This is a genomic window from Pseudomonas sp. 2(2015), from assembly GCF_000955865.1.
Lineage (GTDB): Bacteria > Pseudomonadota > Gammaproteobacteria > Pseudomonadales > Pseudomonadaceae > Aquipseudomonas.
The window spans coordinates 678612-735952 of sequence record NZ_JYOF01000003.1; the positions used below are offsets into that span (position 1 = coordinate 678612).

The 57341-nt window shown below is 63.1% G+C and carries 47 protein-coding genes and 1 tRNA gene (2 of these 48 cut by a window edge); 23 read left to right on the top strand and 25 right to left on the bottom strand.

Annotated features, from left to right (window positions below; genetic code table 11):
* The 5 genes from topA to UB48_RS06040 all read right to left on the bottom strand — a co-directional run.
* Positions 1 to 1887 carry the 5' portion of a type I DNA topoisomerase gene (topA, locus tag UB48_RS06020; protein ID WP_010226976.1) on the bottom strand. The gene continues 726 nt to the left of window position 1, outside the view, so only the first 1887 of its 2613 coding nucleotides appear in the window; it begins with the start codon at positions 1885 to 1887; the stop codon falls past the left edge of the window.
* Between the two features lie 100 nt (positions 1888 to 1987).
* Complete coding sequence (locus UB48_RS06025) at positions 1988 to 2239, bottom strand: DUF1653 domain-containing protein (RefSeq protein WP_045194911.1); 252 nt, start codon at positions 2237 to 2239, stop codon at positions 1988 to 1990.
* 79 nt (positions 2240 to 2318) lie between these two features.
* Positions 2319 to 3494: an acetyl-CoA C-acyltransferase FadA gene (gene fadA / locus UB48_RS06030; protein ID WP_045194913.1), complete on the bottom strand. Its 1176-nt coding sequence runs from the start codon at positions 3492 to 3494 to the stop codon at positions 2319 to 2321.
* A 31-nt stretch (positions 3495 to 3525) separates the two neighbouring features.
* Positions 3526 to 5673 (bottom strand): fatty acid oxidation complex subunit alpha FadB, encoded by a 2148-nt coding sequence (fadB, locus tag UB48_RS06035; RefSeq protein WP_045194915.1) that lies wholly within the window; start codon positions 5671 to 5673, stop codon positions 3526 to 3528.
* Between the two features lie 480 nt (positions 5674 to 6153).
* The gene (locus UB48_RS06040) at positions 6154 to 6591 is read right to left on the bottom strand and encodes a hypothetical protein (protein WP_045194916.1); all 438 of its coding nucleotides are present in this window, start codon (positions 6589 to 6591) and stop codon (positions 6154 to 6156) included.
* Positions 6592 to 6700: 109 nt separating this feature from the next.
* Here UB48_RS06040 and UB48_RS06045 point away from each other — a divergent pair, with 109 nt between their 5' ends.
* Positions 6701 to 7144, top strand: coding sequence for a universal stress protein (locus UB48_RS06045; protein ID WP_045194918.1), 444 nt, complete (start codon positions 6701 to 6703; stop codon positions 7142 to 7144).
* Positions 7145 to 7186: 42 nt separating this feature from the next.
* Here UB48_RS06045 and UB48_RS06050 read toward each other — a convergent pair whose 3' ends face one another.
* Complete coding sequence (locus UB48_RS06050) at positions 7187 to 9109, bottom strand: ATP-binding cassette domain-containing protein (RefSeq protein WP_045194920.1); 1923 nt, start codon at positions 9107 to 9109, stop codon at positions 7187 to 7189.
* Positions 9110 to 9330: 221 nt separating this feature from the next.
* On the opposite strand from UB48_RS06050, the gene UB48_RS06055 reads away from it, so the two are divergent.
* Positions 9331 to 11259, top strand: a complete 1929-nt coding sequence (locus tag UB48_RS06055; protein WP_045194921.1) for a transglycosylase SLT domain-containing protein — start codon at positions 9331 to 9333, stop codon at positions 11257 to 11259.
* A gap of 105 nt (positions 11260 to 11364) precedes the next feature.
* Here the strand turns inward: UB48_RS06055 and UB48_RS06060 are convergent, their stop codons facing one another.
* On the bottom strand, positions 11365 to 12171 hold the full coding sequence (locus tag UB48_RS06060) for an MOSC domain-containing protein (RefSeq protein WP_082075398.1): 807 nt from the start codon (positions 12169 to 12171) through the stop codon (positions 11365 to 11367).
* Between the two features lie 40 nt (positions 12172 to 12211).
* Positions 12212 to 13147, bottom strand: a complete 936-nt coding sequence (locus tag UB48_RS06065) for a chemotaxis protein CheV (protein ID WP_038994319.1) — start codon at positions 13145 to 13147, stop codon at positions 12212 to 12214.
* Between the two features lie 347 nt (positions 13148 to 13494).
* Here UB48_RS06065 and UB48_RS06070 point away from each other — a divergent pair, with 347 nt between their 5' ends.
* From UB48_RS06070 to UB48_RS06080, 3 genes are all read left to right on the top strand, one after another.
* Entirely contained in the window at positions 13495 to 14019 is a 525-nt protein-coding gene (locus UB48_RS06070) for a histidine kinase (RefSeq protein ID WP_082075399.1), read from the top strand.
* Positions 14020 to 14456: 437 nt separating this feature from the next.
* Positions 14457 to 15347 carry a sensor histidine kinase gene (locus tag UB48_RS06075; protein WP_045194932.1) on the top strand — a complete coding sequence of 297 codons (891 nt, stop codon included), beginning with the start codon at positions 14457 to 14459 and terminating at the stop codon, positions 15345 to 15347.
* Positions 15344 to 16003, top strand: coding sequence for a response regulator transcription factor (locus tag UB48_RS06080; RefSeq protein WP_045194934.1), 660 nt, complete (start codon positions 15344 to 15346; stop codon positions 16001 to 16003). The genes UB48_RS06075 and UB48_RS06080 overlap by 4 nt, the downstream gene beginning before the upstream one ends.
* Here UB48_RS06080 and yegS read toward each other — a convergent pair.
* Positions 15987 to 16886: a lipid kinase YegS gene (gene yegS / locus UB48_RS06085; protein ID WP_045194936.1), complete on the bottom strand. Its 900-nt coding sequence runs from the start codon at positions 16884 to 16886 to the stop codon at positions 15987 to 15989. The genes UB48_RS06080 and yegS overlap by 17 nt on opposite strands.
* 280 nt (positions 16887 to 17166) lie before the next feature.
* On the opposite strand from yegS, the gene UB48_RS06090 reads away from it, so the two are divergent.
* Positions 17167 to 18621: a mannose-1-phosphate guanylyltransferase/mannose-6-phosphate isomerase gene (locus tag UB48_RS06090; RefSeq protein ID WP_045194938.1), complete on the top strand. Its 1455-nt coding sequence runs from the start codon at positions 17167 to 17169 to the stop codon at positions 18619 to 18621.
* A 64-nt stretch (positions 18622 to 18685) separates the two neighbouring features.
* A complete protein-coding gene (locus tag UB48_RS06095; protein WP_045194940.1) occupies positions 18686 to 19933 on the top strand; it encodes a glycosyltransferase family 4 protein in 1248 nt (415 codons plus the stop codon).
* Here UB48_RS06095 and glp read toward each other — a convergent pair.
* Together glp and moaB are read right to left on the bottom strand one after the other, a co-directional pair.
* Positions 19922 to 21124 carry a gephyrin-like molybdotransferase Glp gene (gene glp, locus UB48_RS06100; protein ID WP_045194942.1) on the bottom strand — a complete coding sequence of 401 codons (1203 nt, stop codon included), beginning with the start codon at positions 21122 to 21124 and terminating at the stop codon, positions 19922 to 19924. The genes UB48_RS06095 and glp overlap by 12 nt on opposite strands.
* 7 nt (positions 21125 to 21131) lie before the next feature.
* Complete coding sequence (gene moaB, locus UB48_RS06105) at positions 21132 to 21671, bottom strand: molybdenum cofactor biosynthesis protein B (RefSeq protein WP_045194944.1); 540 nt, start codon at positions 21669 to 21671, stop codon at positions 21132 to 21134.
* A gap of 197 nt (positions 21672 to 21868) precedes the next feature.
* Between moaB and UB48_RS06110 the strand changes: the two genes are divergently transcribed.
* From UB48_RS06110 to UB48_RS06120, 3 genes are all read left to right on the top strand, one after another.
* Entirely contained in the window at positions 21869 to 22090 is a 222-nt protein-coding gene (locus UB48_RS06110) for a YgdI/YgdR family lipoprotein (protein WP_010223359.1), read from the top strand.
* Positions 22091 to 22154: 64 nt separating this feature from the next.
* A tRNA-Pro gene (locus tag UB48_RS06115) sits at positions 22155 to 22231 on the top strand.
* 132 nt (positions 22232 to 22363) lie between these two features.
* Positions 22364 to 22738, top strand: coding sequence for a bacteriocin (locus UB48_RS06120; RefSeq protein WP_038994310.1), 375 nt, complete (start codon positions 22364 to 22366; stop codon positions 22736 to 22738).
* A gap of 91 nt (positions 22739 to 22829) precedes the next feature.
* Here UB48_RS06120 and mqo read toward each other — a convergent pair whose 3' ends face one another.
* The 3 genes from mqo to UB48_RS06135 all read right to left on the bottom strand — a co-directional run bounded on the left by mqo (position 22830) and on the right by UB48_RS06135 (position 28399).
* Positions 22830 to 24428: a malate dehydrogenase (quinone) gene (gene mqo / locus UB48_RS06125; protein WP_045194946.1), complete on the bottom strand. Its 1599-nt coding sequence runs from the start codon at positions 24426 to 24428 to the stop codon at positions 22830 to 22832.
* A 374-nt stretch (positions 24429 to 24802) separates the two neighbouring features.
* Entirely contained in the window at positions 24803 to 26419 is a 1617-nt protein-coding gene (locus UB48_RS06130; RefSeq protein WP_045194948.1) for a methyl-accepting chemotaxis protein, read from the bottom strand.
* 210 nt (positions 26420 to 26629) lie between these two features.
* Entirely contained in the window at positions 26630 to 28399 is a 1770-nt protein-coding gene (locus UB48_RS06135; protein WP_045194950.1) for an ABC transporter transmembrane domain-containing protein, read from the bottom strand.
* Positions 28400 to 28676: 277 nt separating this feature from the next.
* Here UB48_RS06135 and UB48_RS27950 point away from each other — a divergent pair, with 277 nt between their 5' ends.
* Positions 28677 to 28853, top strand: coding sequence for a PA1571 family protein (locus UB48_RS27950; RefSeq protein WP_177329142.1), 177 nt, complete (start codon positions 28677 to 28679; stop codon positions 28851 to 28853).
* Between the two features lie 53 nt (positions 28854 to 28906).
* Here the strand turns inward: UB48_RS27950 and pdxB are convergent, their stop codons facing one another.
* A complete protein-coding gene (pdxB, locus tag UB48_RS06140; RefSeq protein WP_045194952.1) occupies positions 28907 to 30049 on the bottom strand; it encodes a 4-phosphoerythronate dehydrogenase PdxB in 1143 nt (380 codons plus the stop codon).
* 142 nt (positions 30050 to 30191) lie between these two features.
* On the opposite strand from pdxB, the gene UB48_RS06145 reads away from it, so the two are divergent.
* Positions 30192 to 31589 (top strand): MATE family efflux transporter, encoded by a 1398-nt coding sequence (locus UB48_RS06145; protein ID WP_045194955.1) that lies wholly within the window; start codon positions 30192 to 30194, stop codon positions 31587 to 31589.
* Here the strand turns inward: UB48_RS06145 and tusA are convergent.
* Both tusA and rlmM read right to left on the bottom strand, forming a co-directional pair.
* Entirely contained in the window at positions 31586 to 31828 is a 243-nt protein-coding gene (tusA, locus tag UB48_RS06150) for a sulfurtransferase TusA (protein WP_045194957.1), read from the bottom strand. The two genes, UB48_RS06145 and tusA, sit on opposite strands and share 4 nt — an antisense overlap.
* A gap of 51 nt (positions 31829 to 31879) precedes the next feature.
* On the bottom strand, positions 31880 to 32944 hold the full coding sequence (rlmM, locus tag UB48_RS06155; RefSeq protein WP_045194959.1) for a 23S rRNA (cytidine(2498)-2'-O)-methyltransferase RlmM: 1065 nt from the start codon (positions 32942 to 32944) through the stop codon (positions 31880 to 31882).
* Between the two features lie 253 nt (positions 32945 to 33197).
* On the opposite strand from rlmM, the gene acnA reads away from it, so the two are divergent.
* The 3 genes from acnA (at position 33198) to UB48_RS06170 (ending at position 38623) form a co-directional block, all read left to right on the top strand.
* Positions 33198 to 35939, top strand: coding sequence for an aconitate hydratase AcnA (gene acnA, locus UB48_RS06160; RefSeq protein ID WP_045194961.1), 2742 nt, complete (start codon positions 33198 to 33200; stop codon positions 35937 to 35939).
* Positions 35940 to 36090: 151 nt separating this feature from the next.
* Positions 36091 to 36867, top strand: a complete 777-nt coding sequence (locus UB48_RS06165; protein ID WP_045194963.1) for a CPBP family intramembrane glutamic endopeptidase — start codon at positions 36091 to 36093, stop codon at positions 36865 to 36867.
* Positions 36868 to 37057: 190 nt separating this feature from the next.
* A complete protein-coding gene (locus UB48_RS06170) occupies positions 37058 to 38623 on the top strand; it encodes a PAS domain-containing methyl-accepting chemotaxis protein (protein WP_045194965.1) in 1566 nt (521 codons plus the stop codon).
* A gap of 42 nt (positions 38624 to 38665) precedes the next feature.
* On the opposite strand, the gene UB48_RS06175 is transcribed toward UB48_RS06170, so the two are convergent.
* The 4 genes from UB48_RS06175 to UB48_RS06190 all read right to left on the bottom strand — a co-directional run bounded on the left by UB48_RS06175 (position 38666) and on the right by UB48_RS06190 (position 40769).
* The gene (locus UB48_RS06175) at positions 38666 to 39553 is read right to left on the bottom strand and encodes a pseudouridine synthase (RefSeq protein WP_045194967.1); all 888 of its coding nucleotides are present in this window, start codon (positions 39551 to 39553) and stop codon (positions 38666 to 38668) included.
* A gap of 50 nt (positions 39554 to 39603) precedes the next feature.
* Complete coding sequence (locus UB48_RS06180; protein ID WP_045194969.1) at positions 39604 to 39915, bottom strand: hypothetical protein; 312 nt, start codon at positions 39913 to 39915, stop codon at positions 39604 to 39606.
* Positions 39916 to 40007: 92 nt separating this feature from the next.
* Positions 40008 to 40439, bottom strand: a complete 432-nt coding sequence (locus UB48_RS06185) for a D-Ala-D-Ala carboxypeptidase family metallohydrolase (RefSeq protein WP_045194971.1) — start codon at positions 40437 to 40439, stop codon at positions 40008 to 40010.
* A gap of 93 nt (positions 40440 to 40532) precedes the next feature.
* The gene (locus UB48_RS06190; RefSeq protein WP_045194973.1) at positions 40533 to 40769 is read right to left on the bottom strand and encodes a glutaredoxin family protein; all 237 of its coding nucleotides are present in this window, start codon (positions 40767 to 40769) and stop codon (positions 40533 to 40535) included.
* 178 nt (positions 40770 to 40947) lie between these two features.
* Between UB48_RS06190 and UB48_RS06195 the strand changes: the two genes are divergently transcribed.
* Positions 40948 to 42906: a monovalent cation:proton antiporter family protein gene (locus tag UB48_RS06195; RefSeq protein ID WP_045194975.1), complete on the top strand. Its 1959-nt coding sequence runs from the start codon at positions 40948 to 40950 to the stop codon at positions 42904 to 42906.
* A 5-nt stretch (positions 42907 to 42911) separates the two neighbouring features.
* On the opposite strand, the gene UB48_RS06200 is transcribed toward UB48_RS06195, so the two are convergent.
* Positions 42912 to 44120 carry an ammonium transporter gene (locus UB48_RS06200; RefSeq protein ID WP_045194978.1) on the bottom strand — a complete coding sequence of 403 codons (1209 nt, stop codon included), beginning with the start codon at positions 44118 to 44120 and terminating at the stop codon, positions 42912 to 42914.
* A gap of 302 nt (positions 44121 to 44422) precedes the next feature.
* On the opposite strand from UB48_RS06200, the gene UB48_RS06205 reads away from it, so the two are divergent.
* From UB48_RS06205 to UB48_RS06230, 6 genes are all read left to right on the top strand, one after another.
* On the top strand, positions 44423 to 44737 hold the full coding sequence (locus tag UB48_RS06205) for a YqjD family protein (RefSeq protein WP_045194981.1): 315 nt from the start codon (positions 44423 to 44425) through the stop codon (positions 44735 to 44737).
* Positions 44738 to 44746: 9 nt separating this feature from the next.
* Positions 44747 to 45124, top strand: a complete 378-nt coding sequence (locus UB48_RS06210; RefSeq protein WP_045194982.1) for a phage holin family protein — start codon at positions 44747 to 44749, stop codon at positions 45122 to 45124.
* The gene (locus tag UB48_RS06215) at positions 45121 to 45453 is read left to right on the top strand and encodes a hypothetical protein (RefSeq protein ID WP_045194984.1); all 333 of its coding nucleotides are present in this window, start codon (positions 45121 to 45123) and stop codon (positions 45451 to 45453) included. Before UB48_RS06210 ends, UB48_RS06215 begins: the two co-directional genes overlap by 4 nt.
* Positions 45454 to 45930: 477 nt before the next feature.
* The gene (locus tag UB48_RS06220) at positions 45931 to 47262 is read left to right on the top strand and encodes a deoxyguanosinetriphosphate triphosphohydrolase (RefSeq protein WP_045195736.1); all 1332 of its coding nucleotides are present in this window, start codon (positions 45931 to 45933) and stop codon (positions 47260 to 47262) included.
* 291 nt (positions 47263 to 47553) lie between these two features.
* Positions 47554 to 48180, top strand: coding sequence for a response regulator transcription factor (locus UB48_RS06225; RefSeq protein ID WP_045194987.1), 627 nt, complete (start codon positions 47554 to 47556; stop codon positions 48178 to 48180).
* Positions 48181 to 48188: 8 nt separating this feature from the next.
* Positions 48189 to 51845 (top strand): transporter substrate-binding domain-containing protein, encoded by a 3657-nt coding sequence (locus tag UB48_RS06230; protein WP_045194989.1) that lies wholly within the window; start codon positions 48189 to 48191, stop codon positions 51843 to 51845.
* A gap of 60 nt (positions 51846 to 51905) precedes the next feature.
* Here the strand turns inward: UB48_RS06230 and UB48_RS06235 are convergent, their stop codons facing one another.
* The gene (locus tag UB48_RS06235; RefSeq protein ID WP_045194992.1) at positions 51906 to 52250 is read right to left on the bottom strand and encodes a YggL family protein; all 345 of its coding nucleotides are present in this window, start codon (positions 52248 to 52250) and stop codon (positions 51906 to 51908) included.
* A gap of 214 nt (positions 52251 to 52464) precedes the next feature.
* On the opposite strand from UB48_RS06235, the gene dacB reads away from it, so the two are divergent.
* Positions 52465 to 53928 (top strand): D-alanyl-D-alanine carboxypeptidase/D-alanyl-D-alanine-endopeptidase, encoded by a 1464-nt coding sequence (gene dacB, locus UB48_RS06240; RefSeq protein WP_045194994.1) that lies wholly within the window; start codon positions 52465 to 52467, stop codon positions 53926 to 53928.
* 7 nt (positions 53929 to 53935) lie between these two features.
* Here the strand turns inward: dacB and UB48_RS06245 are convergent, their stop codons facing one another.
* Positions 53936 to 56329: a diguanylate cyclase gene (locus tag UB48_RS06245; protein ID WP_045194996.1), complete on the bottom strand. Its 2394-nt coding sequence runs from the start codon at positions 56327 to 56329 to the stop codon at positions 53936 to 53938.
* Positions 56330 to 56431: 102 nt separating this feature from the next.
* Positions 56432 to 57341 carry the end of a bifunctional 23S rRNA (guanine(2069)-N(7))-methyltransferase RlmK/23S rRNA (guanine(2445)-N(2))-methyltransferase RlmL gene (gene rlmKL, locus UB48_RS06250; protein ID WP_045194999.1) on the bottom strand. Its footprint extends 1289 nt past the window's final position, so only the last 910 of its 2199 coding nucleotides appear in the window; the start codon falls outside the window, past its right edge; the stop codon is at positions 56432 to 56434.

Genomic DNA, 57341 nt, shown 5'->3' on the forward strand with positions numbered 1-57341 from the left:
CAGGCTGTAGCCCGAGCAGCCGAGGAACACGCCGGTGGAGGCGGTGCGGATCATCATTGGCCGGCCACATTCCTTGCAGGCAATGTTGGTCAGGGTCGGCTGGTTGGCACGCATGCCCTTCTCGCCGTCCTCGGCCAGCTTGAGCTTGTTGCTGAAGTCGCCGTAGAACTCGTCGAGCACGTTTTTCCAGTCGCGCTCGCCCTGGGCCACGTCATCGAGGTTCTCTTCCATGCCGGCGGTAAAGCCGTAGTCCATGAGGTTGGAGAAGCTCTCGGACAGGCGCTCGGTGACGATGTCGCCCATCTTCTCGGAGTAGAAGCGGCGGTTGTGCAGGGTCACGTAACCGCGATCCTGAATGGTCGAGATGATCGCCGCGTAGGTCGAAGGACGACCGATGCCGCGTTTTTCCATCTCCTTGACCAGGCTGGCTTCGGAGTAGCGCGCCGGCGGCTTGGTGAAGTGCTGGCTCGGGTCGAGCTGGATCAGCTTGAGCACTTCGCCCTGGTTCATTTCCGGCAGCACATCGTCATCGCCCGGCTTGCTCTGCTGCGGCAGTACCCGGGTGTAGCCGTCGAACTTGAGGATACGGCCCTTGGCGCGCAGTTCGAAGTTGCCGGCGGTGACGCTGACGGTGGTCGACAGGTACTGCGCAGGCGGCATCTGGCAGGCCAGGAACTGGCGCCAGATCAGCTCGTACAGACGCTCGGCGTCACGCTCCATGCCGCTGAGCTTGGTCGGATGGGTGTTAACGTCGGACGGACGAATCGCTTCGTGCGCCTCCTGGGCACCCTCTTTGCTGCCGTAGACGATCGGCGCTTCGGGCAGGTACTTCTTGCCGAACTCGCTTTCGATGTAGCTGCGGGCCATTTCCACCGCATCGACCGAAAGGTTGGTCGAGTCGGTACGCATGTAGGTGATGTAGCCGGCTTCGTACAGACGCTGGGCCATCATCATGGTTTTCTTCACGCCGAAGCCCAGGCGGTTGCTCGCGGCCTGCTGCAGGGTCGAGGTGATGAACGGCGCCGACGGCTTGCTGCTGGTCGGGCGGTCTTCACGCTTGGCCACGGTGTAGCTGGACGACTTGAGCTGCGCAAGCGCTGCCATGGCCTGGGCTTCGTTCAGCGGCTTGAAGGCTTCGCCGTTCTCGCGGGCCACTTCGAAACGCACCTTGGCGTCCTTGGCGGTACCCAGGTCGGCGTGCACTTCCCAGTATTCTTCAGGGATGAAGGCGCGGATTTCGCGCTCACGCTCGACCACCAGCTTCACCGCCACCGATTGCACCCGGCCGGCAGACAGGCCGCGGGCGATCTTGGCCCACAGCAGTGGCGAAACCATGTAGCCCACCACGCGGTCGAGGAAGCGCCGCGCCTGCTGGGCGTTGACCCGGTCGATATCCAGCTCGCCAGGCTGCGAGAACGCCTCCTGAATGGCTTTCTTGGTGATTTCGTTGAACACCACGCGCTTGTAGCGGCTGTCGTCCCCACCGATGGCTTCGCGCAGGTGCCAGGCGATGGCTTCCCCCTCGCGATCCAAGTCGGTTGCGAGATAGATGGTGTCGGCATCCTTGGCCAGGCGACGCAGCTCGTCGATGACCTTCTCCTTGCCCGGGAGAATCTCGTACTTGGCCTTCCAGCCGTGGTCAGGGTCGACGCCCATGCGCGCAACCAGCTGCTTGCGCGCCTTCTCTTTCGGCGACAGGGCCGGCGCTTCGCCCGCGGCGGCCTTGCCGCGCTTGGCAGCAGGCTCCTTGCTGGCGCTGGCCGAACCGCTGGTGGGCAGGTCTCGGATATGGCCGATACTCGACTTCACCACGTACTGGCTGCCCAGGTACTTGTTGATGGTCTTGGCCTTAGCCGGGGATTCCACAATGACCAGCGATTTGCCCATGGATCGGAAAATTCCTGAATACTGAAAATAAAAACACGGCAGGTACCTGACGCGGCACCGCTATATATAGTGGCAACAGAGTGAGGTCAAGCGCGGGGCTTTAGCCACCCTCGGCATCGGAGCGGGAAAACAGCTCGGTTTCAGCCTTGACCAAAGCAAAGCGCGGCACTTGCTCGCCGTCAACCTCGACCGACTCCAGAAACATCGAAAGCGGTCGCACCCACAGGCCGAATTCGCCGTACAGGGCCTGGTAGAACACCACCCACTCCTCGGTTTCGGAATGGCGCGCGGTGCCGAACACACGATACTCAGGCCCCTTGTAATGCCGGTATACGCCTGGTTGTATCTGCATGTTGCTCACCCTCTTGAAAAAAATTTGCTGCAAAAACAAAAACCGGGGCACCAGGCCCCGGTTTCCGTCCAGCGAAGCGTTAAACGCGTTCGAAGACGGTGGTGATGCCTTGGCCCAGGCCGACGCACATGGTCGAAACGCCGAAGGTCCCGCCATTCTGCTTCATGACGTTGAGCAGAGTGCCGGAAATCCGCGCACCGGAGCAACCGAAAGGATGGCCCAGGGCGATGGCGCCGCCGTGCAGGTTAACCTTCTCATCCATCTTGTCGAGCACTTTCAGATCCTTCAGCACTGGCAGGGCCTGTGCGGCGAAGGCTTCGTTGAGCTCGAAGAAGTCGATATCGGCGATCGACAGGCCCGCGCGCTTGAGCGCTTTCTGGGTTGCCGGAACCGGACCGTAGCCCATGATTGCCGGGTCGACACCAGCCACGGCCATGGAACGGATCACCGCCAGAGGCTGGATACCGAGGTCCTGGGCACGCTGGGCCGACATGACGATCATGCACGAGGCGCCGTCGGTGATCTGCGACGAAGTACCGGCAGTCACGGTACCACCTTTGGGGTTGAAAGCCGGCTTGAGGGCCGCCAGGCTTTCCAGGGTGGTGTCCGGGCGAATGGTTTCGTCGTAGTCGAAGACCTTGAGGAAGCCGTTCTCGTCGTAGCCCTGCATCGGGATGATCTCATCCTTGAACTTGCCTTCGACCGTCGCCTTGTGGGCGAGCTGGTGCGAACGCAGGCCGAACAGGTCCTGCTGCTCACGGCTGATGCCGTGCATCTTGCCGAGCATTTCGGCGGTCAGGCCCATCATGCCCGAGGCCTTGGCGGCGTACAGCGACATGTGCGGGTTCGGGTCGACGCCGTGCATCATGCTGACGTGGCCCATGTGCTCGACACCACCGACGACGAAGACATCACCGTTGCCGGTCATGATCGCCTGGGCGGCGGTGTGCAGCGCGCTCATCGAGGAGCCGCACAGGCGGCTGACGGTCTGGCCGGCAGCGGTGTGCGGGATCTGGGTCATCAGGGAGGCCATGCGGGCGATGTTCCAGCCCTGCTCCAGGGTCTGGTTGACGCAGCCCCAGATGACGTCTTCGACTTCGCTCGGATCGACCTTGGTGTTGCGCTCCAGCACCTTGCTGATCAGGTGCGCGGACATGTCTTCGGCGCGGGTATTGCGATGCATGCCACCCTTGGAGCGGCCCATCGGGGTGCGACCGAAGTCGACAATCACCACGTCTCTTGGATTCAGGCTCATATATTCACTCTCGCTCTATATCGTTGGGCGCTTAACCGAAGAAGCTCTGGCCGTTCTTGGCCATTTCACGCAGCTTCGCGGTGGGGTGATACAGCGGACCCAGATCGGCGTATTTGTCGGCCAGGGCAACGAATTCGGCTACACCGATCGAGTCGATGTAACGCAGCGCGCCGCCACGGAAGGGAGGGAAACCGATACCGTAGACCAGGCCCATGTCGGCCTCGGCCGCGGTGTCGACGATGCCGTCTTCCAGGCAGCGAACGGTTTCCAGGCACAGCGGGATCATCATCCAGTTGATGATGTCTTCGTCGCTGACTTCACGCTGCTCGTAGACGATCGGCTTGAGCACTTCGAGGACTGCCGCGTCAGCGACCTTCTTCGGCTTGCCGCGCTTGTCGGTCTCGTAGGCGTAGAAGCCCTTGCCGTTCTTCTGGCCCAGGCGCTTGGCTTCGTAGAGCACATCGACGGCCGAACGACGGTCGTCCTTCATGCGGTCCGGGAAGCCCTCGGCCATGACGTCACGGCCGTGGTGGCCGGTGTCGATGCCGACCACGTCCATCAGGTAGGCCGGGCCCATCGGCCAGCCGAATTTTTCCATGATCTTGTCGATGCGCACGAAGTCGACACCGGCGCTGACCAGCTTGGCGAAGCCGCCAAAGTACGGGAACAGGACGCGGTTGACCAAGAAGCCCGGGCAGTCGTTGACCACGATCGGGTTCTTGCCCATCTTCTTGGCGTAGGCCACGGTAGTGGCGACGGCCACTTCGCTGGACTTCTCGCCACGGATGACTTCGACCAGCGGCATCATGTGCACCGGGTTGAAGAAGTGCATGCCGACGAAGTTTTCCGGACGCTTGAGGGCCTTGGCCAGCAGGTTGATGGAGATGGTCGAGGTGTTGGACGCAAGGATCGCGTCTTCCTTGACCTGGCCTTCCACTTCAGCCAGTACGGCCTGCTTGACCTTGGGGTTCTCGACCACGGCTTCGACGACGATGTCGACGTTGCCGAAGTCGCCGTAGGACAGGGTCGGGCGAATCGCGTTCAGCGCTTCGGCCATTTTCGCCGGGGTCAGGCGGCCTTTTTCAACGCGCTTGCCGAGCAGCTTGGAGGCTTCGTTCAAGCCCAGCTGGATGGCGGCTTCGTTGATGTCCTTCATCAGGATCGGGGTGCCCTTGACCGCCGACTGGTAGGCGATGCCGCCGCCCATGATGCCGGCGCCGAGTACGGCGGCCTGCTTCACGTCGTGAGCGATTTCGTCGTGGGCCTTGGCTTTGCGCTTGAGCTCCTGGTCGTTGAGGAACAGGCCGATCAGGCTCTCGGCAACCGAGGTCTTGGCCAGTTTGACGAAACCTGCGGCTTCGACTTCCAGAGCCTTGTCACGACCGAAGTTGGCGGCCTTCTGGATGCTCTTGATCGCTTCGACCGGCGCCGGGTAGTTCGGGCCAGCTTGACCGGCGACGAAACCCTTGGCGGTTTCGAACGACATCATCTGTTCGATGGCGTTGAGCTTGAGTTTTTCCAGTTTCGGCTGGCGCTTGGCCTTGTGGTCGAGCTCGCCGCTGATGGCGCGCTTGATCAGGTCCAGGGCCGCAGCCTGCAGCAGCTCGGGAACCACCACGGCATCGACGGCGCCGACCTTCAGCGCGTCTTCAGCACGGTTTTCCTTGCCGGCGGCAATCCACTCGATGGCGTTGTCGGCACCGATGATGCGCGGCAGGCGCACGGTACCGCCGAAGCCCGGGTAGATGCCCAGTTTGACTTCCGGCAGGCCGATCTTGGCGCTGCTGGCCATGACGCGGTAGTCCGCCGCCAGGCACATTTCCAGGCCGCCGCCCAGGGCGATGCCATTGATCGCGGCAACGGTCGGCACGGCCAGGTCTTCGAAATCGCTGAAAATCCGGTTGGCTTCCAGGTTGCCGGCGACCAGTTCGGCCTCGGGCAGCTTGAAGTTGTCGACAAACTCGGTGATGTCCGCGCCGACGATGAACACGTCCTTGCCACTGCTGACAATCACGCCCTTGATCGATGCGTCGGCTTTGATGGTGTCTACGGCCTGACGCAATTCGTTCAGGGTAAGACGGTTGAACTTGTTGACGGACTCACCCTTGAGGTCGAACTTCAGTTCGACGATGCCGCTTTCAAGAGCCTTAACCGTGATGGCTTTACCTTCGTAAATCATCAACTGATCTCCACGATATGGAAGCTGAACTGTACACGCCGATCGCTGGTGAAAGGCCCGGCCGGCCAATGGCCGTTGTTGCCGAACCCTTGCGCCAGGCACACCCGCCAGCGCGATAGTCGGGATTCTGTAAGAGCCGTCTGACAATACAAACGCTCAATTCATACGCCCGTTTGATTTGGGTATGCACACATTCAACGAAAAGATCGCCGTTGTCAAATACCCAAAAGCAGCGGCAAAACGCGACTTTCCGGTCATTTTCTGCTGAGCGCGGGTAAACCGCCGTGGCGGTGATGCTGAGCCATTCACTGGCGCGATAGTGTTCAACGGCTTACACGCCGTTACTATTGATCAACACGGAAAAAGTTGGGATTTGCAGCAGATAGCCGCGAGATGGCTACACTGGGAGAGATTGAACCTTAAGCCGGCCTGCCTGGCCTGTCCGCCCGATCTGTGAATCGGGCTTTTTATTGATGATGATCAGGCCAGCGCCTTGAGGACCTCGGCAATATCCTGCAATACAGCCGTTTCACCGCGCTCACCCCAGTACAGGGCAACCATCTGCGGACCCGCCTCAACCTTGTAGACGCTTTCTGGCAAGCGTGCCAATTGACCGGCATGCACAGCATCGGTGCACGGCTCGCGCCACTGGTTGAGCCATACGCCAGGGGTGGTCTGCCAATAGCTCCAGCTGTCGCTGCGGCCCGGGCGCCGCGGTCGCAGGTACTGGGCACAGGGGCTTGGCGGCTCTTTGGGCAGCCAGTGCGGCCACTCCTGGGGCGCCAGTTGCATGGCCAGGCCCATGCGCCGGGCTTCCATGCGCAAGGCCATCTGGCCGCTCTGCTTGCGTGAAGGACGCAACCAGGCCAAAGGGCTGAGAATCAGCGCAAGGATTGACACCACTACCCAGACCGTCATATCTGTTGTTCCCATAAAGCTTTGCAAATGAGCTGGTTAGCCGTGCTTCGAAGCGATCAGCCTGAAACCGACCATACTTTAACTATCGCGACTGTCAGGAGAGCTTCTCATGCCCTACGAACACATACTGGTTGCCGTCGACCTGACCGAAGAATGCGACCCGGTCATCAAGCGCGCCATGAAGCTGGCTGAACCTACCCGCGCCAAGGTTTCCCTGGTGCACATTGTCGAGCCCATGGCCATGGCCTTTGGCGGCGACGTGCCGATGGACCTGTCGCAGCTGCAACAGCAGCAGTTCGACCAGGCCAAGGAGCGCATGGAGCGCCTGTACAACAAGTACCCCGACATCAACCGCGGCGATTCGCACCTGACCTACGGCCAGCCGCGCCAGGAAATCCACCAGTTGGCCAAGGAGCAGAAATGCGACCTGATCGTGGTCGGCAGCCATGGCCGCCACGGCCTGGCCCTGCTGCTGGGCTCGACCGCCAATGACGTGCTGCATGGCGCACCGTGCGATGTGCTAGCGGTACGCCTGCAGAAAAAAGCCGAGTAAAAGCCTGGGCCCGGCGCACTTTCAAGCGCCGGGCCCTGCCCCTCAGCTGTCGAGCTCAGCCCAGCGCTCGACCAGCACGTCCAGTTCGCCCTGCATCTTCTCCAGGCTTGCCAGTACGGCGCTGGTCTGCTCGATCGGGCGCTGGTAGAAGGCCGGGGCAGCAATTTCTTCCTGCACCGCAGCCATCTTCTGCTCCAGTGCGTCGATCTGGCCCGGCAGGGCTTCGAGCTCGCGCTGCAGCTTGTAGCTGAGCTTTTTCTTCGGCGCGTCAACCGCTGCTGGTGCTGCTACCGGCGCAGGTGCCACGGCCTCGACCACTGCCGTGTTGAGCTCGGACTTGCCCGACTTGCTTTCGGTGACGCCGAGCAGCTTCGGCGAACCGCCCTGGCGGATCCAGTCCTGGTAACCGCCGACATACTCGCGCACCTTGCCCTCGCCTTCGAACACCAGGGTGCTGGTGACCACGTTGTCGAGGAAGGCCCGGTCGTGGCTGACCATCAGCACGGTGCCCTTGAACGCCGACAGCACTTCTTCGAGCAGCTCGAGGGTCTCGACGTCGAGGTCGTTGGTCGGTTCGTCGAGCACCAGCAGGTTGGCCGGCTTGCTGAACAATTTGGCCAGCAGCAGGCGCGCACGCTCACCACCGGACAAGGCCTTGACCGGCGTGCGGGCACGCTGCGGGCTGAACAGGAAGTCGCCCAGGTAGCTCAGCACGTGACGGCTCTGGCCGTCGATGTCGATGAAATCGCGACCTTCGGCGAGGTTGTCGATCACGGTCTTTTCCAGGTCCAGCTGATGGCGCAGCTGGTCGAAATAGGCCACTTCCAGACGGGTGCCAGACTCGACCTTGCCGCTGGTGGGCTCAAGATCGCCGAGCATCAGCTTGAGCAGCGTAGTCTTGCCGGTGCCGTTGGCGCCGAGCAGGCCGATGCGGTCTTCGCGCTGCAGGACCATGGAGAAGTCCTTGACCAGCTGCGGGCCGTTGGGGTGGCTGAAGCTGACGTTCTCCAGGACCATCACCTGCTTGCCGGATTTCTCCGCGACATCGAGCATGATGTTGGCCTTGCCCTGGCGCTCGCGGCGTTCGCTGCGCTCAACGCGCAGGGCCTTGAGGGCGCGTACGCGACCTTCGTTGCGGGTGCGCCGGGCCTTGATGCCCTGGCGGATCCACACTTCTTCCTGGGCCAGCTTCTTGTCGAACAGGGCGTTGGCAGTTTCTTCGGCCGCCAGCGCCGCTTCCTTGTGCACCAGGAAACTTGCGTAGTCGCCGTTCCAGTCGATCAGGCCGCCGCGGTCCAGCTCGAGGATGCGCGTGGCCAGGTTCTGCAGGAAGGAACGGTCGTGGGTGATGAACAGCACGGCGCCGCCGAAACCACTGAGGGCATCTTCAAGCCAGGCAATGGCGCCGATGTCCAGGTGGTTGGTCGGTTCGTCGAGCAGCAGCAGGTCAGGCTCGGACACCAGCGCCTGGGCCAGCAGCACGCGGCGGCGCCAGCCACCGGAGAGCTCGGCCAGGGTCTTGTCGGCCGGCAATTGCAGGCGGCTCAGGGTGCTGTCGACCAGTTGCTGCAGGCGCCAGCCATCGCGCGACTCGAGGTCGTGCTGGACATGCATGAGCTTTTCCAGGTCGGCATCGCTATGGATGTTCTGGCTCAGATGGTGGTATTCGGCCAGCAAGGCGCCGACGCCATCGAGACCTTCGGCTACCACGTCGAACACGGTACGGCCGTCAGCCACCGGCAACTCTTGCGGCAGCTCGCCGATCTTCAGGCCCGGGGCACGCCAGACGTCGCCTTCATCAGGCTTCTGATCGCCCTTGACCAGGCGCAGCATGCTCGACTTGCCAGTGCCGTTGCGGCCGATGATGCACACCCGCTCACCACGGGCGATCTGCCAGGACACCTTGTCCAACAACGGCGTGGCGCCGAACGCAAGGGACACATCGCTTAATTTGAGCAGGGTCATGATCTTCTCCAAAAACCGGGCGCGCATTCTACCCGACTTGGGCCGGCTTCACATTAAGCAGCGCGTCCTACTGTACCTTCCGACGACGGGCCGCTTCTTTACAACCAGATACAAGCACAATGCTTTCATCCGCCTGTTGCAACCGGCTAAGCTAAGGCAATGCAACTCCAACAGTGCTGGCTTCGCCGTCACTTTTCATGGTCAAACTGCCCGGAAGTCTCATGCGCAGCCGCCTGTTCTGCCTCGTATCCAGCCTGCTTCTCACTGCCTCGGCAGTGGGTGTCGCCCAGGCCACCGACATCACCCAGCAACGTCAATACTACGATGAAGCCAAACGCGCCCTGGCCAAGGGCGACAAGGGCCCGTACCTGCGTTACGCCGATGCCCTGCGCGATTATCCGTTGACGCCTTACCTGGCCTACGACGAACTCACCGCCCGGCTTAAAACTGCCAGCAACGACGAAATCGAGAAATTCCTCGCCGCCCACGGCGACCTGCCCCAGGCCAACTGGATGAAGCTGCGCTGGTTGCGCTGGCTGGCCGAGCGCGGCGACTGGGCGACCTTCACCAAGTACTACGATCCAAAGCTCAATTTCACCGAGCTGGACTGCCTCAACGGCCAGTACCAGCTCAGCCACGGCCATCGCGCCGAAGGCTTTGCCAGCGCCGAGAAACTCTGGCTGGTCGGCAAGTCGCAACCGGCTGCCTGCGATGCCCTGTTCGAGCGCTGGGCCGCCGAAGGCCAGTTGACCGAGCAAAAGCGCTGGGAGCGCGCCAAGCTGGCGGCCCAAACCCGCAACTACGCGCTGGCCAACACCCTGGTCAAAAGCCTCAACACCCTGGCACCGCAAGGCCGCCTGCTGATCGACGTGGCACAAAAGCCCGAGCTGCTCAACCAGCCCGGGCGCTTCACTCCGGTCAACGAGGCGATGTCCGACGTGGTCAGCCTCGGCCTGCGCCGCCTGGCCCGCCAGGACCCGGAGCGGGCCATGAGCCTGCTCGATGACTACGCCAACCGCATGCATTTCTCCCGCGACGAAAAGGTCGCCATCGCCCGCGAAATCGGCCTGACCCTGGCGCGTCGCTACGACCCGCGGGCGCTGGATCTGATGACCCGCTACGACCCGGAGCTGCGTGACAACACCGTCACCGAATGGCGCCTGCGCCTGCTGCTGCGCCTGGGCCGCTGGGAAGATGCCTACGAGCTGACCAAGCGCCTGCCCCAGGACCTGGCCAGCAGCAACCGCTGGCGCTACTGGCAGGCGCGCAGCCTGGAGCTGGCGCAGCCGAAGAACCCGCAGATCCCGCTGCTGTACAAAACCGTGGCCCGTGAGCGCGACTTCTACGGCTTCCTCGCCGCCGACCGCGCGCAAACCCCCTACCAGTTGAACAACAAGCCGCTGGTACTCAGCCAACAGCTCATCAACAAGGTTCGCAACACCCCTGGGGTCAAACGTGCACTGGAGTTCCATGCCCGCGGGCAGATCGTCGACGGTCGCCGCGAGTGGTATCACGTCAGCCGGCACTTCAACCGTGACGAGATGGTCGCCCAGGCCAAGCTGGCCTATGACATGCGCTGGTACTTCCCGGCCATTCGCACCATCAGCCAGGCCAAGTACTGGGACGACCTGGACATCCGCTTCCCGATGGCCCACCGCGACACCCTGGTGCGCGAGGCCAAGGTGCGCGGCCTGCATTCGAGCTGGGTGTTTGCCATCACCCGCCAGGAAAGCGCGTTCATGGACGATGCCCGCTCAAGCGTTGGCGCCAGTGGCCTGATGCAACTGATGCCGGCCACCGCCAAAGAGACCGCGCGCAAGTTCAGCATCCCGCTGGCCTCGCCGGCGCAGGTGTTCAACCCGGACAAGAACATCCAGCTGGGCGCTGCCTACCTGAGCCAGGTGCACAGCCAGTTCAACGGCAACCGCGTGCTCGCCTCGGCCGCCTACAACGCCGGGCCAGGCCGGGTACGCCAGTGGCTACGGGGCGCCGACCACCTGAGCTTTGACGTTTGGGTCGAGTCGATCCCGTTCGACGAGACACGCCAGTACGTGCAGAACGTGCTGTCGTATTCGGTGATCTACGGGCAAAAGCTCAATTCGCCGCAGCCGCTGGTGGACTGGCATGAGCGGTACTTTGACGATCAGTGATTGATGCCATCGCGGGGCAAGTCCACAGCCGCTCCCACAGCGCAATGTTGTGGGAGCGGCGGTGCGACGCCTCGACTTGCCCCGCGGTAGAAGTCCACAGCCGAACTACTCCAGCACCGTCACTGCCATCCCCACCTCAAGCCTTCCTACCCCATCGGCCACCAGGTTCTGGCCAAACAGCACATCGCCTTCCTTCTGCCGGTAGGTTTGCAAAGTCGCCAGTGGTTCACGGTCCGGGCTGCGTTCGCCGGTCTGCGGGTCGATGGTGGTCATGATGCAGCGCTCGCAGGGCTTGAGCACCCGGAATTCGACCTCGCCGATACGGATGCGCTTCCAGCCATCCTCGGCAAAGGCAGCACTGCCCTCCACCACCAGGTTGGGACGAAAGCGCAGCATCTGCAGCGGCCGCCCGACCTTCGCTACCAGGTCATCCAGCGATGCCTGGCCAATCAGCAGCAAGGGAAAACCATCGGCAAACGCCACACGGTCGCTGTTCAGGCCATACCCACTGGGCAGGAAGCGTGCACGTTGATCGGGCACGTAAACCAGGCGCACGTCCTTGCCGATGAATGCACTAAGCCACTGCGCGGCCGCATCGCCGGCATCGGGTACGCGAAAGGTGTCGCGCCAGATAGTGATACCGCGCAGGTCGTTTTCGGGCTCGGGTACGGCCACATGCAGCGTGGGATGGCCCGGCGCCTCAAGGGTGAGGCTGCCATCGGCGTTGTGCAGCGCGGCCAGCTGAGTCATCTGCGGGTACATGCGCTGGGTCAGGAAGCGCCCGTTGGCGCGCTCCACGAGCAGCCAGCGGCGGTCCCCGCTCAACCCCAGAAGGTCCAGCGAGGAAGTCTGCAGCGCCTCACCGCGCGCTGATTTGAGCGGGTATCGGTACAACGCACTGAGGCGCATCATGACCTGCCTTGTGTCGGTTAAAGCCCTAGCTTATACCGACTCAGGCCGTGGCTTCATCCAGCATCAGCCGCTGGCGCACGACATCGACCAGCTTGTCGGGCTGGAACTTGGACAGGAAGTTGTCGCAGCCGACCTTTTTCACCATCGATTCGTTGAAGCTGCCCGACAGCGACGTGTGCAGCACCACGTACAACGAACGCAGGCGCGGGTCGTTGCGAATTTCAGTGGTCAGGCGGTAGCCGTCCATTTCCGGCATTTCGGCATCGGTGAAAACCATCAGCAGTTTCTCGCAAACATCCTCGCCGGCATCGGCCCAGCCCTTGAGCATTCGCAGCGCCTTGAGGCCATCGCTGGCCACATGCATTTTCACTCCCAGTTGCGACAAGGTGTCGCGCAACTGCGCCAGGGCCACGGTAGAGTCGTCGACCAGTAGCACTTCGCGGCCGCGGGCACGGGCCAGCACCGGGTCTTCGAGCTTGTCGCGCGAGACCTTGGCGCTGTACGGGACGATTTCCGCCAGAACCTTCTCGACGTCGATGATTTCCACCAGTTGCTCGTCGACCTTGCTGATCGCCGTCAGGTAGTGCTGGCGACCGGCGCTGGTCGGCGGCGGCATGATGGCTTCCCAGTTCATGTTGACGATGCGGTCGACGCCGCCGACCAGGAAGGCCTGCACCGAGCGGTTGTATTCAGTGACGATGATGGTGCTGCCCGGGCCTGGCTCCAACGGGCGCATGCCGATGGCCTGGGACAGGTCGATCACCGGCAGGGTCTGGCCGCGCAGGTTGACCACGCCGCAGACGTACGCATGGCGCTGCGGCATCAGGGTCAGCTTGGGCATCTGCAGCACTTCCTGGACCTTGAACACGTTGATCGCGAACAGTTGCCGGCCAGCCAGGCGGAACATCAGGATTTCCAGGCGGTTCTCGCCCACCAGCTGCGTTCTTTGGTCTACCGTGTCGAGAATGCCAGCCATCGAAGAGCCCCCAAGGTGTGTCGAAAATGATCCCAATGGCCCTGTATCGGCCGTTTGCCGCAGAGCTTGACCCTGTGAAGAAAATGCTCCGCAGCCCATTGATGTCATTTTACCATCATGCTTTACTGCGCTCACCTCTCCGCTGTCGCAAACACCCGCAAAGGGTCGTATCGAAAACACCGCATCAGGGAATCCCCTAGTGACAATCGGGTGAGACCTGATGTTCGCAATATCCATTAGCCATTAATGTGACGCCATTCTCATTGCATGAACGGAGTCAGGCTTTTGTCAGCGATCGCCTCATGGTGGCCAGCCCCTGCTCCAGCCTTACGCGCTGGAGCCAAATGATGGCTAACGACGCACTGCACAACAGCGCCCTGCAGGATTTCCTGATCGACGCCCAGGTGCTGCTGACCAAGGCAGAGGAATGCCTGCTGCACCTGCAACTGATCGACAACGATCCGGATGCCTGTCACTGCCTCAACGATACCTTGGCCACCCTGGTAGAACGCGCACAGGCCCTTGGCCTGGTCGAGGTCGCGAGCTACAGCCAGCATCTGCAGGCGCTGTTGGAACCCGCGCAGGCGCAACCGGCATTGCAAGGTGAAGCCCTGCAAGCCCTGGAAAGCTGCCTGACCCTGCTGGCCTGGCAGCTGGAATTGATCGATCCGCACACCGGCCGCCTGAGTCTGGATACCGAGGAACAGGTGCAGTTGCTCGACACCCTGGCCACGGCCCTGAGCCCGCAGGAGGCTCTGGCCTGCGACTCTTGCATCGAAACCCGGCACACTTGCGAACACCCCGCCCCTTCAATGGCTGCGCCCACCAGCGCGAACGCCACTGCACTTTCTTCGCCAACCAGGGGCAACTAAGGGACATAACAATACTGCCCCGGCGAGATTAACCAAGCCTGTGACGAGTGCACACTAAGACCCAACTTAGTGTATTTCCAGGTCTCTCTAATTATCTGCAACAAACATTTCGTTTAATTGATTTCGGGCAAAATCCCAGCCCCGCAAACTGATGGCAAAATGCTAGATTCGAAGACAATCGGAACCGTCGTACCAGCCCGTAAAATCTGGCTATTCAGTCAGTTATCAGAGTTCGCGACCAATTGTATTTGAAGTGATACCATGCGCGCTGATGGACACATGCACCTTACCCGGATCTCCCCAGACACCGCGTGCAGACTTTCATCGCGGTTACCCCGGCGCCGGCATTTAAACGTTATTGAAGGCAATTCGACAAACGCCTCTAGTTCGACCTTTGCAAGGCTTTCAACAGCGATATTTCAGTGGCTTCAATTTCTATGTTCTCAAGCCTCAAGACACTCAAGCGCTGGCACCCCGGAGCCTCTCTGTTGCGCTGGGCAACCGCCCTGCTGTGCCTGGCTTCGGTTGCCGTCAACCTGGCCTTGTACCTGCTTGAGCAACCACTGCCAGGCATCGCCCTGGCCCTGCAACTGGTTGCCCTGTCGAGCATTGCCTGGCAACTGCGCCAGTGGGCGCGCTCGATTGCCCTGCGCCCGGCGGAACTGGCCGACCGCCTGCTCAAAGTGCAGGAAAGCGAACGCCAGCGCCTGAGCCGCGAACTGCACGACGATATCGGCCAGTTGCTGACCGCCGCCAAACTCCAGGCCGACTGGCTCGCGCGCCGCGCTCCGAGCGAGCTGCAGGAGCACTGCAAAACCTTGCGCAGCACCCTGGACGACACCCTGGCCAGCGTGCGCGATGTTTCGGCCATCCTCAACCCAAGACAACTGTCCAGCCTGGGCCTGGAAGCCAGCCTGCGCGCGCACCTGCTGCGCGCCCTGGAAAACACCGAGGTGCACTGGAGCCTGGAATGCCGCCAGCGCCTGGGGGGCTTGCCCGAAGACATGGCGATTGCCGCCTTTCGCATTACCCAAGAGGCGGTGACCAACATCCTGCGTCACGCCAAGGCAAAGAACCTGGTGGTGCGCATTCAGCGCCAGCCCGAAGGCCTGGCGTTGTCGATCAGCGATGACGGCCTGGGCTTTTCGCCGGCCAGCAGCCCAGCCGATGAAGGCCAGCGCGGCATGGCCGGAATGCTCGAGCGCGTCGGCCTGCTCAATGGCACACTGTCGGTCAACAGCCAGCCCGGCCTGGGCACCCAGATCGACGCCCTGTTCCCCTGGCCTGCGCGCACCCTCGAACGCGCCAAGACAAGTAACGTCCCATGACCTGTACATTGCTGTTGGTCGATGACCATTCACTGATTCGCGCAGGTGTGCGCGCGCTGGTGTCCGACATTCCCGGCTATGCCGTGATCGGCGAAGCCAACGACGGCAGCCAGGTGCCGGAACTGGTCATGCAACTGGACCCGGACATCGTCCTGCTGGATATCTCCATGCGCTGCACCAGCGGCCTGGATGCCCTGACCCGCCTGCGCGCCCTGGGCTGTCGCAGCAAGGTGCTGATCCTCTCCATGCACACCGACCCGGAGCTGATCATGCAGGCCCTGGAAAGCGGCGCCCATGGCTACCTGCTCAAAGACACCACCGCCACCGAGCTTGAGCAGGCATTGGCAGCACTGCGCGGCAACGAGCGCTACCTGAGCCCGGCGATTGCCCACACGGTAATCAACCAGGCCCTGCTGCGCGCCCAGTCGGGCAAGCCGGAGACAGCGGAAAAGCACAACCTCACCGCCCGCCAACTGGAAATCCTGCGCCTGATCGTGCGCGGCAAGTCGACCCGGGAAATCGCCCAGGGCCTGGGCTTGAGCATCAAGACCGTGGAAACCCACCGCTCGCAGATCATGAAACGCCTGCAGATCTACGACGTTGCTGGCCTGGTGCTGTTTGCCGTGCGCGAGCAAATCATCAGCCTCGACGACTGAGCAGCGGCGAGTCGACCGGCAGGTGCACGCGCAAGGCCGCGGGCAGCACTTCAAAACGCAGGTTGTCGCCCTGCAGGGGCTCACCATCGAGGTTGATGTCCAGGCCTTGCGAGCTTCTGATCTCGACCCATGGCAAGCGCGCACGGACAAACATGCTGTCCAGCCCCAAGCCATCGCTGAGCAGGCCGCGCAAGGTGCCGACCACTTCCTGGGGTGCCGGCAGGATGCTGATGTCGAGCAAGCCATCATCAACCTGCGCCTGGGGGCACAACGCATGCCCGCCGCCGGCCTGCCGCCCGTTGCCGATGCCCAGCGCCAGCAACTCACCCTGCCACTGGAAATCCGGGCCATGCAGCTCGACCGAGGCTGCGCGCAGCTCGCTGAAGCGCGACAGGCCGGTGAACAGGTAGGCTGCCGCACCCAATACCTTTTTCAGGTCTTCGGAGGTGTTAGCGGTAACCTGGCTGCCGAAACCACCGGTGGCCATGTTCAGGAATACCTGCCCACCCACCTCGCCCAGGTCAATGGCCCGGGCCGGTACTTCCAGCAGCATCAGCGCCTGCGCCGGCTCCAGCGGCACGCCGGCAGCCTTGGCAAAATCGTTGGCGGTGCCCAGCGCCAGCAACACCAGGCTGGCGTCAGCGTCGGCACGCACCATCGCTTCGGCGACATCGCGCAGGGTGCCATCGCCACCCGCGGCCACCAGGTGCGGGTAGCCGGCGGCCAGCGCTTCTTCGACCAGGCGCTGGGCGTCGCCCCCCTCCCAGGTCAGGCGCACGTCCAACTGCCAGCCGCGCTCTCGCATGCCGGTCACCGCAGCACGCACCTCTTCGTTCATGGCCTGCTTGCCATGCAGGATCATCAATGCCTTTTGCTGCGCCATGTGTGCGTTCCCCGATGATTTGAGCGTCGAGTATCTCGACCGTTTCCGGCGTCCCTTTACTGCATTGCAGGTAACGTTTCAGCAGAGTTTCGCATGCCATTCACACAAATATCATTGAAAGCTTCGCCGCCGAGGGGCATCATTCGACAAATATTTGGCCTTCATGGACGATGCCAGTGGCAAAAGTCATTTTATTGACTCATTGCGCAAAAGCCTGCCAGGTTGCTCTGTTTACTTTTGCTGCACTGCCCAGGCAGTGCCCCTGACTCGAGGCTGTGAGATGAGTGTTCTGATCCCTTGCATCATCGCTGGCGGCGCCGGCACCCGCCTGTGGCCGGTTTCGCGCGAAACCATGCCCAAGCCGTTCATGCGCCTGCCCGACGGCCAGAGCCTGCTGCAGAAAACCTTCGCCCGCGCCAGCGGGCTGGCGGACGTTGAGCGGGTTTTGACCGTGACCAACCGCGAGGTGTTTTTCCGCACCCAGGACGAATTCCGCCCACTGAACACCGCCAACCTGGCCCTGGACTACATCCTCGAACCCTTTGGCCGCAACACCGCCGCCGCCATTGCCGCTGCCGCTCTGCACTGCGCCCGGCTGTACGGTGAGGATGCGCAATTGCTGGTGCTGCCAGCCGATCACCTGATCAACGACCTCAGCGCCTTCGACCAGGCCGTCAGCCAGGCCCGCTTGCTGGCTGCCCAGGGCTGGCTGACCACCTTCGGCCTGCTGCCGACCCGTGCTGAAACCGGTTTTGGCTACATCGAAAAAGGCCAGGCCCTGGATGCCCACGGCTTCAGGGTTGCCCGCTTTGTCGAAAAGCCCGACGCCGACACCGCCCAGCAGTACCTCGATGGCGGCCAGCACCTGTGGAATGCCGGGATGTTCTGCATGCGTGTCGACGCCATCCTGCATGAACTGGAACAGCACGCCCCGCAACTGCTGGCGGCGGTCAATCACTGCCTGGCCCTGAGCCCGTGCAAGGAAGGCGCCCGCGAGTGCCAGGTGGAACTGGACCCGGACAGCTTCGCCCTGGTGCCGGACATTTCCATCGACTATGCCGTGATGGAGACCTCGCATCAGGTCGCGGTACTGCCCAGCCAGCTGGGCTGGAGCGATATCGGCAGCTGGGAGGCGGTGCGCGAGCTCAAGGCCGGTGATCATCAAGGCAACCGCTGCACCGGCGAAACCGTGCTGCACGATGTGCACAATTGCTATATCGACTCGCCACGGCGCCTGGTCGGCGCGGTGGGCCTGGACAACCTGATCATCATCGACACCCCCGACGCCCTGCTGATTGCCGATGCCGCGCGCAGCCAGGAGGTCAAGGTGATTGCCCAGCAGCTCAAGCGCCAGGGCCACGACGCGTTCCGCCTGCACCGCACGGTCAACCGCCCGTGGGGCACCTACACGGTGCTCGAGGAAGGCCCGCGGTTCAAGATCAAGCGCATCATGGTCCGCCCCGAGGCTTCGCTGTCGCTGCAGATGCATCATCACCGCAGCGAGCACTGGATCGTGGTCAGCGGCATGGCCTGTGTGACCAATGGTGAAGAGGAATTTCTGCTCGATACCAACGAATCGACCTTCATCAAACCCGGCCGGGTACACCGCCTGACCAACCCGGGGGTGATCGATCTGGTAATGATTGAAGTACAAAGTGGCGAATACCTGGGCGAGGATGACATCGTGCGCTTTACTGATATCTATGGACGCGCCCCGGAGCCAGCCGCAAGCTGATTCCCCCGGCGCGTCCATTTTTATCTGCATGCCGTTACCCGCCTGAACACAGAGGAAAGGGGTCATGCGCGTACTCTGGACACTACCCTACCTGCCCTGGCCCACCACCAGCGGCGGTAAAACCCGGCAATACCACCTGCTGCGCAGCCTGGCGCAGCGGGGTCACCGCATCACCCTGCTGGTGCAATCGAAAATCCCGCCCAGCGACGCGGCCCGACAGGCCTTGGAACCTTTGCTCGAACGCCTGATCGTGCTACCCAGGCGCCCCTTCCACAGCCCCCTGAACCTGCTGGCGGCGATCTACCCCAGCTATCCGATGCGCGCCAGCATCAATGGCCTGGCGCCGCACCTGCGCCACTGCTTCGAGCAATTGCTGGAAGAGCCCTGGGATGTCATCCAGATCGAGCACAGCTACAGCTTCCAGCCGTTCGAAAAGGCCCTGCAGGCTCGCGGGCTGCCATTCGTGCTCAGCGAGCACAACATCGAATCGGTCAATGGCGCCGCTTGCCACGACCGCTTGCCACTGTGGCTGCGACCGTTCAATGCCTTTGATCGCTGGCGTTACCGGCGCTGGGAAAACCGCGTGCTCAGCCAGGCCCATGAAGTGGTAGCGGTCAGCCCAACCGACGCCGAACACATCAGCCAGGCGACCGGCGCTGCGGTGTCGGTGGTGATCAATGGCGTGGATTGCGCGCATTACCAGGATATCCAGCCGTCGCTGTGCAGCCAGCGCCTGCTGTTCGTCGGCAATTTCGAATACGGCGCCAACCTTGAAGCCATCGAATGGGCGCTGGAAGACATTCTGCCGCAAGTCTGGTTGAGCAACCCCGCGGTACGCCTGGCCGTGGTTGGCCACGCCTTGCCGCCCAGCTGGAAACTGCGCTGGAGCGACCCGCGAATCGAATGGATTGGTTACCTGCCTGACCTGCGCGAACTGCAACGCAACTCGGCGATCTTCTTTGCGCCGCTACGTTATGGCGGCGGCTCGAAGATCAAGATACTGGAAGCCATGGCCGCCGGGCTGCCGGTGGTAACCACAGCCAAAGGCGTGTCAGGCCTGCAGGTGACCCATGGCGAGCACTACCTGGCCAGTGACGACGGCGACCAGCTGGCGCTGATGATTAACCAACTGCTCAATCAGCCCTGGCGCCTGCGCCAGCTGTCGCAAGCGGCGCGGGAGTTTGTCTGCAGCCGCCACGACTGGAGCATCGCCGCTGCCCAGCTGGAAAGCGTGCATGCGCGCCCCAGCCTGCGCGCGCCGAGCGGTGCCACCCTGGTGGGCGACACCCTGCTCAGCCGTTCAACCAAGTAGCTCGCTCAAGGGAATGAACTGCACGATATCGCCCTTGCCCGGGGTCTGGCCCTCACGGACTTCGACCAGGCCCTCGGCCCAGGCGGCGCTGCGCAGCACGCCCGAACTCTGGTTCTTGTAGATCAATGCGCTGCCCTGCTCCAGTCGCCCGCGCAGGTATTCGCGGCGCGTGCCAGCCTTGGGCCAGTCGAACCCGGCCGGCACCGCGAACTGCAGCGGCGTGACCTCGGTAACGCCCTGGCGGCGCAACAGGTAGGGCCGGGTCAGCAGGCCGAAGGTCACCAGGGTCGAAGCCGGGTTACCCGGCAAGCCAATGACCGGCACGCCCTTGTAATGACCGAAGGTCAGCGGCTTGCCCGGCTTGATTGCCAGCTTCCACAGCGACAGTTCGCCCTCTTCACGCAGGGCGATGCCCAGGTAATCGGCCTCGCCCACCGAAACACCGCCAGTGGAAAGGATCAGGTCGACGCCCTGCAGGGCAGCCAGGCAGTTGCGGGTTTTCTCCAGGTCATCGGCCAGAATGCCAGCGTCGATCACCTCACAGCCCAGGCGTTGCAGCCAGCTGCCGAGCAGCCGCCGGTTGCTGTTGTAGATCTGCCCGGGCCCCAGGGGCAAGCCGGGCTCGACCAGTTCGTCGCCGGTCGACAGCACAGCGACCTTGACCCGCCGCACGACGGTCAGCTCGGCGCACCCCAAGGAAGCTGCCAGGCCCAGCTCGATCGGCCCCAGGCGCGTACCCGCGGCCAAAACCGCCTCGCCAGCGCGGGTTTCCTGCCCTTGCGGGCGAATGTTCTGACCGACGCGCAGCGCCTCGGTAAAGCGCACGCGCTGATCGTCCAGGACGTCGGCGTTTTCCTGCATCTCAACGCAATCCGCCCCCACCGGCACCGGCGCCCCGGTAAAGATCCGCGCACAGGTACCCGGCTGCAACGGCTCGGGTGAATGCCCGGCGAATACCCGCTGGCTGACCGTCAAGGGCTCGCCCGTCCAGTCGGCCAGGCGCAGCGCGTAGCCGTCCATGGCGCTGTTGGGCCAGGGCGGCAGGTCGAGGCTCGAGACCAGCTCATGTGCCAGCACGCGGCCCTCGGCGTCGGCCAGGGCGACCTGCTCGGTAGCGGTGATAGGCGCGGCTTCGGCCAGCGCCAGCAGTTTTGCCAGGGCTTCTTCGACCGGCATCAGTTGAGTGTGCATGGGCGCCTCAACCACGGCTTTCGCAGGGCGCGGCCTGCTTGAGGTGGGTGACGAAGTTGCACGGGCGATGACGGGCGTCGAGCTGCTCGGCAAGGATGCCGTCCCAGCCGGTGCGCACGGCGTTGGTCGAGCCCGGCAGGCAACACACCAGGGTGCCGTTGGCCAGCCCGGCCAGGGCCCGGGACTGCACGGTGGAGGTACCGATATCGGCCAGGGAGATATGCCGGAACAGCTCGCCAAAGCCATCGACTTGCTTGTCCAGCAGGCAGGCCACGGCTTCCGGGGTGCTATCGCGCCCGGTAAAGCCGGTACCGCCGGTGATCAGCACCACCTGCACCTGCTCATCGGCGATCCAGGTGGCGACCTGGGCGCGAATCTTGTACAGATCGTCCTTGAGCAGCACCCGCGCCGCCAGAGCGTGGCCGGCCTCGCTCAGGCGGTCGACGAACACCTGGCCGGAGGTGTCGGTTTCCAGGGTGCGGGTATCGCTGACCGTCAGGACGGCAATGTTCAGCGGCACGAAAGGTACATCTGCCTTGGCTTTCATGGGACCTTGAATCCATTGATAGGAACGAATGAGCGGTGTTATATCACAGCCCTGCCTGCCTCGCGCCCGCCAGCGGCCCAGGCATTGTTGCCGGTCAATAATGCTAGATTGCCGCTATGCTGAAATCTGCATGGAACTTGCGCAGGCGCCATGCGTCTCAAGAAACATTACGCACCATCCTTTACTGGAGAAACACAATGATTCAACGGACTCTTCCCGCTTTCCTGCTCGCCCTGGGTCTTGGCACTCTGGCTGGCTGCGCTTCGCCGACCGTCATTACCCTGAACGACGGCCGCGAAATCCAGGCGGTCGATACTCCGCAATACGACGAAGACTCGGGCTTCTACGAATTCGAACAACTGGACGGCAAGCGCACCCGCATCAACAAGGACCAGGTCCGCACCGTCAAGGACCTGTGAGCTGATCGACAGGCCGCCTCTGGGGGCTTGTCGAGGAGAAGATTTTGAGTAATATTTTCTCCATCGGAGTGTAGCGCAGCCAGGTAGCGCGTCTCGTTCGGGACGAGAAGGCCGCAGGTTCGAATCCTGTCTCTCCGACCACTTTACTCAGCAAAAAGCCCGCCCTCGCGCGGGCTTTTTCGTGCCTGGCAGACGAGCAGCAGTGGCCAGCATTGCGCGGCGGCGACGCTGCCAGCAGAATGCGCGCCTTTTTGAACATTAAGGTTGATTCACATGCGTAAGACTCTTGCCGCCCTGACCCTGGGCCTTTTGTGCGCACAAGGCGCCATGGCCGGTGATGGCCAGACCGCTGTAGGCGGTGGCCTGGGTGGTGTTCTGGGTAACGTGGTCGGGCAGAAGCTTGGCGGCAGCACCGGTGCGGCCATTGGTGCCGGCGTCGGCGGCGCGGCAGGCAGTGCCATGGGCGCGAAAAAAGGCAACAAGACCAAGGCGGCCATTGGTGGTGGCCTGGGTTCGGCCGGTGGCTCGCTGGTCGGCGGCAAGCTCGGTGGCAGCACCGGCTCGGCAATTGGCGCAGGCCTGGGCGGCGCGGCTGGTGGTGCGTTGGGTAACAACCTGGCGGACAGTCATCGCAAGAAACGCCACTGATCCGCAACCGAGTAGCCGGCGATATTTTTGCCAGGCCAGAAACAAACAAGCCCCTGAACAGGGGCTTGTTTGTTTCTGGCAAAGCGAAAGCTTACAGCGCAGGCTCAGCCTGTACCGCAGCCGCTTCTTCCGGCAGCACCGGAACGTACAGCAGGTTCAGACGCGAACTGCTCCACTCACGGGTCTTGTTGGTCAGCTCAAGGTTGTTGTTGAGCTTCTGGCCGTAGGTCGGCACGATCTCCTTCAGCTTGGCCTGCCACTCAGGAGTCTTGATGCGATCCTTAAAGGTCTTTTCCAGCACGCTCAGCATGATCGGCGCAGCGGTCGAAGCACCTGGCGAGGCACCCAGCAGTGCGGCGATGGTGCCATCCTGGGCAGCAACGACTTCGGTACCGAACTGCAGGATGCCGCCGTGCTCAGGGTCCTTCTTGATCACCTGGACGCGTTGACCGGCCTGCAGCAGTTTCCAGTCTTCGTTCTTGGCGTTCGGGAAGTACTCGCGCAGGGCCGCCATGCGGTCATCGAAGCTCAGCATCAACTGACCCATCAGGTAGGTGCTCAGGTCGATGTTGTCGATACCGGCGTGGGTCATCGGCATGATGTTGTGGGTGGTCAGCGCAGCGAACATGTCCAGCAGCGAGCCGTTCTTCAGGAACTTGGTCGAGAAGGTGGCGAACGGGCCGAACAGCAGCACTTCCTTGCCGTCGATCACGCGGGTGTCCAGGTGCGGAACCGACATTGGCGGCGCACCCACCGAAGCCTTGCCGTACAGCTTGGCTTTGTGACGGGCAACGATGTCCTGGTTGTCGGTCATCAGGAACTGGCCACCGACCGGGAAGCCGGCATAGCCGTCAGCTTCAGGGATGCCCGATTTCTGCAGCAGCTTCAGCGCGCCACCACCGGCACCGATGAAGACGAACTTGGCCTTGATGCTGCTCTCGACGCCCTTGTTGGCCAGGTCAGCAACGACCACGGTCCAGGTGTTGTCGGCGTTACGGACGATGTCACGGACTTCGTGCTGGACGTGCAGCTTGACGTTGTCGTGCTTGGTCAGCGAGGCGAACAGCTGGCGGGTGATCTCGCCGAAGTTGACGTCGGTGCCGATCGGCATGCGGGTGGCGGCGATCTTCTGGTCGGCAGCGCGGCCTTCCATCACGATCGGTACCCACTTCTTGATCTGCTCGTGGTCTTCGGAGTACTCCATGCCACGGAACAGCGAGCTGTGCTGCAGGGCCTCATGACGCTTCTTGAGGAACTCGACGTTCTTGTCGCCCCAGACGAAGCTCATGTGCGGCACGTTATTGATGAACGAGGTCGGGTTGCTCAGCACTTTCTGCTCGACCTGGTAGGCCCAGAACTGCTTGGAGATCTCGAACTGCTCGTTGACGCCAACGGCCTTGCTGATGTCGATCTTGCCGTCGGCACCTTCGCTGGTGTAGTTCAGCTCGCAGAACGCGGAGTGACCGGTACCGGCGTTGTTCCAGGCGTTGGAGCTTTCTTCGGCGACCTTGTCCAGGCGCTCGTAGATGTCGATCGACCAACCGGGCTCCAGCTCATTGAGGTAGGTACCCAGGCTTGCACTCATGATGCCGCCGCCGATCAGCAGCACGTCTACGGTTTTCTCGGGCTCACTGGGCTTGGAGCAACCGATGACACTCAGGCACAGGAGCGTCAGCAGGATTTTTTTCATAGTTCAATCCAATTGAAGTGAAGTAATTGGCAATGACCGCAGGTCCCGTAGTGCACGCCCGGATTCTTGTTGTTGCTCGCGCAGTCCAAGGCTTAGCGTAGCTGGTGCTCGGGCAATCGGCCCGGACACCCGCGCACTGGATGGCGGCTGGGGTTGTTCGATGGATCGGGAACGGTCGTCACGCCAGACGCGGGGCATGGCCGCCGCTGTCAGGGTGGGTCGCCTTAAAGCAGGAAGCGGGCCAACTTTTACAAGACCAACGGCTAATAGCTAGGACGTGTCGTCGCACCCCAACTTTAACGGTTTAGCTGGCGACAATCCGCCACATTGCCAGGCCTTTACCGCTGGATGTGGCGGATTTCCCCCGCTTTTGCTCAAGCACTCAGGCGCGCAGTGACCTCCCCCAACTGCCCGGACAAGCCGTGCAAGTGCTGCCCGGCCTGCTCGGTCTGCTGCACCGCCTGCTGGTTGGTGGTGGCAATCCGGGTGATTTCCACCAGGTTGCGCGAGATGTCTTCGGCAACACTGGTCTGTTCTTCCGCCGCCGTGGCGATCTGCCGGTTCATGTCGCGGATAGCCTCGACGGCAACGGTGATGCGCTGCAGCATCTGCCCGGCCTGCTGCACCTGCTCGGCGCCCTCCTCGCTGCGCTGCTGGCCGCTCTCGATGGCTTTTACCGCCGCCACGGCGCCGGACTGCACGGCGCTGATGATCTGGTTGATCTCGGCAATCGACGCGGCCGTACGCTGGGCCAGGCTGCGCACCTCATCGGCGACCACGGCAAAGCCGCGTCCGGCCTCACCGGCCCGTGCCGCCTCGATGGCGGCGTTGAGCGCCAGCAGGTTGGTCTGCTCGGCAATCGCGCGGATCACTTCCAGCACCTTGCCGATGCGGTCGCTGTCGGCTTCCAGATGGCGAATCACCTTGGCGGTGTCGGCAATTTCCTGGTTGACCCCGGCAATGGTGGCAATGGTTGCCTGCATCACCTGCTCGCCGGCCTGGGCGCTGTGGTCGGCTTCATCGGCGGCGCGCGCGGCGTCGGCGGCATGGCGGGCGACTTCCTGGGCGGTCGCCGACATTTCATGCATGGCCGTAGCGACCTGGTCGGTACGCTGGAACTGGTCATCGGTGCCGCGGGCCATGTTGCCGGCAATGCCGCGCAGCTCGCCGCTGGCGCTTTCCAGCTCACCGGCATTGCGCTGCAGGCGGCTGAAGGTGTCGGCAAGAAAGTCGCGCAGAGTATTGGCCGCCACCGCCAGCCGCCCCAGCTCATCCTGGCGATCGCTGGCGACCCGCGCGGCGAAGCGCCCCTGGCTCAACTGCGCGACATAATCGATCAAGCCACGGATCGGCTCGATCAGGCTGCGGTTGACCAGCCACAGACTGAACAGCCCGACCAGCAACGCCGAGCCGAACATCACCAGCAGCCCCAGCCAGACCGTACGCTCTGCAGACTGGTTGATGGTCTGGGCACGCGCTTGGGCATCGCTGCGCAACTGGCTGACCAACTCACTCATTTGCTCGCTGGCAGCGCGGTCAACACCTTTGACTGCCTGATCGCCTACAACAGGATCAGCGCCCGCCGCCAGAAACGCCTGACGCCCCTGTGCGTAAGCCTGACCCAACTGTCGGTGGCTGGCCTTGAGTTGCTCGGCACGGCCCTTGAGCGGCTGCTCGCTGCGGGCGATCAACTGGTCAAGGATGCCCTGCACCTGCTGCTCACGGGCCAGGAACTGCTGCCAGTACTTGTCCAGCTCAGCGGGCTGCTTGCCGCGCAGCAGCACGTTCTTCCACTCCTGGACCTGGACCTTGAACTGCAGGTTGGCTTCATCGATCAACTGCGACGCCTGCAATGGCCCGTCGATCAGCTGGCCGTAGCCGCGCACGCTGGAGGACAACAACTGAAAGCACACCAGGGCGATCAGCAGGATCGCCGCCAGGCTGCCGCCGAGCAGGGCGAGAATTTGCACTCTGAGGGATTTACGCAACATCGAAAGAAGTCCCGGAACAAGGAATAAGGGAGCGGCGCCACTCGGCGCCAACCAGGCAAAGACGTCCCTGTCCTCGTTCACTGGCCACTGACGGCAGGCCAAAAAAAAGCTGCCATCGATCGATAGCAGCCAGGTTCGAGCATTACGCAACAGCTGGAACAGATAGTCTCAAGGGATTGCTACAGAAATGTGACAGTCTGTAGGACGCTGTCACATTTCCGTCACGTTATTGAATTGCAACGCCGCCAGCCGTGCATACAAGGGGCTCTGGGCAATCAACTGGCGATGCGTGCCGATGGCCACCAGCCGGCCCTGATCAATCACCGCAATGCGGTCGGCATGCTGCACCGTGGCCAGGCGATGGGCGATCACCAGGGTGGTGCGCCCGCTCATCAGGGTCGGCAGCGCCTGCTGGATCAAATGCTCGCTCTGCGCGTCGAGGGCGCTGGTGGCTTCGTCCAGCAACAGAATCGGTGCATCCACCAGCAAGGCCCGGGCAATCGCCAGGCGCTGGCGTTGACCGCCCGAGAGGCCAAGGCCGGCGTCACCCAAGTGAGTCTGATAGCCCTTGGGCAACTGCAAGATGAACTCATGGGCATGGGCGCTGCGGGCAGCAGCCTCGACCTGTTCGGCCGTGGCATCGGCGCGCCCGTAGCGGATGTTGTCCTCCACCGTGCCAAAGAACAGCGCCGGGTTCTGCGCTACCAGGGCGAAGTGGCGGCGCAGGTCCTGCGGATCGAGGCACCTGATGTCCTGACCATCAAGCAGGATGCGCCCTTGCTGCGGGTCGTAAAAACGCAGTAACAGGTCGAACAGGGTCGACTTGCCCGCCCCCGACGGCCCGACCAGGGCCAGGGTTTCGCCGGGCTCGACAGTAAGCTTCAGGTCATTGATGGCCGGCGATGTTGGCCGTGATGGATAAGCAAAACGGATGCCCTGCAACTCGACCCGGCCACTGACCCGCGGCGCCGAGCGCTGCAGGTCAGCAGGCGCGACTATCTCGCTGCGCGCTGCCAGCAGCTCGGCAATCCGCTCGCCGGCACCGGCAGCGCGCTGCAGCTCGCCAATCACTTCGCTGAGGGTGCCGAAGGCGCTGCCGACGATCAGGCTGTAGAACACGAAGGCGGCCAGCTCACCGCCGGAAATACGCCCGGCGATCACGTCCATGCCACCGACCCAGAGCATTACCCCGACCGCCCCGAGCACCAGCACGATCACCAGGGTGATCAGCCAGGCGCGCTGGAGGATGCGTTTGCGCGCCACCTCAAAGGCCGCCTCGACCGTGGCGCCGAAGCGCTGCTGGTCGCTGGACTGGTGGTTGTAGGCCTGCACGGTCTTGATCTGGCCGAGGGTCTCGGCCACATAGCTGCCGACGTCGGCGACCCGGTCCTGGCTCTGCCGCGACAGGTTGCGCACCCGGCGGCCGAAAATCAGGATCGGTGCCAGCACCAGCGGCAAGGCCAGCACCACGATGCTGGTGAGCTTGGGGTTGGTGACAAACAGCAGGACGATGCCGCCCAGCACCATCAGCGCGTTGCGCAGGAACAGCGACAGCGACGAGCCGATCACCGATTGCAGCAAGGTTGTGTCGGCGGTCAGCCGCGACTGGATCTCCGAACTGCGGTTACTTTCGAAAAAACCCGGGTGCAGGTAGATCAGATGATCGAACACCTGCTGGCGGATATCGGCCACACAGCGTTCGCCAATCCACGACACCAGGTAGAAGCGGCTGAAGGTACCGATCGCCAGGGCCAGCACCAACAGCAGGAACAGGCCGATGGACTGGTTGAGCAGGTGCGGCGACTGGGTCATGAAGCCCTGGTCCACCAGCAGGCGAATACCCTGGCCCATGGACAGGGTAATCGCTGCGGTAACGATGAGTGCCAGCAAGGCCAGCAGCGCCTGCGTGCGGTAAGGACGGATAAAACGCCAGCCCAGGCGCAGGGCCTGGCGCTGGCGTGAAGAAAACCGGTTAAGCATGGAGTACGCCGTTTGTCCGCTATTTACAGCAGCCTACACCGGACCGTTGATCAAGCGCCAAGGAACTGCGGGCAATGATTGGGCGTCGGAACCAGAACCTGGGCATATAAGACCCAGGCCACAGCCGGCTAGACCGTTTCGGTCTAAAGTACTACTGGAGGTTTACTCGGCTTTCTGATGGACTGGACACGTCGCACAGTGATAACCGAAGGAGCTGTCACAGGCCGGTCACGAGGCGATTCTAGTCTGAGCTTGCAACCTGATGAGGAGACAGGAAATGAGCTTGCAACATCAAGGCAACACCCAGGAAAAATCGGTGAAGAACCCGCAAGCGCCGCTAGGTGGTGCGATCATTGGCCCGGATGGCAAAGAGATCATCATCACTGAAGAGATGGTCCAGCAGGCCTGCAAAACGCTGGAAGAAAGCCGCAAAGACCCCGCCAAGAAAGACTGACCCGCCCGAATTCTTCAACCCGGCGCAGGCGCCGGGTTTTTATTGCCCGCTATTTACACCAGCACGCCGCCCAGGGCGCGGACCAGCTGTGCCAGTTGCGGCGCTTCACCGTGCAGGCGCACGGCCAGGCCTTCGATTTCACGGCGCGGCGGGTAGTGCTTGCGCAGGTTGTCGAAGGCGGCCTTCTGCTGCGCCGGGTCGCGGCTCAAGCTGCGGCGAAAATCGGCATCGTCACGGCGCGGGTCATACACCGCACGGCACAGGGTCGCGAGGGCCCAGGCCGGATCGGTCTCGGCCTGCAAGGCGATTTCGGCCAGCCACGGCTGTGGCAGCAGGTCGCTCAGTTGCACCTCGGCAGGTTCGCCACGCCAGGCGCAAAACGCCTGGTAGATCTGCGCGGTGCCGCGCTGCTTGCCGTCCAGGCTGTAGCCGGCAATATGCGGGGTGGCGATCACGCAGAGGTCGGCCAGGGCCAGGTCGACCTGGGGCTCGCCCTCCCAGACGTCGAGCACCGCCTGGATATCGTCGCGCTCGCGCAGCAACTGGCGTAAAGCCTGGTTGTCGACCACCGGGCCGCGGCTGGCATTGATCAGCCAGGCGCCGGGGCGCAGGCGGGCCAGTTGCGCCTGGCCCAGCAGGTGCCAGGTCGGCAGCTCGCCGCTACGGGTCAGCGGGGTGTGCAGGCTAATGACGTCGCACTGCTCGATGATCTGCTCCAGGCTCACATAATCGCCACCCTCGCGCGCCTGGCGCGGCGGGTCGCACACCAGCACCTGCCAGCCAAGGCCGCGCAGCACCTCGACCAGACGCCCACCGACTTCCCCGGCGCCGACCACCCCATAGGTGCGCGCAGGCAAGCTGGCGCCGTCGAGCTCGGCCAGGGTCAGCAGGCTGCCGAGCACATAGTCGACCACCCCGCGGGCGTTGCAGCCTGGCGCGCTGGACCAGTGAATACCAGCCTCGGCGAAGTAATCCAGGGCCAGGTGGTCGGTGCCGATGGTGCAGGTGCCGACAAACTTCACCTGACTGCCTTCGAGCAAAGTGCGGTCGACCTTGGTCACTGAACGCACCAGCAGCACATCGGCATCCTTGACGCAGGCGGCATCGATCGCCCGCCCGGGGTAGCGGCGGATTTCGCCAAAACCGGCAAAGAAGGCATCGAGCAGCGGGATATTCTCGTCAGCAACAATCAGCATGGCGCTCTCCTATCGGGGTGCGCAGTGTAGGCCGATACGGGTGGGGCGATCCACAGGCAGGCGAGGTTCCTGACTGCCGCGTCAAGGCGTAGACTAGCCGGCTTTGCCCATCTTTCCTGTGGACGCCTGCCTTGTGACACCGATGACCGCCGAGACCCAAACCCCCGCCCTGTCGCGCCCGACGCGGATCCGCAGCGAGCTGCGCGGCCTGCTGATGCTGGCCACGCCAATCATCATTGCCCAGTTGGCGACCACCGCCATGGGTTTTGTCGATGCGGTGATGGCCGGCCGGGTCAGCCCCCGCGACCTGGCAGCCGTGGCGCTGGGTAACTCGATCTGGATTCCGGTGTACCTGCTGATGACCGGCATCCTGCTGGCGACCACGCCCAAGGTTGCCCAGCGCTATGGCGCCGGCCAGCATGCCGAGATCGGCCCGCTGGTGCGCCAGGCATTGTGGCTGGCACTGTGCGTCGGCCTGATCGCCAGTGGCCTGCTGCTCAGCGCCGAACCGATCTTGCAGGTGATGAAAGTCGACCCGCAACTGGTAGCGCCGAGCATGGGCTATTTGCAGGGCATTGCCTTCGGCTTCCCCGGTGTCGCCCTTTATTACGTGTTGCGCTGCTACAGCGATGCCCTGGGCCGGACCCGGCCGAGCATGGTCATCGGCTTGTCCGGGCTGCTGCTGAACATTCCGCTGAACTATGTACTGATTTACGGCCACTTCGGCATGCCGGCTCTGGGCGGCGTCGGTTGCGGCTGGGCCAGCGGCATCGTCATGTGGTTCATGGCCTTGAGCATGGCCGCCTGGACCCACTGGGCCCCGGCCTATGCCCGCCAGCGCGTGCTGGTGCGCCTGGACAAGCCGCAATGGCCGGTGATCAAGCGCCTGGTCGGCGTCGGCCTGCCGATCGGCATCGCGGTATTCGCCGAGTCGAGCATCTTCGCAGTGATTGCCCTGCTGATCGGCAGCCTCGGCCCGACCGTGGTGGCCGGGCACCAGATTGCCCTAAACATCAGCTCGCTGCTGTTCATGATTCCGTATTCGCTGGGGATGGCGGTGACCGTGCGGGTTGGCCAGGCGATCGGCGCCGGGCTACCGCGCCAGGCGCGCTTCGCCGCCCTGGTGGGCCTGGGTGCGGCGCTGGTGTTTGCCTGCTTCTCGGCCAGCCTGATCCTGCTGATGCGCGAGCCCATCGCCTCGATCTACACCCCGGACACGGCGGTGATCCAGATTGCCGCGATGCTGATCGTGTATGCCGCGCTGTATCAGTTCTCCGACGCCATCCAGGTGATTGCCGCCGGCGCCCTGCGCGGTTACCAGGACACCCGGGTGACCATGATCCTGACCCTGTTCGCCTACTGGGGCATCGGCTTGCCGGTGGGTTACGTGCTCGGCCTGACCGACCTGTTCGGCCCGGCAAGCGGCCCTAACGGCCTGTGGGAAGGCCTGATTGCCGGCCTCACCTGCGCGGCGCTGATGCTGGCGATTCGCTTGGCGCGCAGCAGCGCCAAGCACATTCGCCGCGCTGAAAAGCGTTAACCGAGCTTCTTGCGGATCCAGTACAGGTAAGTGCCCGCCTCTTCCTGCTGCTGGACCAGTTCATGGTCGAGGAACACGCAGAACTTGGGGATATCGCGACGGGTCGAGGGATCGGTGGCGATCACCTTGAGCAGGCCGCCGGGGGCCAGGTCGCGAATGTACTGGTGCAGCATCATCACCGGCTCCGGGCAGTTCAGGCCGGTGGCGTCGAGGATGGCATCTGGGGTGAAGTCAGTCATGTAGAACTCCGGAAACAATCAGCTATTGTCGCTCAAGCCGCTCCCGCAGCCTCAGCGCGGTTTCAGATCCAGGCGCCGCAGGTGGCAGGTCACTTCTTCGCGGTCGTGATACAGCTGCTTGCAGCCAATCGAGACCTTGACCTTGCGCGCCTTGAAGCCCTCTTCGATGCGCTCGAGCAGGCGCCGCACTTCGGCGTAACGCTGCTTCATCGGCAGCTTGAGGTTGACCACCGCCTCGCGGCACAAGCCCTCGCCGAGCCAGGTTTCCAGCAAGGCGGCACTGCGCGCCGGCTTCTCGACGATGTCACAGACCATCCAGTCCACGGTCTGCCTGGGCTTGTAGGTAAAGCCGTCGGCCATCAGGTGCTGGACCAGGCCGGTGTCCATCAGGCTCTCAGCCATCGGCCCGTTGTCGATGGCGGTCACCAGCATGCCGCGCTTGACCAGTTGATAAGTCCAGCCGCCCGGCGCAGCGCCCAGGTCAACCCCGGTCATGTCATCGGACAGGCGCGCATCCCACTGATCGCGAGGGATGAAGTGGTGCCAGGCCTCTTCCAGCTTGAGGGTTGAACGGCTCGGCGCTTCGCGGGGGAACTTCAGGCGCGGAATACCCATCGGCCACATCGCCGAGTTATCCGCCGCCGCCAGGCCGACAAACACCCGCCGGCCGCTGACGAAGGTCAGCAGCAATCGTGGTTTGTGCGCATCCTCAACCAGGCGCCCGGCCTTGCTCAGGGCCTTGCGCAACGGCACTTCAAACTTGCGACAGAAGGTCGACAGCTCTTTGCCATCGTTGGTGTCCATCACCTCCAGCCACAGGCTGCCACACTGCGGGTAATCGGCCAGGGCCTCGAGCAGAACGCTGATGCGGTCGGTTTCCGGCAGCTCGATGAACGCGCCGCGGGCCCATTGCCGGGGGAAGATCAGCTGGGCAAAACGCAGCTCGCGCATCAGTTGCTCGGCACCTTCGGCGTCGTTGCAGATGAACTCGGCGCAGGCGCTCTGCGGCTTGGCCTTGGCATAGCCGGCGACATTCAGGCGCGCGGCGTGCTCGGCGATTTCGGCACAGACTTCGCTCTCGAAACCGGGCCGGCAATGCATAAACAGGGTATTCATCTTCACTCCAGGACGGCTGACGGCCATTACCGCCAACCCTGACCGGGCGCAATACGCAGCGCCGGTAAATCGGCGAATGATAAAGGAAGATCGGAACCTGCGACACTTCCGGCCGGTCCAGTACATGGTCAGGTCCGCCAAACAGGGCTACCCTGACCGTTCAGCCAGGTCCGTGCCGTGCGGACTGTCACAGAGGCGGTGAACCGGCGACAGCAGGGAAGATTGCCGATCACCGGCGCAGAAGGAGTTGGTAATGCCCTCGCTCGATAGCCTGAAAACCCTCAAGACCCTGACGGTCGATGATCGTCTCTACCACTATTACAGCCTGCCCGACGCCGCCCACAGCCTCGGCGACCTGCAGCGCCTGCCGATGTCGCTGAAAGTGCTGCTGGAAAACCTGCTGCGCTGGGAAGACGGCAAGACCGTCACCAGCGGCGACCTTTCGGCGCTGGCCAACTGGCTCAAGGAGCGGCGTTCCGACCGCGAAATCCAGTACCGCCCGGCGCGGGTGCTGATGCAGGACTTTACCGGCGTACCGGCGGTGGTCGACCTCGCCGCCATGCGCGCGGCCATGGCCAAGGCCGGCGGCGATCCGCAGCGGATCAACCCGTTGTCGCCGGTGGACCTGGTCATCGATCACTCGGTGATGGTCGACCGCTACGCCAGCCAGCAGGCCTTTGCCCAGAACGTCGACATCGAAATGCAGCGCAACGGCGAACGCTACGCCTTCCTGCGCTGGGGCCAGAATGCTTTCGACAACTTCAGCGTGGTGCCGCCGGGCACCGGTATCTGCCACCAGGTCAACCTCGAGTACCTGGGGCGCACCGTCTGGACCCGTGAAGAAGACGGGCGCACCTACGCCTTCCCCGACACCCTGGTCGGCACCGACTCGCACACCACCATGATCAACGGCCTGGGCGTGCTCGGCTGGGGCGTCGGCGGTATCGAGGCGGAGGCTGCAATGCTCGGCCAGCCGGTGTCGATGCTGATCCCGGAAGTGATCGGTTTCAAGCTGACCGGCAAGCTGCGCGAAGGCATCACCGCCACCGACCTGGTGCTGACCGTCACGCAGATGCTGCGTAAAAAGGGCGTGGTCGGCAAATTCGTCGAGTTCTACGGCGACGGCCTGGCCGACCTGCCCCTGGCTGACCGCGCCACCATCGCCAATATGGCACCGGAGTATGGCGCCACCTGCGGCTTCTTCCCGGTCGACCAGATCACCCTCGATTACCTGCGCCTGTCGGGCCGTCCTGAAGCCACGGTGAAACTGGTCGAGGCTTACTGCAAAGCCCAGGGCCTGTGGCGCCTGCCCGGCCAGGAGCCGGTGTTCACCGACGCCCTGGCCCTGGACATGAACGAAGTCGAAGCGAGCCTGGCCGGGCCCAAGCGCCCACAAGACCGCGTCGCCCTGGGCAATGTCAGCCAGGCCTTCGATGACTTCATCGGCCTGCAACTCAAGCCCTCGAGCAAGGAAGAAGGTCGCCTTGAAAGCGAAGGCGGTGGCGGCGTGGCGGTGGGCAATGCCGACCAGGCCGGTGAAGTCAGCTATGAATACCAGGGCCAGCAACACCTGCTCAGAAACGGCGCGGTGGTGATCGCGGCGATCACCTCCTGCACCAACACCTCCAACCCCAGCGTGATGATGGCAGCCGGGCTGGTGGCGAAAAAGGCAGTGGAAAAAGGCCTGCAGCGCAAGCCCTGGGTCAAGAGCTCGCTGGCCCCCGGCTCCAAGGTGGTTACCGACTACTACAAGGCCGCCGGCCTGACCCAATACCTCGACGCCTTGGGCTTCGACCTGGTGGGCTATGGCTGCACCACCTGCATCGGCAACTCCGGCCCGCTGGACGACGCCATCGAAAAAGCCATCACCAGCGCCGACCTCACCGTCGCCTCGGTGCTCTCGGGCAACCGCAACTTCGAGGGCCGCGTGCACCCGCTGGTGAAAACCAACTGGCTGGCCTCGCCACCGCTGGTGGTCGCCTATGCCCTGGCCGGCAGCGTGCGCGTGGATATCAGCCGCGAACCGCTGGGCGTCGGCAAGGATGGCCAGCCGGTGTACCTGCGCGACATCTGGCCCAGCCAGAAAGAAATTGCCGACGCCGTGGCCAGCGTCGATACCGCGATGTTCCACAAGGAGTACGCCGAGGTGTTTGCCGGCGACGCCCAATGGCAAGCCATCGAAGTACCGCAGGCGGCCACCTATGTCTGGCAGGACGATTCCACCTACATCCAGCATCCGCCGTTCTTTGACGACATTACCGGGCCGCTGCCGGTCATCGAGGATATTCACGGCGCCAGGGTCCTGGCCCTGCTGGGCGATTCGGTGACCACCGACCACATTTCCCCGGCCGGCAACATCAAGGCCGACAGCCCGGCCGGACGTTACCTGCGGGAGAAGGGCGTCGAGCCGCGCGACTTCAACTCCTACGGCTCACGCCGGGGCAACCATGAAGTGATGATGCGCGGCACCTTCGCCAATATCCGCATTCGCAACGAGATGCTCGGCGGTGAAGAAGGCGGCAACACTCTCTATGTGCCCAGCGGCGAGAAGATGGCGATCTACGACGCGGCCATGCGCTACCAGGCCGATCGCACGCCACTGGTGGTGATTGCCGGCCAGGAATACGGCACCGGCTCCAGCCGCGACTGGGCCGCCAAGGGCACCAACCTGCTGGGGGTCAAGGCAGTGCTGGCGGAGAGCTTCGAACGCATCCACCGCTCCAACCTGGTGGGCATGGGCGTGTTGCCGTTGCAATTCAAGCCCGGGCAGAACCGCAAGAGCCTGGCCCTGGACGGCCGCGAGCGCATCGACATTCTTGGCCTGAGCCATGCACAGGTGCAGCCGCACATGACCCTGAACCTGAAGATCACCCGCGAGGACGGTCGCCAGGAGCAGATCGAAGTGCTGTGCCGCATCGATACCCTCAATGAAGTGGAGTACTTCAAGGCCGGCGGGATTCTTCACTATGTACTGCGGCAATTGATCGCAGCCTGAAGTAACGGCCCGGTCCCTGTGACCGGGCCTTTGCCTGATGGAGCAGACCACGTACGATAAGCAGTAATGGCCAAAGGATGGCCGAGTGGCGTGTCCTCGATTGTAAAAGCGCAGTCGAAGGTTTCACGTTTTGCTTTTCAAAGGATGTCTCATGCTTGCCCCGCAATGGATCGGCCTGGCGCTGCTCGGCCTCGGTTACCTCTTCGCCCTGCTCAAGGGCAACCTCGGCCTGCTGGCCCTGCCCACCCTGATTGCCCTGCTGTGTGCAGGCTTGCTGGTACGCCGCGCGAGCCTCTGGCAAAAGCTGGTCGGCCATGCCCTGTTCGTGCTCCTGGCCTTTGCCCTGGCCCTGCACATGCTGCCCGGTTTCAGCGGCGCCAAGGTCATCGACAAGGTGCGTTTTAGCAGCGAAGCCCTGCCCTTCTCCATGTACCTGAACCTCGACAAGCCGCTGATCGGCTTCTGGCTGCTGCTGGCGTGCCCCTGGGTGCTGGCTCTGAAGAACAAGCGCCCACTGGCGAGCCTGGCCTGGACCTTGCCATTGGTCATCGCGGTCTGCCTGGGCGGCGCCTGGCTGCTGGCAATGATCGCCTGGGCGCCGAAGTGGCCTGAACAGGCGTGGATCTGGGCCATGAACAACCTGCTGCTGGTGTGCCTGACCGAAGAGTTGCTGTTTCGCGGCTACATCCAGGGCGGCCTGCAACGCCTGCTGAAAAACCAGAACCTGGCCCTGCTGCTGGCCGCCAGCCTGTTCGGCCTGGCCCATCTCGGTGGCGGCTGGCAATGGGTGCTGCTGGCTGGGCTTGCCGGTGTCGGCTACGGCCTGGCATACCGTCATGGCGGCATTTTCGCCGCAGTACTCTGCCATTTCGGCCTGAACCTGGCGCATTTCGCCGGTTTCAGTTACCCGATGCTGGCGCCGTTGTGAACTTGCGGTCATTAGCTGACTTTTGTGTCAAAAACATGAAAGAATGCAGCTAATTTGTTGAACTTTGCACGAGTGACTTAGCGCAGGTCAGATCAGGACTCATTGATCGAAATCAAGCCCTGCAAATATTCATTCAACAAAACCCCCGGCGTGCCGATACCTCTCGAAAGCCTTGCGGATTGAACAGCTAATGCGTAACAACCAGCCGATTACCCAGCGCGAACGGACTTTCCCAGCTCAGCAACGGTTGATTTCGACCACTGATGCCAAGGGCGTTATCACTTACTGCAACGACGCCTTCGTCGAAATCAGCGGCTTCTCCCGCGAGGAGCTGATGCGCGCACCGCACAACCTGGTCCGCCACCCGGATGTGCCGCCTGCTGTGTTTGCGCATATGTGGACCACGCTCAAGCAAGGCCTGCCATGGATGGGCATCGTCAAGAACCGCTGCAAGTCGGGTGACCATTACTGGGTCAACGCCTATGTTACGCCGGTGTTCGAGAGCAACCAGGTGGTGGGCTTCGAATCGGTGCGGGTCAAGCCCACCGCCGAACAGGTACGCCGCGCCGAAGCGCTGTACCAGCGCATCAACCAGGGCAAGCCGGCCATTCCGCGCCGCGACAAGTGGCTGCCGGTGGTGCAGGACTGGCTGCCGTTCATCCTCATCAGCCAGATCGGCTTCCTGATCGGCAACTGGCTCGGCCATTCCTGGGGCTTTGCCCTGGCCGCCGGCCTTTCGGTGCCGCTCGGCCTGCTTGGCCTGAGCTGGCAGCAACGCGGCCTCAAGCGCCTGCTGCGCCTGGCCGAACAAGCCACTTCCGACCCGCTGATCGCGCAGATGTACACCGACAGCCGCGGCGTGCAGGCGCGCCTGGAAATGGCCATGCTCAGCCAGGATGCGCGGATGAAAACCTGCCTGACCCGCCTGCAGGATACCGCCGAGCACCTCAACGAGCAGGCGCGCCAGTCCGATACCCTGGCCCACAACAGCTCCTCGGGCCTGGAACGCCAGCGCGTGGAAACCGAACAGGTTGCCGCCGCCGTCAACCAGATGGCCGCCACCACCCAGGAAGTGGCCAACCACGTCCAGCGCACGGCCGATGCCACTCAGGAAGCCAATCGCCTGACCGGGCGCGGCCGTGACATCGCCGGGGAAACCCGCGAAGCCATCCAGCGCCTGTCGGCTGCCGTCGGCGAGACCGGCCTGACCGTGACTCAGCTGGCTCGCGACAGCGACGAAATCGGTGGCGTGGTCGATGTGATCAAGGGCATTGCCGACCAGACCAACCTGCTGGCCCTGAACGCCGCCATCGAAGCGGCCCGGGCCGGTGAGATGGGCCGCGGCTTTGCCGTAGTGGCCGACGAAGTGCGCCAGCTGGCGCAACGCACCGCCGAATCCACCGGGCAGATCCACGGCCTGATCGCCAAACTGCAACAGACTGCCAACAGCGCCGTGCAGACCATGGAAAGCGGTCATCGCCAGGCTGAAGAAGGCGTTGCACGGGTGATGGAAGCCGACCAGGCATTGGTCGGCATCAGCGAAGCGGTAGCCAACATCACCGACATGGCCACGCAAATTGCTGCTGCCACTGAAGAGCAGACTGCGGTGGCCGACGAGATCAGCCGCAACATCAGTACCATCGCCCAACTGGCCGACCAGACCTCGGAACAGGCCCAGCACTCGGCGCTGCTCAGCGAAGAACTGACCCGCACCGCCACCAGCCAGTACTCGCTGGTGGAACGCTTCAACCGCTAAGCCCGGCCGCGCATCGCCATTGGCGGTGCGCGGCTCCCCGCCTTACCAGTCGAGCGTCAGCCGGCTTTCAAAGTATCGCTCTGCACCGCTCAACGGGTCATTGAAACGCAGGCTGTGCGCCAGCAGTTTCAGCGGCTTGCTGTAGTCGTCCGGCCCCTGAACGATGTCCGGATAGAACGGATCGTTGCAAATGCTCGCGCCCAGGGCGGTCATGTGCACGCGCAGCTGGTGCGTCTTGCCGGTCACCGGCGACAGCCCGTAGCGCCACAGCTCGCCATTCTTCTCCAGCACCTGGGCCAGGGTTTCGCTGTTGCTCACCCCTTCCACTTCCTGCATGCGGAAGAACGGCTCGCCATTGACCAGGCGACTTTTGTGCACCAGTGGAAACTCACGCTCGGGCAAGGCGCGGGCGATGGCCTGGTAGCGCTTGTCGATCTGCCGGTTGGGAAACAGCGACTGATAGGCCGAACGGCTCTGCGGGTTGGCCGAGAACAGCACCAGCCCGGCGGTGTGCCGGTCGATGCGGTGCAAGGGCACCAGGTGGGGATTGTCCAGGCGGCGGATCAGCCGGCGCAGCAAGGTCTGCTCGACATATTCGCCGGTCGGGGTGACTGGCAGGAAATGCGGCTTGTCGGCAACCACCAGGTGCTCATCGATGTGCAGGATGGCCTCTTCGACCGGGATCGGTTTTTCGTTCGGCACTTCACGAAAGTAGTGAATGCGCAGGCCCGGACGGTAGGCAAGCGCGGCATTGATCGGCGCACCCTGGGCATCGAGCACCCGGCCGCGGGCGATACGATCGAGCCACTGCTCGCGACCGATGGCCTTGAAGTGCTCGCTCAGGCAATCGACCACCGTCGCCCAGTTGCCGGGCGGCAGGCAGACAGTACTGGCTTGATGCTGTGCCGGATCGAAGGGAGGCGTGGCCATGGGAACACTCAGGACGAAAGGACCGGGCATTATCGCCCATGCCCGCCCGCTCAGCCAGCTTCGGTGGCTGCAGCCTCGGTGAACTCCTTGAGCCAGCGCAGCACCTCGACCGCCTCCCAGCGGCCGGGGTCGTAAAGGGCGTACAACAACCCCTGGTAACCGACCACATCCAGCGGCCGGTGGTAACCCGCGCGCTGGAACAGCGCCTCGATCTCGGCGAAGCAGGTATTGAAATGCACTTTATTGAACGGCGTCTTGCCTTCCAGCACCAGGCCGTCAAGGCGCAACTCGAGCACCGCTTCACTCACGACCTCGACAGCCATGCGATTGACGGAGTATTTCAGTTGTTCGACATTGACCATTGATCCGGACCCTCGACGCAAGCGCCATCCCTTTACTGTATTTATATACAGCATATTCAGAGAAGTCGCCTGCGTCAATCAGACGACAGCTGTCAGACCAGACCCGGCAGGTAGCCACTACCGCGGCGAATGGTCAGCACCTGACGGCGTGGCACTTGCGTGCTGAGGCCAAAATGCACCCACTGGTCGTATTCGAGGATCAACTGATCGAACATCACCTCACTGTCCATGATTCGCCTGGCCAGTTCGCTCGGCGCCAGCCCGGCCACATTGATATCCACCGCCAGGCCGAGGGTATGCGCACTCCTGGGCGAGCCACCGATTGCCTTGTTGAGGGCCGGTGAACGGTAGCCGCTGCTGACTCGAATCGGCCGGCCGACCAGGCTGCGAACCTCTTCAAGCACAGTGCACAGTCGTTGCAGGTTACTGATGACCTGCGCTTCGGGGGTATTGTCGATACCACGACGAGCGGCAGTCTCCGAGGTAATCATCTCGGCGAGGGAAAAATGTGCGGACAGCTGCATGGGACCATTCCTTGGCATTGTGTATTCGCCAGGGATTGTCCTCGCACCCTTGAATCAACGCACGACAGGAAGCCGCTCCCCGCGCCCCCTGCTTTACTGCAAGAAGGTCACCACCTGTTCAGAGTCAAACGGCCAGTTCAGCTCGGCCCTGGTATCGCAACGGCGCAGCACCGGAATGCGCAGGCCATAGGTGTCGATCATCCCCTCGTGCTCGGCGATATCGACCAGTTCGACCATCAGGCCATGCTCGACAAACGGCATCAGCAGCCCCTCGGCCACTTCGCACAGGTGACAGCCCAAGGTGCCGAACAATTGGCATTCAGGAAGCATTTATGGGTACCAGCATCTGTAGGAACGGATCATTATTCTAGGTCTGCAATCGGGGCCAGTCGAGCGCCGCCCCTGAAGCTGGCCAACGGCAATGAAGTGCTGATGTACATCAACGGCCAAATCGCGTAAGTCGTTCAGACTTAATGGTTTTTCCGCTGTTTTCGCAAGGGAGTGTTTTGTGTTTGCCAACCTGTTGATCATCCTGGCCTCATCGCTGGTCGTCATTGCGTTCTTCCGGCGCCTGAAGTTGCCACCGGTACTTGGCTATTTGTGTGTCGGCCTGTTCGTCGGCCCTACCGCCCTGGACTGGGTCAACGAAAGCGAAGAGCTGCCGGACCTGGCTGAAATGGGTGTGGTGTTTTTGCTGTTTTCCCTGGGACTGGAATTTTCCCTGTCGAAAATGCTCGCCTTGCGCAAGGTGGTGTTTGGCCTCGGCAGCCTGCAGGTGATCTGCACCAGCATCCTCCTCGCCGGCCTGCTGGTGCTGCTCGGTATGCAACCCAACGTCGCCCTGATGCTCGGCGCAGGCCTGGCGCTGTCGTCGACGGCGATCGTCAGCAAGGAGCTGACCAGCCTTGGCGAAATCTTCAGCAGCCATGGCCAGAATGCCATCGGCGTGCTGCTGTTCCAGGACGTGGTGGCGGTGCTGCTGCTGACCCTGGTCCCGGTGTTTGCCGGTCAAGGCGGCCAGGCCTGGTACTGGGCTTTGCCGCTGACCCTGGGCAAGACCGTGATCCTCTTCTTCGGCCTGCTGCTGGCCAGCCGCTGGCTGCTGCCGCGGCTGTTCCATGAGGTGGCCAGCTCGCATTCAGCTGAGCTGTTCGTCTTGCTGGCGCTAGTGATCGTGCTGTTGACCGCCTGGCTGACCCACCTGCTGGGGTTGTCCCCGGCCCTGGGCGCGTTTCTCGCTGGCATGTTGCTGGGTGAAAGCAATTATCGCCATCAGATCGAAGCCGATATCCGCCCGTTCCGCGACATTCTGCTCGGGCTGTTCTTCGTCAGTATCGGCATGCTCATCGACCTGCAGTTGTTCGCCAGCCACGGCTGGCAACTGCTTGCCCTGACCCTCGCCCTGCTGCTGATCAAAGGTGTGGTGGTGGCCGCCCTGGTGCGCTTGCGCGGCAGTGATGCCGAGACCGCCTGGCGCAGCGGCCTGGCCCTGGCCCAGGGTGGCGAGTTCTGTTTCGCCCTGATGGCGCAGATGCAACAGACCCGCCTGCTGCCAGAAGAGCTGGGCAACCTGCTACTGGCCGCGACCTTCTGCTCGATGCTGGTCACCCCGCTACTGCTGCGCGCAGCGCCGAGCATCGCCGCCCGCCTGCACCGCAAGCCCAACCAGGAGATCCACCTGGAAGAGATCGAAGCGCAAAGCGCGGCAATGAATGGCCACGTGCTGATCTGCGGCTACGGCCGCGTCGGCCAATCGATCGGGCGCTTCCTGCGGCGCGAGAACATACCCTTTATTGCCCTTGACGATGACCCGGTGCGCGTTCAGGAAGCCGCCGCCGGGGAAAACTGCGTGCATTACGGCGACTCGCGGCGCGGCGAACTGCTCACCGCCATCGGCCTTGAACGCGCGCGCCTGCTGGTGATTGCCGTGGACAAGACCGACATTGCCCTGAGCGTGTTGAAAGCCGCCCGCGAGCGTCATGCCCAGGTGCAGATCCTGGTGCGCACCCGTGACGACAGTCAGCGCGAAGAATTGCGCGCCGCTGGCGCCACGGCGGTGGTCCCGGAGTTACTGGAGTCGAGCCTGATGCTGGCCTCCCACGCCCTGGTCATGCTCGGCCTGCCGCAAGAGCAGGTGCAGCAGCGTGTCGATGAAGTGCGCAAAACCCGCTACCGCTTGCTGCATGCCTTCTACCATGGCGCCCAGACCAGCCCGGTCGACAGCGAGGGCCTGCCCAAGGCGATGATGCACGCGGTCAACCTCGGCGCCGAAGCCTACGCCTGCGGCCGTCCCTTGAGCGAGCTGGGCCTGGAGCAACTGGGCGTTGAGTTGCAGGCGGTACAGCGCCAAGGCGAGGAGCTGAATGTCGACACCGGCACCTGCCTGCACGCCGGCGATGCCGTATTGGTCAGCGGCCCATTGAGCGCGGTAGAAGCCTGCGAGGCGCGCTTGCTCGCCGGGCGCTGAGCCGTTCAGTCCTGACTGGTGGCGCCGATCTTGTGAATCGACAGGTCGGCGCCGTAGTACTCCTGCTCCTGACTCAGGCGCAAGCCGTGCAGCAACTTGATGCTGCCATAGACGGCAAAGCCACCGAGCAACGCCACCAGCACCCCGGCCAGGCTGCCGATCAGCTGGCTGGCCAGGCTCACCCCACCCAAACCACCCAGCGCGCTCTGACCGAAGATTCCACAGGCGATCCCGCCCCATACCCCGCACAAACCATGCAGCGGCCACACGCCCAGTACGTCGTCGATCTTCCAGGTGTTCTGCGCGGCAATAAAACACCAGACAAACAAGGCCCCGGCAATCGCCCCGGTGGCCAGCGCCCCCACCGGGTGCATCAGGTCAGAACCTGCGCACACCGCCACCAGCCCGGCCAGCGGGCCGTTGTGCAGGAAGCCCGGGTCGTTACGCCCGACCAGCAAGGCGGCGACAGTACCGCCGACCATGGCCATCAAGGAATTGACCGCCACCAGGCCACTAACCCCTTGCAGGGTTTGCGCGCTCATGACGTTGAAGCCGAACCAGCCGACAATCAGAATCCACGAACCCAGGGCAAGAAACGGAATATTCGACGGCGCAAAGGCCACCAGCTTGCCGTCGCGATAGCGGCCGTTGCGCGGCCCCAGCAACAATACCGCCGCCAGCGCCAGCCAGCCGCCCATGGCATGCACCACCACGGAGCCGGCAAAGTCATGAAAGCCTGCGCCAAAGCGTGCCGTCAGCCAGGCTTGCAGGCCAAAGTTGCCATTCCAGACGATGCCTTCGAAAAACGGATAGACGAAGGCAACGATCAGCACCGTGGCGCACAATTGCGGGGCAAAGCGCGCCCGCTCGGCAATGCCGCCGGAGATAATCGCCGGGATTGCCGCGGCAAAGGTCAACAGGAAGAAGAACTTCACCAGGCTATAGCCATGCTCCTGGCTCAATACCTGGGCCGGCTGGAGAAAACTCACGCCATAGGAAATCCAGTAGCCGACAAAAAAGTACGCCAGGGTCGAGACGGCAAAGTCGCTGAGAATCTTCGACAAGGCGTTGACCTGGTTCTTGTGCCGCACCGTGCCCACCTCGAGGAAGGCGAAGCCTGCGTGCATGGCCAGGACCATCACCGCCCCCAGCAGGATGAACAGCGTGTTGGAACCGTGGACCAGGGTGTCCACCGCGCTTTGCAAATTTTCCATGGAGTCGGCAGGCCTGCAAAAAAAAGCACCAAGACAGCCCAGAAGTACTCCTTGGTGCACCAGCCTGGATCGTTGTGACGGCCACCTCCCTGGCCGATCCGGGTGATACGGGAGTTTTTCCTTGGGTTTGTCATGGATTGGGTTAAGGTTTACAGGTCCGGCATTGTCCAGCGCCCACAATCGGCGCGGGCACCGGTCCTGGCGCACCAAGGCAAAGCAAAAGCTGTACCAGCCAAATGCACTTGAACCTTCGCCCGCGCCCACGACTCGAAATAGCCACACACACTGTTAGGGAGAGCCCCATGGCCAGCAAATCGGCAAAGACTGCTCAAGACATATTGATGGCTGACTTCCAGGCCCTGGTACGCGATACCGAGAAGCTGCTGGAACACACTGCAACCCTGGCCGGCGATCAGGCCGACGACCTGCGCGAGCAGATCCACGACAGCCTGCTGCGCGCCCGGGAAACCCTGCAACTGACCCAGGACTCGGTCCGCGAGCGCGGCCAGGCGGCCCTGAGCGCCACCGAAGACTACGTGCAGAGCAACCCCTGGCAGTCGATCGGCATTGCCGCCGGCGTAGGGTTTCTGATCGGCCTGTTGGCCACCCGCCGCTGAGGACCGAGCATGGAAAGCGAACCACTGGCCGGTGCCGGCCCCTCCAGCAAGCGCCTGGGCGCGGCAGTACTGGGCCTGTTGCATGGGCATGTCGAATTGTTCGGCATCGAGCTGCAGGAGCAGAAAGCCCGAACCCTGAGCCTGCTGCTGTTCGCCGGGCTGGCCCTGGTGTTTGCCCTGCTGCTGTTGACCGCCCTCTCCGGCCTGGTGCTGGTGATGCTCTGGGACAGCTACCGCCTGGCCGGCATCATCGGCCTGTGCGTGTTTTACGGGCTTGCCGCAGTGTTTTGCGGCCTGCGCCTGAAGGCAGCGGTGTTCGATGAATCGTCGCCGTTCAGCTCGACCCTCGAAGAACTTGCCAAGGACCGGGAGCGCCTGTTGCCATGAGCCTGCCAGAACTGCCGCAAACCACCAACCGCCGCGAATTGCGCAAGGCCCTGGTACGCCTGCGCCTGGAGATGCACCGCCAGGAAATTCGCCACGAATCCGGGCAACTGCTCAACCCCCTGACCCGCTTGCGCGCCATGGGCGATTCGCTGCAAGGCGGCCTGGGCATCAAGCACGCGCCGCTATGGGGCATTGGCGCCGTGGTGTTGCTGGGCTTCCTCACCGGCAAAGGCGCCCGCAGCGGCAGCGTCAGCCGCCTGGTGCGCCTGGGGACCAGCTTGATTCCGCTGTTGAAACTGGCCATGCAAGGGGCTGGTAGCAAGCGTTAAGTGCAGCGCCTGAACTACGACCGCTGCGCGCTCGATCGCGGGTCAAGCCCGCTCCCACAGATCTGCGGCTTAGCAAGAGCGAAGCGAATTGTGCTGTTGATCTTGATCTGCTCTTGATCTACCCGGCCCCGTTAACCAGAAGGGCCGAGTGCAGGTGTTGCGAAGGGGCGAGTGCGCAGCACCTTCGGCGTCAGCCGAAGTTGCGAAACGTAGAGTTGCTTGCAACTCGTAGTTCGCAATGCCCCGTAGCGACGCCGGAGCGAGGGAACCCGAAGCGCAGCGCAGGGCCCACTGGTGGGGCGAGAATTTTTGCTTACTTTTTTTTCGACTGAAAAAAGTAAGCCGCCGTAAAGGCGGAAGGGGCCCGCCAGTACACCCGATCAAATGGGTAAGCCCACAGATCGCAAGAACACACTTGCACCCCCCGACCCAAACCCCGAAGCTACCAACCTGCCCCAAAACCCCGGAGAAATGGCCTTGGATTGGCACACCCTGCTCACCCGCGAACGCCTCGGCAAACCCCTGCACAGCCCCGAAGAACTCGGCCGCAGCCCGTTCCACAAAGACCACGACCGGATCATCTTCTCCGGCGCCTTCCGCCGCCTGGGGCGCAAAACCCAGGTTCATCCGGTGTCCAGCAACGACCACATCCACACCCGCCTGACCCACTCCCTGGAAGTCAGCTGCGTCGGCCGCTCATTGGGCATGCGCGTCGGCGAAACCCTGCGCGCCAGCCTGCCGCAATGGTGCGAACCCAGCGACCTGGGCATGGTCGTGCAGTCCGCCTGCCTGGCCCATGACATCGGCAACCCGCCGTTCGGCCACTCCGGCGAAGACGCCATCCGCCACTGGTTCCAGCAGGCCGCCGGGCGTGGCTGGCTCGACGCCATGAGCGAGGCCGAACGCGCCGACTTCCTCAACTTCGAAGGCAACGCCCAGGGCTTTCGGGTGCTTACCCAGCTCGAATACCACCAGTTCGACGGCGGCACCCGGCTGACCTATGCCACCCTCGGCACCTACCTAAAGTACCCCTGGACCGCCCGCCATGCCGACGCCCTGGGCTACAAGAAGCACAAGTTCGGCTGTTACCAGAGCGAACTGGTGCTGCTTGAACAGATCGCCCGCAAGCTCGGTCTGCCGCAGCTTGAAGAGCAACGCTGGGCGCGTCATCCGCTGGTGTACCTGATGGAGGCCGCCGATGACATCTGCTATGCGCTGATCGACCTCGAGGACGGCCTGGAAATGGACCTGCTCGACTATGCCGAGGTCGAGTCGCTGTTGCTCAGCCTGGTGGGCGACGACCTGCCGGAAACCTATCGCCAGCTGGGCCCCGACGATTCGCGCCGACGCAAGCTGGCGATCCTGCGTGGCAAGGCCATCGAACATCTGACCAACGCCGCCGCACGCGCCTTTGTCGAGCAACAGGACGCCCTGCTGGCCGGCACCCTCGGCGGCGATCTGGTCGAACACATGCACGGCCCGGCCAAACGTTGCGTGCTGCAGGCCAAGGACATTGCGCGCAAGAAAATCTTCCAGGATAAACGCAAGACCCTGCACGAAATTGGTGCCTACACCACCCTGGAGATTTTGCTCAACTCGTTCTGTGGGGCGGCCCTTGAGCAACATGGCGGACGCACGCCGTCGTTCAAGAGCCGACGCATCCTCGACCTGCTCGGCAAGAACGCACCCGACCCTGACGCCTCGCTGCACAGCTCGTTCCTGCGCATGATCGACTTCATCGCCGGGATGACCGACAGCTATGCCAGCGAAATGGCCCGCGAAATGACCGGCCGCTCAAGCCCGACCTGATCGCGACCACAGCGTACTGCCCGGCATTCGGGCAGTACGATTTCGCCGATAAGACGTGAGAAACCACCTACACACTGCAAACAACAATAAACTTACCTTATCCTTCGCAACATCAACTTACTATCAACACTATTGACACTGCCACCATACAGAAACCCCTGTAATCCTACATTTCAAAACCAGTAGGACTTTTCCTATATATCATTTAACTCCCCTTGAGTTCATGTGCGACCTGTTCTATCTGCGCTAAGGTGCCGTTTCTCCCTCTGGCACCTTTATGGAAACTTCACCATGTACTCTGTATTCATCGTCGACGATCACCCGGTCATCCGCCTGGCGGTGCGCATGCTTCTGGAGAATGAGGGCTATCGCGTCGTCGGCGAATCGGACAACGGCGTAGACGCCATGCAAATGGTCCGCGAATGCCTGCCGGACCTGATCATCCTCGACATCAGCATCCCCCGGCTCGATGGCCTGGAAGTGCTCTCACGCTTTCACGCCATGGGCATCCCGCTGAAAATCCTGATATTGACCGCACAATCGCCGGCACTCTTTGCCATTCGCTGCATGCACTCCGGTGCTGCCGGCTATGTGTGCAAACAGGAAGATCTCAGTGAACTGCTCAGTGCGATAAAAGCGGTGCTTTCCGGTTATAACTACTTCCCCAGCCAAGCGATCAATCCGCCACGCAAACACGAAGATTGCGCCTCGGAACTGGACCTTTTCAAACAGGTCAATGACCGCGAGTTAATGGTGCTGCAACTATTTGCCCAAGGCCGAAGCAATAAGGAAATTGCCCAGGGCATGTTTCTCAGCAACAAAACTGTCAGCACCTACAAGAAACGGCTGATGCAAAAGCTCAAGGCCAGCTCGCTGGTCGAACTGATTGAAATGGCCAAACGCAATGCACTGGTGTGAGGCCACTCATGCTTAGGCAGCGCCTGACCCTGTTGTTGTGCGGCGTATTGGCCTGCCTGAGCCATGTCACGCAGGCAGACGAAGTCGCCGCCAGCCCGTTCACCCTGTTCAGCCGGGCCGGGCCGATTGCCATGCAACTGTCGCTGACTCCGGCCCAGCGCCTGTGGATCAAGGGCAAGGGCCAGCTGGTGCTGGGTACTTCAGCGCCGGACTACCCGCCGTTCGACATGACCGCCAGCGGCCGTGACTACGAAGGCCTGACCGCCGATTTCGCCGGGTTGATTGGCTCAGCCCTGGACCTGCCCATCCAGGTAAAGCGCTTCGCCACCCGCCAGGATGCGGTTAAGGCCCTGGCCCAAGGGCAGATCGACCTGCTGGGCAGCACCAACGGCTACGAGGCGGCAACTCCCGGCATTGCCCTGTCCAAGCCCTACGCGGTCGACCAGCCGGTGCTGGTCACCCGCGAGAACGAGGCGCGCCCGCTCGACATGGGCCTGGCCGGCCTGCGCCTGAGCATGGTCTATCACTACCTGCCGATGGACGAGGTACTGGCCAGTTACCCGGACGCCACCATCCAGTCCTACCCCTCCTACCAGAACGCCCTCAACGCCGTGGCCTTCGATCAGGCCGATGTGTTTCTCGGTGACACCATCTCGACCCATTACCTGATCAACCAGGGCCATTTGCAGAACATCAAGATGGCCAATTTCGGCAAGCACGAACCGGTCGGTTTCAGCTTTGCCGTGCAGCGCAGCAACCAGCCTTTGCTGGAACTGATCAACGCCACCCTCGACAGCGTCTCCAGCAGCACCCGCGAAAGCATCTTCAAACGCTGGAGCGCCGGCAGCGACGTGCTGCTCACCGACCGCAAGCTGCAGCTGTCGCAACGCGAAGAGCGCTGGCTCAGCGGCCACCCGGTGGTGCGCGTGGTGGTCAACGAAACCGCCGCGCCGCTGACTTTTTTTGACAGCGCCGGCAATTTTCGCGGCATCGCCGCCGATCTGCTGGAGCTGATCCGCCTGCGCACCGGGTTGCGTTTCGAGGTACAACGGGCCAGCGGCATCAGTGACATGATCGACCGCCTCAACCATGACCAGGCCGATGTCATTGCGGCAATTTCCCCCAGCCCGCGGCGCGCGGGCACCCTGGCGATCAGCCGCCCCTACCTGGAAAACTCCTACGTCCTACTGACACGCAAAGGCAGCGACCAGCCGGACTCGCTGGAGCAGATGAACGGCCGGCGCCTGGCCCTGACCCGCGACAGCCCGCTGTTCGAAGACTTGCGCCAGCGTTTTCCCGGCATCCAGCTGATCGAAACGGAAAGCACCTTCTTCTCAACCTCGCTGCTGGCCAGCGGGCATGTCGATGCGGCCATCACCGCGCTGATCAACGCCAACTTCAGCCTGGCCTCCCAGCGCGACCTGACGATCCGCGCCTCGGTCGGCGCCGAGCCTGCGACCTTCGCCATGGCCACGGCGCGAGGCGCCCAGGAGCTGGCGTCAATCCTCGACAAGGCGTTGCTGAGCATCGCCCCGGAAGAGCTGGGCATCATCAACAGCCGCTGGCGTGGCTACAGTACCGAAACCGACGCCTATTGGCAGAAGTACCAGCGCCTGATCCTCCAGGTTGTACTGGGTACCAGCCTACTGTTGCTGCTGTCGCTGGCCTGGAACGCCTGGATGCGCCGCCAGATCAAGCAGCGCGAGGCCGCCGAGCGCGCCCTCAACGACCAGCTCGAGTTCATGCGCGCACTGCTCAACGGTACCCCCCACCCGATGTACGTTCGCGATCGTGCCGGGTTGCTGCAAAGCTGCAACGACAGTTACCTGGAAGCGGTGCAGGCGCGCCTTGAGGACGTCCTCGGCAAGCGCATCCAGGACAGCACCCTGGGCGACAGCTGCTATGCCAGCCAGATCCAGGCCGATTACCAGAAGGTCATGCGCGAAGGTATTCCGCTGATCGTTGACCGGCCCCTGCTGCTCAGGGAACGGGAACTGACCATCTACCACTGGATCCTGCCTTACCGCGACTCGCTTGGCGAAGTACAGGGCATCATTGGCGGCTGGATCGACATCAGCGAGCGCCGCCAACTGATCCAGGACCTGCGCCTGGCCAAGCAACGCGCCGACGATGCCAATCGCACCAAGAGCGTGTTCCTGGCGACCATCAGCCATGAAATCCGCACGCCGATGAACGCCATCATCGGCATGCTCGAACTGACCCTCAAGCGGGGCGACCAGGGGCATATCGACCGACCGGCCATCGAAGTGGCCTACAACTCGGCGAGAGAACTGCTGGCCTTGATCGGCGACATTCTCGACATGGCCCGTATCGAGTCCGGCCACCTGAGCCTGGCACCAGAGCCCGTTAACCTGGCCGAGCTGGTCGAGTCGGTCGGGCGCGTGTTCGATGGCGTGGCCCGCCAGAAAGACCTGCGCCTGAACCTGGACATCGCCACGCAAGCACGCTGCGAAGTATTGCTCGACCCGCTGCGGTTCAAGCAGATTCTTTCCAACCTGGTCAGCAATGCGATCAAGTTCACCGAACAGGGTCAGGTCACCGTGCACCTGGTTCTGGAGCCCGGCCCGCAAGCGGATCACCCGACCCTGAAGATAACGGTCGAGGACAGCGGCATCGGCATTCGCCCGCAAGACCAGCAGCGCCTGTTCCTGCCCTTCGCCCAGGCCGATCCGGACAGCAACCTGGCCCGCAGCGGCACCGGCCTGGGCCTGGCCATCAGCCGCGACCTGTGCCAGTCGATGGGCGGCAACCTGAGCTTGCACAGCGTGTTCGGCCAGGGCACCCGTGCGTGCATCAGCATGCCCCTGACCCTGCTGGCTGAAACGGCCAAGCCGGACTCCCCCGTAGCGGTGCCCTGTGCGGTGCTGCCAGCGCTGCGGATCCTGGTGATCGATGACCATCCGGCAAACCTGCTGCTGATCGCCCAGCAGTTGAACTTTCTCGGGCTCGAACACGCCAGTGCCGACAATGGTTTCAGCGGCCTCAACGCCTGGCGTCAGGCGCACTTCGATGTGGTAATCGTCGACTGCAACATGCCGCAAATGAACGGCTACCAGTTCACCCAGGCGTTGCGCGACCACGAGCGACAGTACCAATGGTCACCCTGCACCATTCTCGGCTACACCGCCAATGCCCAGCCGGAAGTGCGCGAACGTTGTCGCCAGGTCGGCATGGATGATTGTTTGCTCAAGCCTATCAGCCTCAACGCCTTGGGCCAGCGCCTGGCCCGGGCGCCACTGATGAGCGCCCGGCCGGCGCCGCCTGCGCAGTTGCCGTTCGATCTGCAAGGGCTAGAGCCTGTGGTCGGCAACAGCATCAACGACCTGCGCCAGTTGCTTGAAGAACTGCTGCGCAGCTTCAAGCGCGACGGCGCCCAACTCAAGGCGCTCGACCCTGGCCGCGATGTAGCGCAAATGATGAGCCAGGCGCACAAGATTCTCGGCCCGGCGCGGATCATTCAGGCCAACGGCCTGATCCACGCCTGCGAACAGCTCGAGGCCGATTGCCAGGCCAACCTGGCGCCGGCCATGCTGGAGCGTCGGCAACGGCAGATCCTGCACATCCTCTCGGTGCTTGAGCAGGCATTACAGGGGTATTTGCACGAACACTTGCCGGAGCAGCGCTGTTCCAGCGGCACCACCTGAACAGGCGGCGGGGGAGCAGAAACGAAAACGGCGGCCACTGGGGCCGCCGTTTCAGCAGGATCAGGAAGCCGGGTTGACCGATTTTTCCGGATACCAGGCGTCCAGCAACGGGCTGACTTCAATCTTGGTCAGTTCGCTGCGGCCCTTGAGCCAGGCTTCAACAGCAGCGCGCTGCTCTTCAGTGACCGAACCACGGCTGGCCTTGCAGACCAGACCGAAGTCGTCGCCGCCAACATAGTCCAGACCATTGGCATCCATGGCGTCAGCCAGGAATGCATCGAGGAAGGCGTCAATGGCTTCGTCGGACAGATCTTCCTTGAAATCCAGGTTCAGCTCAAAACCCAGCTCCTGGAATTCATCCACGCAGAGTTTTTTGCGCAGACGGCGGGAACGGTTAGTGGCCATGAAACAATCCTCTTGAGTATTAACGCGCGGCACTTTACCAGTTTCACCGCGCGATTGCCGGAATAAAAGCCGATAAGCTGTTGTTTGATCCTGTATTCACAGGCCCATGGGCGTTCTGCTTGGGGCATAATGCGCGCTATATTTTTCCGTATCGGGGCCTTCACCTTTTTTCGCTCCGTTTTTTTCACCCCTCGCTCGCAGGGTTTTATCGCACATGATCAGATCTCTTCGCCCTCTTCTGCTTGCCGGCCTGCTGATGCCCCTGGCGCTTTCCAGCCACGCCGCCGCGGTCAACACCACGCTTTCGCCAAAAGTGCAGCAGGCGCTGAAAACCAACAAATTGCAGGACTCGGCCCTGTCGCTGGTCATGCTGCCGCTCAACGGCCCGGGCACACCGACCGTGTTCAATGCCGATGTCTCGGTCAACCCGGCCTCGACCATGAAGCTGGTCACCACCTACGCCGCCCTGGAAATGCTCGGCCCCACCCACCAGTGGAAAACCGAGTTCTACAGCGACGGCCCGCTGCGCAACGGCGTGCTGCAGGGCAACCTGTACCTCAAGGGCGGCGGCGACCCGAAGCTGAACATGGAAAAGCTCTGGCTGCTGATGCGCGACCTGCGCGCCAATGGCGTACAGACCATCAGCGGTGACCTGGTGCTCGACCGCAGCCACTTCATCCAGCCACAACTGCCGCAGTTCAACGATGATGGTGGCGACGAAAACAAACCCTTCCTGGTCAAGCCCGACTCGCTGCTGATCAACCTCAAGGCGCTGCGCTTCGTCGCCCGCAACGACGGGGGCAAGGTGCTGGTGTCGGTCGAGCCGCCGATTGCCAACATCCGCATCGACAACCAGGTCAAGGCGGTCAACACCAAGCAGTGCAGCGGCGACGTGCGCTACAACCCGGTGGTGCAAGCCGACGGCGTCAGCGTCGTGGTCAGCGGCCAGCTGGGCGATGGCTGCAACTCGCAGACCTACCTGTCGCTGCTCGATCACCCGACCTACGCCGCCGGCGCCGTGCGCGCCATCTGGAACGAACTGGGGGGTAGCATCCAGGGGCGTGACCGGGTCGACAACGTGCCGAAAAGCGCACGTCTGCTGGCCCGCGCCTACTCCCCGGACCTGGTGGAGATCATCCGCGACATTAACAAATACAGTAACAACACCATGGCCCAGCAGCTGTTCCTGAGCCTGGGCGCGCAGTTCCGTACCGACGCCGACGGCGACGACGCCCGCGCCGCCCAGCGCGTAGTACGCCAGTGGCTGGCGAAAAAGGGCATCACCGCGCCGCACCTGATCATGGAAAACGGCTCGGGCCTGTCCCGCGCCGAACGGGTCAGCACCCGGGAAATGGCCGCCCTGCTGCAAGCGGCCTGGAACAGCCCGTACGCTGCCGAGTTCATCAGCTCGATGCCGCTGGTGGGCATGGACGGCACCATGCGCAAGCGCCTCAAGCGCACCGCCATGACCGGTGAGGCGCACATCAAGACCGGCACCCTGAACACCGTGCGCGCCATCGCCGGCTTCAGCCGCGACAGCAACGGCAACACCTGGGCGGTCGCGGCGATCCTCAACGACCCCAAACCCTGGGGGGCTTCGGCCGTGCTCGACCAGGTCCTGCTCGACCTGTACCGCCAGCCGAAACTGGTCAACAGCACCGCCGCCGTTCAGCCCTGAGCCTGACTCAGGGCAGTTCGCCCTCGACCCGGTCGCGGCCAGCCTGCTTGGCCGCGTAGACCCCCGAGTCGGCGCGTAGCAGCAAGGCATCGGCGCCCTCCCCCGGGCGCCAGCCGGCCACGCCGAAACTCGCCGTGACCATCCCCACCCCGTCCACCGGCACGCTGCGCAGGCCCTGCCAGAGCTCCATGGCCAGGGTATAGGCCTGCTCGGCATTGCTGCCCGGGCACAACACCATGAATTCCTCGCCACCCAGGCGGCAGAACACATCGGTACGGCGCAGGCGGTGATTGATGCGCTGGCACAGGCTGCGCAGCACATGATCGCCCACGGCATGGCCGTACAAGTCGTTGATGCGCTTGAAGTGGTCGATATCGAGCATGATCACCGCCAGGTCCTGGCTGTCGCGCTGGGCCCGCTCAAGCTCGGCCTTGAGCCGCTCCTGAAAGTAGCGGCGGTTGTGAATGCCGGTCAGTGAGTCGGTTACCGACAACGCCCGCAGCTCCTCCTCGACGCGCTTCAGATCGGAGATATCAGTCAGGTAGCCGTGCCACAGAGTCCCCCCCTGCTCGGCCGGCTCCGGCGTGGCTTCGCCGCGGATCCAGCGCATCCCGGCCACCGGCAGCAGCACCCGGTACTCTTCGCGCCAGGGCGTGAGGTGATCAGCGGAATAGCGGATCGAGGCGCGCACCCGTTCCAGGTCATCGGGGTGGATACGCTCGAACACGGCCGTGGCGTCCTCGCGCAGGCGCTGCGGCTCGATCTCGTAGATATCGCGCAAGCCCTCGCTGGCATAGCTGAAGCACGAGCTGCCGTCGGGGTCGAGGCGAAACTGGTAAATGCCGCCGGGCACCTCGGCGCTGAGCTTTTCCAGCAGCCGGTCACGGGCCGCCAGGGCCTCGTGCACGCGCTTGCGCTCGGTAACGTCGATGCAGATGGCCAGGTGGCCGACCCACAGGCCGTGCTCATCGAGCACCGCGCTGACCATCATGTTAGCCAGCAGGTGGCTGCCATCCTTGCGCAACAGGGTCCACTCACCAGGCTCGCTCTCACCCTCCTGGACGGTCTCGGCGAACATCGCCTGGGCCGGGCTGACCTCGCGCCCATAACGCTGGCTCAAGGCGCGGGCCCGGGCCTGCAGCTCCTCTGGCGAGACCAGCTCTTCCAGGGTCAGGCGGCCGATGACTTCAGCGCTGTGGTAGCCGAGCATGCGTTCGGCGCCGGCGTTAAAGGTACTGATCACCCCGCGCAGGCTGGTGGCAATGATCGCCACCTGGGTGGCGGCATCGAGCACGCTGCGCAGCTGGTTGTGGGTATCGCGCAGCGACTGTTCGCTGACGCGCAACTCGGCGGTGCGCTGCTCGACCAGGGTCAGGGCACGCTGGCGCTGGCCGAACAGGCTGAACAGCAAGGCGCTGAGCAACAGGCTGAGCAGGCCGCCAAGCAGCACCACGGCAACGACCGCCGAGGAGCGATTGGCGTCCATGAAGGCAAGGCTGGGCTGGATATCCAGTTGATAGTCGTGATCGGCCAGGCGCAACAGGTGGCTGGCGGTCAGATCGGTGTCGGCCCCCTGGTTGCCGGATTGGAACAACACCTCATGCTGGCCCTGCCCGGACAGGTCAAGAATGCGCACCACCAGGTTGTCCTCGCTCGGGTTGGGCAGCCCCTCGGCCATCAGCTGCTGCAGGCTGATCACCGCCAGTACGTAGCCATCTGGTGGGGCGGCGGCGCTGCCCGGGGCAAAAACGGGCGCCACCATCAATACCCCGCGGGCGAAGGCCGGGTCGACATGGGTCAGGTTCAAGGGTGCCGACACCGCCATGCTGCCGGGCTGGCGGGCACGGTCGAGGGCCGCCTGGCGCAGCGGCTGGGAGAGCATGTCCAGGCCCAGGGGCTGGACCTGGTGGCTGGAGGCCTGGGTGTACAACAGTGGGTAATAGAGCGCACGCTCAGCCGCTACCTGCAGGCTGCCGGCGTCATTCAGTTCGTGGATGGCAAAGGGCTTGCCGAGGAGTTGCGCGGCGCTGCGCTCAAACGCTTGACGCTCATCGCCCGCCACCCGCGGCGCCCAGGCGTAGGCCTGGGTCCGGTACAACAGGGGCTTGGCGTAGCCGTTGAACTCGGCGAGAGTGACGCTTTCGGAGAACACGAAGAAGCGGCGCAGGCCATCGAGACGCTGCACCTGGTCCTCGAAACGCTCTTCGATACGGCTGTAACGCTCACTGGCGAGCAGTTCGAAGCGTTGACGCAACTGCTGGCGGTACAGGTCATGGGTGGCCAGCGCCAGCAGCGCAGTCAACAGGCCGCCGGCGACAAATGCCACGCCGGCCACCAGCCAGGCGGACACTTCCTCGCTGACAAAGCCGAGCATCTTCGGACGAGCGGCGTGCATCGACATAGAAAGCACTCAAAACGCCAGCGTCCAGCGGATCGCGGGCTCTGATTGAGTTATAGCCATTAGCCATTAACGTAGCAATCATCACCCGCGACAATCAGCCAATCAGCGCGCCTGAATTTTCCAGGCCCGGTGAATCTTGCTGTTACGGGCAAAGTCCGGGTCCAGGGTCTGGGCACTGATCTCTTCCACCGCGTAGCGCTCAGCCAGGTTTTCGTCGAGCTGGAACTTGCGGAAGTTGTTCGAGAAGTACAGCACACCGCCCGGCGCCAGGCGCGCCACGGCCAGGTCAAGCAACTCGACATGATCGCGCTGCACGTCAAACACGCCTTCCATACGCTTGGAGTTGGAGAAGGTCGGCGGATCGATGAAGATCAGCTCGTATTCCTCGCGACAGGCTTGCAGCCAGGCCATGACATCGCCCTGCTCCAGGCGATTCTTGTCCGAGAAGCCATTGAGCGACAGGTTGCGCCGCGCCCAGTCCAGGTAAGTCTTGGACAGGTCAACACTGGTGGTGCTGCGCGCGCCGCCCTTGGCCGCATGCACACTGGCGGTGGCGGTGTAGCAGAACAGGTTGAGGAAGCGCTTGCCGGCAGCCTCGCGCTGAATGCGCAGGCGCATCGGGCGGTGGTCGAGGAACAGCCCGGTGTCGAGGTAATCGGTGAGGTTGACCAGCAGCTTGACGCCGCCTTCCTGCACTTCGAGGAACTGCCCCTGGGCGCTCTGGCGCTCGTACTGGCGGGTACCGCTCTGACGCTCGCGACGCTTGACCACCACGCGGCTCTGGTCGATGCCCAGGGCCTGAGGGATCGCTGCCAGGGCGTCGAACAGACGCGCCTGGGCCTTTTCCGGGTCGATCGAGCGCGGGGCGGCGTATTCCTGCACGTGCACCCAGTCCTGGTACAGGTCGATGGCCAGGGCGTACTCGGGCATGTCGGCATCGTACAGGCGGTAGCAGCTGACGTTCTCGCGCTTGGCCCACTTGCCCAGTTGCTTGAGGTTCTTCTGCAGGCGG

What these genes read in the sequence shown, in the direction of transcription:
- UB48_RS06025 (WP_045194911.1), bottom strand. Translation starts at nt 2,239, where the DNA reads ATGCAGATACAACCAGGCGTATACCGGCATTACAAGGGGCCTGAGTAT.
- fadA (WP_045194913.1), bottom strand. Translation starts at nt 3,494, where the DNA reads ATGAGCCTGAATCCAAGAGACGTGGTGATTGTCGACTTCGGTCGCACC.
- fadB (WP_045194915.1), bottom strand. Translation starts at nt 5,673, where the DNA reads ATGATTTACGAAGGTAAAGCCATCACGGTTAAGGCTCTTGAAAGCGGC.
- UB48_RS06040 (WP_045194916.1), bottom strand. Translation starts at nt 6,591, where the DNA reads ATGACGGTCTGGGTAGTGGTGTCAATCCTTGCGCTGATTCTCAGCCCT.
- UB48_RS06045 (WP_045194918.1), top strand. Translation starts at nt 6,701, where the DNA reads ATGCCCTACGAACACATACTGGTTGCCGTCGACCTGACCGAAGAATGC.
- UB48_RS06050 (WP_045194920.1), bottom strand. Translation starts at nt 9,109, where the DNA reads ATGACCCTGCTCAAATTAAGCGATGTGTCCCTTGCGTTCGGCGCCACG.
- UB48_RS06055 (WP_045194921.1), top strand. Translation starts at nt 9,331, where the DNA reads ATGCGCAGCCGCCTGTTCTGCCTCGTATCCAGCCTGCTTCTCACTGCC.
- UB48_RS06060 (WP_082075398.1), bottom strand. Translation starts at nt 12,171, where the DNA reads ATGATGCGCCTCAGTGCGTTGTACCGATACCCGCTCAAATCAGCGCGC.
- UB48_RS06065 (WP_038994319.1), bottom strand. Translation starts at nt 13,147, where the DNA reads ATGGCTGGCATTCTCGACACGGTAGACCAAAGAACGCAGCTGGTGGGC.
- UB48_RS06070 (WP_082075399.1), top strand. Translation starts at nt 13,495, where the DNA reads ATGGCTAACGACGCACTGCACAACAGCGCCCTGCAGGATTTCCTGATC.
- UB48_RS06075 (WP_045194932.1), top strand. Translation starts at nt 14,457, where the DNA reads ATGTTCTCAAGCCTCAAGACACTCAAGCGCTGGCACCCCGGAGCCTCT.
- UB48_RS06080 (WP_045194934.1), top strand. Translation starts at nt 15,344, where the DNA reads ATGACCTGTACATTGCTGTTGGTCGATGACCATTCACTGATTCGCGCA.
- yegS (WP_045194936.1), bottom strand. Translation starts at nt 16,886, where the DNA reads ATGGCGCAGCAAAAGGCATTGATGATCCTGCATGGCAAGCAGGCCATG.
- UB48_RS06090 (WP_045194938.1), top strand. Translation starts at nt 17,167, where the DNA reads ATGAGTGTTCTGATCCCTTGCATCATCGCTGGCGGCGCCGGCACCCGC.
- UB48_RS06095 (WP_045194940.1), top strand. Translation starts at nt 18,686, where the DNA reads ATGCGCGTACTCTGGACACTACCCTACCTGCCCTGGCCCACCACCAGC.
- glp (WP_045194942.1), bottom strand. Translation starts at nt 21,124, where the DNA reads ATGCACACTCAACTGATGCCGGTCGAAGAAGCCCTGGCAAAACTGCTG.
- moaB (WP_045194944.1), bottom strand. Translation starts at nt 21,671, where the DNA reads ATGAAAGCCAAGGCAGATGTACCTTTCGTGCCGCTGAACATTGCCGTC.
- UB48_RS06110 (WP_010223359.1), top strand. Translation starts at nt 21,869, where the DNA reads ATGATTCAACGGACTCTTCCCGCTTTCCTGCTCGCCCTGGGTCTTGGC.
- UB48_RS06120 (WP_038994310.1), top strand. Translation starts at nt 22,364, where the DNA reads ATGCGTAAGACTCTTGCCGCCCTGACCCTGGGCCTTTTGTGCGCACAA.
- mqo (WP_045194946.1), bottom strand. Translation starts at nt 24,428, where the DNA reads ATGAAAAAAATCCTGCTGACGCTCCTGTGCCTGAGTGTCATCGGTTGC.
- UB48_RS06130 (WP_045194948.1), bottom strand. Translation starts at nt 26,419, where the DNA reads ATGTTGCGTAAATCCCTCAGAGTGCAAATTCTCGCCCTGCTCGGCGGC.
- UB48_RS06135 (WP_045194950.1), bottom strand. Translation starts at nt 28,399, where the DNA reads ATGCTTAACCGGTTTTCTTCACGCCAGCGCCAGGCCCTGCGCCTGGGC.
- UB48_RS27950 (WP_177329142.1), top strand. Translation starts at nt 28,677, where the DNA reads ATGAGCTTGCAACATCAAGGCAACACCCAGGAAAAATCGGTGAAGAAC.
- pdxB (WP_045194952.1), bottom strand. Translation starts at nt 30,049, where the DNA reads ATGCTGATTGTTGCTGACGAGAATATCCCGCTGCTCGATGCCTTCTTT.
- UB48_RS06145 (WP_045194955.1), top strand. Translation starts at nt 30,192, where the DNA reads ATGACCGCCGAGACCCAAACCCCCGCCCTGTCGCGCCCGACGCGGATC.
- tusA (WP_045194957.1), bottom strand. Translation starts at nt 31,828, where the DNA reads ATGACTGACTTCACCCCAGATGCCATCCTCGACGCCACCGGCCTGAAC.
- rlmM (WP_045194959.1), bottom strand. Translation starts at nt 32,944, where the DNA reads ATGAATACCCTGTTTATGCATTGCCGGCCCGGTTTCGAGAGCGAAGTC.
- acnA (WP_045194961.1), top strand. Translation starts at nt 33,198, where the DNA reads ATGCCCTCGCTCGATAGCCTGAAAACCCTCAAGACCCTGACGGTCGAT.
- UB48_RS06165 (WP_045194963.1), top strand. Translation starts at nt 36,091, where the DNA reads ATGCTTGCCCCGCAATGGATCGGCCTGGCGCTGCTCGGCCTCGGTTAC.
- UB48_RS06170 (WP_045194965.1), top strand. Translation starts at nt 37,058, where the DNA reads ATGCGTAACAACCAGCCGATTACCCAGCGCGAACGGACTTTCCCAGCT.
- UB48_RS06175 (WP_045194967.1), bottom strand. Translation starts at nt 39,553, where the DNA reads ATGGCCACGCCTCCCTTCGATCCGGCACAGCATCAAGCCAGTACTGTC.
- UB48_RS06180 (WP_045194969.1), bottom strand. Translation starts at nt 39,915, where the DNA reads ATGGTCAATGTCGAACAACTGAAATACTCCGTCAATCGCATGGCTGTC.
- UB48_RS06185 (WP_045194971.1), bottom strand. Translation starts at nt 40,439, where the DNA reads ATGCAGCTGTCCGCACATTTTTCCCTCGCCGAGATGATTACCTCGGAG.
- UB48_RS06190 (WP_045194973.1), bottom strand. Translation starts at nt 40,769, where the DNA reads ATGCTTCCTGAATGCCAATTGTTCGGCACCTTGGGCTGTCACCTGTGC.
- UB48_RS06200 (WP_045194978.1), bottom strand. Translation starts at nt 44,120, where the DNA reads ATGGAAAATTTGCAAAGCGCGGTGGACACCCTGGTCCACGGTTCCAAC.
- UB48_RS06205 (WP_045194981.1), top strand. Translation starts at nt 44,423, where the DNA reads ATGGCCAGCAAATCGGCAAAGACTGCTCAAGACATATTGATGGCTGAC.
- UB48_RS06210 (WP_045194982.1), top strand. Translation starts at nt 44,747, where the DNA reads ATGGAAAGCGAACCACTGGCCGGTGCCGGCCCCTCCAGCAAGCGCCTG.
- UB48_RS06215 (WP_045194984.1), top strand. Translation starts at nt 45,121, where the DNA reads ATGAGCCTGCCAGAACTGCCGCAAACCACCAACCGCCGCGAATTGCGC.
- UB48_RS06225 (WP_045194987.1), top strand. Translation starts at nt 47,554, where the DNA reads ATGTACTCTGTATTCATCGTCGACGATCACCCGGTCATCCGCCTGGCG.
- UB48_RS06230 (WP_045194989.1), top strand. Translation starts at nt 48,189, where the DNA reads ATGCTTAGGCAGCGCCTGACCCTGTTGTTGTGCGGCGTATTGGCCTGC.
- UB48_RS06235 (WP_045194992.1), bottom strand. Translation starts at nt 52,250, where the DNA reads ATGGCCACTAACCGTTCCCGCCGTCTGCGCAAAAAACTCTGCGTGGAT.
- dacB (WP_045194994.1), top strand. Translation starts at nt 52,465, where the DNA reads ATGATCAGATCTCTTCGCCCTCTTCTGCTTGCCGGCCTGCTGATGCCC.
- UB48_RS06245 (WP_045194996.1), bottom strand. Translation starts at nt 56,329, where the DNA reads ATGTCGATGCACGCCGCTCGTCCGAAGATGCTCGGCTTTGTCAGCGAG.